This window comes from Phytoamicus setariae, assembly GCF_016722925.1.
In the GTDB taxonomy this organism is placed as follows: domain Bacteria; phylum Pseudomonadota; class Alphaproteobacteria; order Rhizobiales; family Rhizobiaceae; genus Rhizobium_E; species Rhizobium_E setariae.
Map to the genome: position 1 here is coordinate 113,359 of NZ_JAEQNC010000008.1, position 56,274 is coordinate 169,632.

At 60.5% G+C, this 56,274-nt stretch carries 55 protein-coding genes and 4 pseudogenes (2 of these 59 cut by a window edge); 34 read left to right on the forward strand and 25 right to left on the reverse strand.

The window, feature by feature from the left end:
• Window positions 1–115, forward strand: partial view of an NAD-dependent epimerase/dehydratase family protein gene (locus JJB09_RS15600; RefSeq protein ID WP_201659957.1) — the final stretch only. The gene continues 866 nt to the left of window position 1, outside the view; only the last 115 of its 981 coding nucleotides appear in the window; its start codon lies beyond the left edge, outside the window; it ends in the stop codon at window positions 113–115.
• Between the two features lie 47 nt (window positions 116–162).
• Window positions 163–1,149 carry a sugar-binding protein gene (locus JJB09_RS15605; protein ID WP_201659958.1) on the forward strand — a complete coding sequence of 329 codons (987 nt, stop codon included), beginning with the start codon at window positions 163–165 and terminating at the stop codon, window positions 1,147–1,149.
• 54 nt (window positions 1,150–1,203) lie between these two features.
• Here the strand turns inward: JJB09_RS15605 and JJB09_RS15610 are convergent, their stop codons facing one another.
• The gene (locus JJB09_RS15610; RefSeq protein WP_201659960.1) at window positions 1,204–2,145 is read right to left on the reverse strand and encodes an NAD(P)-dependent oxidoreductase; all 942 of its coding nucleotides are present in this window, start codon (window positions 2,143–2,145) and stop codon (window positions 1,204–1,206) included.
• 318 nt (window positions 2,146–2,463) lie between these two features.
• On the opposite strand from JJB09_RS15610, the pseudogene JJB09_RS15615 reads away from it, so the two are divergent.
• The 11 genes and pseudogenes from JJB09_RS15615 to hisN all read left to right on the forward strand — a co-directional run bounded on the left by JJB09_RS15615 (window position 2,464) and on the right by hisN (window position 14,825).
• Window positions 2,464–3,279 (forward strand): annotated as a pseudogene (locus tag JJB09_RS15615) (IS6 family transposase).
• 5 nt (window positions 3,280–3,284) lie between these two features.
• Window positions 3,285–4,754, forward strand: a complete 1,470-nt coding sequence (locus JJB09_RS15620) for an amidase family protein (protein ID WP_201659962.1) — start codon at window positions 3,285–3,287, stop codon at window positions 4,752–4,754.
• Window positions 4,727–6,292 (forward strand): ABC transporter substrate-binding protein, encoded by a 1,566-nt coding sequence (locus tag JJB09_RS15625; RefSeq protein ID WP_201659964.1) that lies wholly within the window; start codon window positions 4,727–4,729, stop codon window positions 6,290–6,292. The genes JJB09_RS15620 and JJB09_RS15625 overlap by 28 nt, the downstream gene beginning before the upstream one ends.
• Before the next feature lie 63 nt (window positions 6,293–6,355).
• The gene (locus tag JJB09_RS15630) at window positions 6,356–7,336 is read left to right on the forward strand and encodes an ABC transporter permease (RefSeq protein ID WP_201659966.1); all 981 of its coding nucleotides are present in this window, start codon (window positions 6,356–6,358) and stop codon (window positions 7,334–7,336) included.
• A gap of 10 nt (window positions 7,337–7,346) precedes the next feature.
• A complete protein-coding gene (locus tag JJB09_RS15635; protein WP_201660327.1) occupies window positions 7,347–8,255 on the forward strand; it encodes an ABC transporter permease subunit in 909 nt (302 codons plus the stop codon).
• Window positions 8,255–10,078, forward strand: coding sequence for a dipeptide ABC transporter ATP-binding protein (locus tag JJB09_RS15640; RefSeq protein WP_201659968.1), 1,824 nt, complete (start codon window positions 8,255–8,257; stop codon window positions 10,076–10,078). Before JJB09_RS15635 ends, JJB09_RS15640 begins: the two co-directional genes overlap by 1 nt.
• Window positions 10,068–10,826, forward strand: coding sequence for a DeoR/GlpR family DNA-binding transcription regulator (locus JJB09_RS15645; protein WP_201659970.1), 759 nt, complete (start codon window positions 10,068–10,070; stop codon window positions 10,824–10,826). Before JJB09_RS15640 ends, JJB09_RS15645 begins: the two co-directional genes overlap by 11 nt.
• Window positions 10,819–12,096, forward strand: coding sequence for a Zn-dependent hydrolase (locus JJB09_RS15650; RefSeq protein ID WP_201659973.1), 1,278 nt, complete (start codon window positions 10,819–10,821; stop codon window positions 12,094–12,096). Before JJB09_RS15645 ends, JJB09_RS15650 begins: the two co-directional genes overlap by 8 nt.
• Before the next feature lie 10 nt (window positions 12,097–12,106).
• The gene (locus JJB09_RS15655) at window positions 12,107–13,036 is read left to right on the forward strand and encodes a phosphotransferase (protein WP_201659976.1); all 930 of its coding nucleotides are present in this window, start codon (window positions 12,107–12,109) and stop codon (window positions 13,034–13,036) included.
• A 13-nt stretch (window positions 13,037–13,049) separates the two neighbouring features.
• On the forward strand, window positions 13,050–13,988 hold the full coding sequence (locus tag JJB09_RS15660; RefSeq protein ID WP_201659978.1) for a choline/ethanolamine kinase family protein: 939 nt from the start codon (window positions 13,050–13,052) through the stop codon (window positions 13,986–13,988).
• A 60-nt stretch (window positions 13,989–14,048) separates the two neighbouring features.
• The gene (gene hisN, locus JJB09_RS15665; protein WP_201659981.1) at window positions 14,049–14,825 is read left to right on the forward strand and encodes a histidinol-phosphatase; all 777 of its coding nucleotides are present in this window, start codon (window positions 14,049–14,051) and stop codon (window positions 14,823–14,825) included.
• Window positions 14,826–14,926: 101 nt separating this feature from the next.
• Here the strand turns inward: hisN and JJB09_RS15670 are convergent.
• The 9 genes and pseudogenes from JJB09_RS15670 to JJB09_RS15710 all read right to left on the reverse strand — a co-directional run.
• Window positions 14,927–15,028, reverse strand: a pseudogene (locus JJB09_RS15670) (IS6 family transposase); the annotation flags it as partial.
• 115 nt (window positions 15,029–15,143) lie between these two features.
• Window positions 15,144–16,187, reverse strand: coding sequence for a Gfo/Idh/MocA family protein (locus JJB09_RS15675; protein ID WP_201659984.1), 1,044 nt, complete (start codon window positions 16,185–16,187; stop codon window positions 15,144–15,146).
• Between the two features lie 10 nt (window positions 16,188–16,197).
• Complete coding sequence (locus JJB09_RS15680) at window positions 16,198–17,199, reverse strand: Gfo/Idh/MocA family protein (RefSeq protein WP_201659987.1); 1,002 nt, start codon at window positions 17,197–17,199, stop codon at window positions 16,198–16,200.
• Window positions 17,200–17,208: 9 nt separating this feature from the next.
• A complete protein-coding gene (locus tag JJB09_RS15685) occupies window positions 17,209–17,988 on the reverse strand; it encodes an SDR family oxidoreductase (protein WP_201659990.1) in 780 nt (259 codons plus the stop codon).
• Between the two features lie 10 nt (window positions 17,989–17,998).
• Window positions 17,999–19,192 (reverse strand): hypothetical protein, encoded by a 1,194-nt coding sequence (locus JJB09_RS15690; RefSeq protein ID WP_201659993.1) that lies wholly within the window; start codon window positions 19,190–19,192, stop codon window positions 17,999–18,001.
• A gap of 14 nt (window positions 19,193–19,206) precedes the next feature.
• Entirely contained in the window at window positions 19,207–19,545 is a 339-nt protein-coding gene (locus JJB09_RS15695) for a hypothetical protein (RefSeq protein WP_201659996.1), read from the reverse strand.
• 56 nt (window positions 19,546–19,601) lie between these two features.
• Window positions 19,602–20,723, reverse strand: a complete 1,122-nt coding sequence (locus JJB09_RS15700; RefSeq protein ID WP_201659999.1) for an ABC transporter substrate-binding protein — start codon at window positions 20,721–20,723, stop codon at window positions 19,602–19,604.
• 37 nt (window positions 20,724–20,760) lie between these two features.
• Window positions 20,761–21,606: an ABC transporter permease gene (locus JJB09_RS15705; RefSeq protein ID WP_201660002.1), complete on the reverse strand. Its 846-nt coding sequence runs from the start codon at window positions 21,604–21,606 to the stop codon at window positions 20,761–20,763.
• Between the two features lie 29 nt (window positions 21,607–21,635).
• Complete coding sequence (locus tag JJB09_RS15710; protein WP_246748748.1) at window positions 21,636–22,433, reverse strand: ABC transporter ATP-binding protein; 798 nt, start codon at window positions 22,431–22,433, stop codon at window positions 21,636–21,638.
• A 377-nt stretch (window positions 22,434–22,810) separates the two neighbouring features.
• Here JJB09_RS15710 and JJB09_RS15715 point away from each other — a divergent pair, with 377 nt between their 5' ends.
• The 5 genes from JJB09_RS15715 to JJB09_RS15735 are packed head-to-tail and all read left to right on the forward strand — an operon-like array spanning window position 22,811 to window position 27,711.
• Window positions 22,811–23,746 (forward strand): MurR/RpiR family transcriptional regulator, encoded by a 936-nt coding sequence (locus JJB09_RS15715; protein WP_201660005.1) that lies wholly within the window; start codon window positions 22,811–22,813, stop codon window positions 23,744–23,746.
• 4 nt (window positions 23,747–23,750) lie between these two features.
• Window positions 23,751–25,250, forward strand: coding sequence for an N-acyl-D-amino-acid deacylase family protein (locus JJB09_RS15720; protein ID WP_201660009.1), 1,500 nt, complete (start codon window positions 23,751–23,753; stop codon window positions 25,248–25,250).
• Window positions 25,250–26,548 (forward strand): amino acid deaminase, encoded by a 1,299-nt coding sequence (locus JJB09_RS15725; RefSeq protein WP_201660012.1) that lies wholly within the window; start codon window positions 25,250–25,252, stop codon window positions 26,546–26,548. The genes JJB09_RS15720 and JJB09_RS15725 overlap by 1 nt, the downstream gene beginning before the upstream one ends.
• 15 nt (window positions 26,549–26,563) lie before the next feature.
• Window positions 26,564–26,941 (forward strand): RidA family protein, encoded by a 378-nt coding sequence (locus JJB09_RS15730; RefSeq protein ID WP_343229039.1) that lies wholly within the window; start codon window positions 26,564–26,566, stop codon window positions 26,939–26,941.
• A 23-nt stretch (window positions 26,942–26,964) separates the two neighbouring features.
• Window positions 26,965–27,711, forward strand: coding sequence for an SDR family oxidoreductase (locus tag JJB09_RS15735; RefSeq protein ID WP_201660334.1), 747 nt, complete (start codon window positions 26,965–26,967; stop codon window positions 27,709–27,711).
• Between the two features lie 68 nt (window positions 27,712–27,779).
• Here JJB09_RS15735 and JJB09_RS15740 read toward each other — a convergent pair whose 3' ends face one another.
• The 7 genes from JJB09_RS15740 to JJB09_RS15770 form a co-directional block, all read right to left on the reverse strand.
• The gene (locus JJB09_RS15740) at window positions 27,780–28,451 is read right to left on the reverse strand and encodes a glutathione S-transferase family protein (RefSeq protein ID WP_201660014.1); all 672 of its coding nucleotides are present in this window, start codon (window positions 28,449–28,451) and stop codon (window positions 27,780–27,782) included.
• 45 nt (window positions 28,452–28,496) lie between these two features.
• Window positions 28,497–29,087 (reverse strand): VOC family protein, encoded by a 591-nt coding sequence (locus JJB09_RS15745; protein ID WP_201660016.1) that lies wholly within the window; start codon window positions 29,085–29,087, stop codon window positions 28,497–28,499.
• Between the two features lie 10 nt (window positions 29,088–29,097).
• Complete coding sequence (locus JJB09_RS15750; protein ID WP_246748749.1) at window positions 29,098–30,417, reverse strand: phenylacetate--CoA ligase family protein; 1,320 nt, start codon at window positions 30,415–30,417, stop codon at window positions 29,098–29,100.
• Entirely contained in the window at window positions 30,414–31,205 is a 792-nt protein-coding gene (locus tag JJB09_RS15755; protein WP_201660019.1) for a citryl-CoA lyase, read from the reverse strand. Before JJB09_RS15755 ends, JJB09_RS15750 begins: the two co-directional genes overlap by 4 nt.
• 531 nt (window positions 31,206–31,736) lie before the next feature.
• Entirely contained in the window at window positions 31,737–32,399 is a 663-nt protein-coding gene (locus JJB09_RS15760) for an adenylate/guanylate cyclase domain-containing protein (RefSeq protein WP_201660022.1), read from the reverse strand.
• A gap of 204 nt (window positions 32,400–32,603) precedes the next feature.
• The gene (locus JJB09_RS15765; RefSeq protein WP_201660025.1) at window positions 32,604–33,365 is read right to left on the reverse strand and encodes a hypothetical protein; all 762 of its coding nucleotides are present in this window, start codon (window positions 33,363–33,365) and stop codon (window positions 32,604–32,606) included.
• Between the two features lie 143 nt (window positions 33,366–33,508).
• Window positions 33,509–34,288, reverse strand: coding sequence for a helix-turn-helix domain-containing protein (locus JJB09_RS15770; RefSeq protein WP_201660027.1), 780 nt, complete (start codon window positions 34,286–34,288; stop codon window positions 33,509–33,511).
• 121 nt (window positions 34,289–34,409) lie between these two features.
• Between JJB09_RS15770 and JJB09_RS15775 the strand changes: the two genes are divergently transcribed.
• The 3 genes from JJB09_RS15775 (at window position 34,410) to JJB09_RS15785 (ending at window position 36,382) form a co-directional block, all read left to right on the forward strand.
• Window positions 34,410–34,853, forward strand: a complete 444-nt coding sequence (locus tag JJB09_RS15775) for a FixH family protein (RefSeq protein WP_201660030.1) — start codon at window positions 34,410–34,412, stop codon at window positions 34,851–34,853.
• A gap of 10 nt (window positions 34,854–34,863) precedes the next feature.
• Window positions 34,864–36,075, forward strand: a complete 1,212-nt coding sequence (locus tag JJB09_RS15780) for a cytochrome-c peroxidase (RefSeq protein WP_246748750.1) — start codon at window positions 34,864–34,866, stop codon at window positions 36,073–36,075.
• A 127-nt stretch (window positions 36,076–36,202) separates the two neighbouring features.
• Entirely contained in the window at window positions 36,203–36,382 is a 180-nt protein-coding gene (locus tag JJB09_RS15785; RefSeq protein WP_201660036.1) for a hypothetical protein, read from the forward strand.
• A 183-nt stretch (window positions 36,383–36,565) separates the two neighbouring features.
• Here JJB09_RS15785 and JJB09_RS15790 read toward each other — a convergent pair whose 3' ends face one another.
• Entirely contained in the window at window positions 36,566–37,252 is a 687-nt protein-coding gene (locus tag JJB09_RS15790) for a GntR family transcriptional regulator (RefSeq protein WP_201660039.1), read from the reverse strand.
• 99 nt (window positions 37,253–37,351) lie between these two features.
• Here JJB09_RS15790 and JJB09_RS15795 point away from each other — a divergent pair, with 99 nt between their 5' ends.
• Genes JJB09_RS15795 through JJB09_RS15820 form a run of 6 tightly spaced genes read left to right on the forward strand, consistent with a single transcriptional unit; the run spans window position 37,352 to window position 42,492 of the window.
• Window positions 37,352–37,954, forward strand: coding sequence for an amino acid synthesis family protein (locus JJB09_RS15795; RefSeq protein ID WP_201660042.1), 603 nt, complete (start codon window positions 37,352–37,354; stop codon window positions 37,952–37,954).
• Complete coding sequence (locus JJB09_RS15800; RefSeq protein ID WP_201660045.1) at window positions 37,929–38,729, forward strand: alpha/beta fold hydrolase; 801 nt, start codon at window positions 37,929–37,931, stop codon at window positions 38,727–38,729. The genes JJB09_RS15795 and JJB09_RS15800 overlap by 26 nt, the downstream gene beginning before the upstream one ends.
• Window positions 38,723–39,658, forward strand: coding sequence for a flavin reductase (locus tag JJB09_RS15805; protein WP_201660338.1), 936 nt, complete (start codon window positions 38,723–38,725; stop codon window positions 39,656–39,658). The genes JJB09_RS15800 and JJB09_RS15805 overlap by 7 nt, the downstream gene beginning before the upstream one ends.
• Before the next feature lie 2 nt (window positions 39,659–39,660).
• Window positions 39,661–40,701, forward strand: a complete 1,041-nt coding sequence (locus JJB09_RS15810; protein WP_201660340.1) for an LLM class flavin-dependent oxidoreductase — start codon at window positions 39,661–39,663, stop codon at window positions 40,699–40,701.
• A gap of 4 nt (window positions 40,702–40,705) precedes the next feature.
• Window positions 40,706–42,169: an aldehyde dehydrogenase gene (locus JJB09_RS15815; protein ID WP_201660048.1), complete on the forward strand. Its 1,464-nt coding sequence runs from the start codon at window positions 40,706–40,708 to the stop codon at window positions 42,167–42,169.
• 5 nt (window positions 42,170–42,174) lie between these two features.
• Window positions 42,175–42,492, forward strand: a complete 318-nt coding sequence (locus JJB09_RS15820) for an NIPSNAP family protein (RefSeq protein WP_201660051.1) — start codon at window positions 42,175–42,177, stop codon at window positions 42,490–42,492.
• A gap of 50 nt (window positions 42,493–42,542) precedes the next feature.
• Here JJB09_RS15820 and JJB09_RS15825 read toward each other — a convergent pair whose 3' ends face one another.
• The 6 genes from JJB09_RS15825 to JJB09_RS15850 all read right to left on the reverse strand — a co-directional run bounded on the left by JJB09_RS15825 (window position 42,543) and on the right by JJB09_RS15850 (window position 49,970).
• Window positions 42,543–44,042 (reverse strand): amidase, encoded by a 1,500-nt coding sequence (locus tag JJB09_RS15825; RefSeq protein ID WP_201660053.1) that lies wholly within the window; start codon window positions 44,040–44,042, stop codon window positions 42,543–42,545.
• A gap of 164 nt (window positions 44,043–44,206) precedes the next feature.
• Window positions 44,207–45,364 carry an ABC transporter ATP-binding protein gene (locus tag JJB09_RS15830; RefSeq protein WP_201660056.1) on the reverse strand — a complete coding sequence of 386 codons (1,158 nt, stop codon included), beginning with the start codon at window positions 45,362–45,364 and terminating at the stop codon, window positions 44,207–44,209.
• 27 nt (window positions 45,365–45,391) lie between these two features.
• Window positions 45,392–46,183, reverse strand: coding sequence for an ABC transporter permease (locus JJB09_RS15835; protein ID WP_201660059.1), 792 nt, complete (start codon window positions 46,181–46,183; stop codon window positions 45,392–45,394).
• Complete coding sequence (locus JJB09_RS15840; RefSeq protein ID WP_201660062.1) at window positions 46,180–47,103, reverse strand: ABC transporter permease; 924 nt, start codon at window positions 47,101–47,103, stop codon at window positions 46,180–46,182. Before JJB09_RS15840 ends, JJB09_RS15835 begins: the two co-directional genes overlap by 4 nt.
• On the reverse strand, window positions 47,100–48,755 hold the full coding sequence (locus JJB09_RS15845) for a choline dehydrogenase (RefSeq protein WP_201660065.1): 1,656 nt from the start codon (window positions 48,753–48,755) through the stop codon (window positions 47,100–47,102). The genes JJB09_RS15840 and JJB09_RS15845 overlap by 4 nt, the downstream gene beginning before the upstream one ends.
• 102 nt (window positions 48,756–48,857) lie before the next feature.
• Window positions 48,858–49,970 (reverse strand): ABC transporter substrate-binding protein, encoded by a 1,113-nt coding sequence (locus tag JJB09_RS15850; RefSeq protein WP_201660067.1) that lies wholly within the window; start codon window positions 49,968–49,970, stop codon window positions 48,858–48,860.
• A gap of 177 nt (window positions 49,971–50,147) precedes the next feature.
• Here JJB09_RS15850 and JJB09_RS15855 point away from each other — a divergent pair, with 177 nt between their 5' ends.
• Window positions 50,148–50,855 carry a GntR family transcriptional regulator gene (locus JJB09_RS15855; RefSeq protein ID WP_201660070.1) on the forward strand — a complete coding sequence of 236 codons (708 nt, stop codon included), beginning with the start codon at window positions 50,148–50,150 and terminating at the stop codon, window positions 50,853–50,855.
• 101 nt (window positions 50,856–50,956) lie between these two features.
• On the opposite strand, the pseudogene JJB09_RS15860 reads toward JJB09_RS15855, so the two are convergent.
• Window positions 50,957–51,046: pseudogene (locus JJB09_RS15860) on the reverse strand (IS6 family transposase); the annotation flags it as partial.
• A 6-nt stretch (window positions 51,047–51,052) separates the two neighbouring features.
• Between JJB09_RS15860 and JJB09_RS15865 the strand changes: the two are divergent.
• From JJB09_RS15865 to JJB09_RS15890, 6 genes and pseudogenes are all read left to right on the forward strand, one after another.
• A pseudogene (locus tag JJB09_RS15865) lies at window positions 51,053–51,523 on the forward strand (IS30 family transposase); the annotation flags it as partial.
• A 274-nt stretch (window positions 51,524–51,797) separates the two neighbouring features.
• Entirely contained in the window at window positions 51,798–52,079 is a 282-nt protein-coding gene (locus JJB09_RS15870) for a WGR domain-containing protein (protein ID WP_201660073.1), read from the forward strand.
• Window positions 52,080–52,140: 61 nt separating this feature from the next.
• Window positions 52,141–52,416, forward strand: coding sequence for an HU family DNA-binding protein (locus JJB09_RS15875; RefSeq protein WP_201660076.1), 276 nt, complete (start codon window positions 52,141–52,143; stop codon window positions 52,414–52,416).
• A gap of 34 nt (window positions 52,417–52,450) precedes the next feature.
• Window positions 52,451–54,172 carry an ABC transporter substrate-binding protein gene (locus JJB09_RS15880; RefSeq protein ID WP_201660079.1) on the forward strand — a complete coding sequence of 574 codons (1,722 nt, stop codon included), beginning with the start codon at window positions 52,451–52,453 and terminating at the stop codon, window positions 54,170–54,172.
• The gene (locus JJB09_RS15885; protein WP_201660082.1) at window positions 54,169–55,839 is read left to right on the forward strand and encodes a dipeptide ABC transporter ATP-binding protein; all 1,671 of its coding nucleotides are present in this window, start codon (window positions 54,169–54,171) and stop codon (window positions 55,837–55,839) included. The genes JJB09_RS15880 and JJB09_RS15885 overlap by 4 nt, the downstream gene beginning before the upstream one ends.
• On the forward strand, window positions 55,836–56,274 hold the 5' end (the start) of the coding sequence (locus JJB09_RS15890; protein WP_201660084.1) for an ABC transporter permease. 494 nt of this gene lie beyond the right edge of the window; only the first 439 of its 933 coding nucleotides appear in the window; it begins with the start codon at window positions 55,836–55,838; the stop codon falls past the right edge of the window. Before JJB09_RS15885 ends, JJB09_RS15890 begins: the two co-directional genes overlap by 4 nt.

Here is a 56,274-nt window from a genome sequence, read left to right on the forward strand (position 1 = left end):
GGCCAAATACCTGCTGGGCTGGCGGCCCCGATACGATCTGGAATTGCTAATCGACTCGGCATGGCAGTACGAGCGTTCGCAGGATGACCCTCGCATCGTCTGGTATCCGGGTTGATCATGTGGCGGGCACGCCGTGTCCGCCTGTTTCAACGGGAGGAATCGATGAGAAAGTTATTGTTGCTCGCAGTCTCAGTTCTGGCTCTCTCGGCAGGGCAGGCGCTTGCCAAGAAACAGCTTGTCATCGTCGTGAAAGGCCTCGACAATCCATTCTTCGAGGCGATGAACCAGGGTTGCCAGAAATGGAACAAGGAAAACCCTGATTCCGAATATGAATGCTTCTACACCGGTCCGGCATCTTCATCCGATGAAGCCGGCGAGGCGCAGATCATCCAGGATATGCTGGGCAAGGCGGAGACCGCCGCTATCGCCATCTCGCCGTCCAATGCCAAGCTGATCGCCCAGACCCTGAAGACCGCCAATCCGCAGGTGCCGGTGATGACCCTCGACGCCGACCTTGCTGCCGAGGACTCGGCGCTGCGCAAGACCTATCTCGGAACCGACAACTACCTGATGGGCGCCCGGATCGGCGAATACATCAAGAAAGCCAAGCCGAACGGCGGCAAGATCTGCACGATCGAGGGCAATCCCGGGGCCGACAACATCCTGCGCCGGGCGCAGGGGATGCGCGATACGCTGACCGGCCAGAAGGGCCTCGCCGAACTGAAGGGCGAGGGCGGCTGGACGGAAGTCGCTGGTTGCCCCGTCTTCACCAATGACGATGGCGCCAAGGGTGTTCAGGCGATGACCGACATTCTTGCCGCGAATCCCGACCTTGACGCATTCGGCATCATGGGCGGCTGGCCGCTGTTCGGGGCGCCGCAGCCCTATCGCGATCTATTCAAGCCAATGGCCGACAAGATCGCCAAGAACGAGTTCGTCATCGGGGCCGCCGACACCATCGGCGACGAAGTGGCGATCGCCAAGGATGGTCTGGTGACGGCGCTCGTCGGACAGCGACCGTTCGAAATGGGCTACAAGGCGCCCACGGTGATGCTCGACCTGATCGCTGGCAAGCAGGTGGAGGATCCGGTTTTCACCGGGCTTGACGAATGCACCAAGGATACGGTCGATACCTGCATCCAAAAGTGAGCGTGTGCCGGTGGGGCGCTCGATCTTTGGCGCTCCACCTCGCGACTGGCGATTTCAGGCCCCGTCGCTCTCGTGCTTTTCCGGCGGGGTCAGATCGACGCCGTTGATTCGGCCGATATGGGTCGCCAGCATCGGGATGTACTGGTCGGCGCCGCCTGTGGCCGCAAGTCCGGCGAACGAATTTTTTGCCGCGTTGCCCAACGGATTGGCGACGCCCACCGCGTCGGCCATCGATTCCAGATAGGTCAGATCCTTCAGCGCATTGGCGATGGTGAACTTGTGGGCATCGCGGTCACCCTCCAGCGTCCATTTCATGAAGGTCTGGTAGAAGCCGCAGTCCATCCGGCTGTCGCGGATGATGCTGTCGAAGCGATCGGGCGAGATGCCCACCTTCTGCGCTAGCGCCAAAGCTTCGGAGTAAAGCGCGGCGTAGCCGAGCGACAGGAAATTGTTCAACAGCTTCATGCGGTGGCCGTCGCCGGTGGCGCCGATATGAACGACGCGACCGGCCCAGGTGTCGAACACTGGTGTCAGTCGGGCGAAGATGGCGTCGGAAGCGCCGACCATGGTGTCGAGTGTGCCAGCCCATGCTTCCTTGGGTGTGCGGCCGAGCGGCGCGTCGACAAGATCGACACCGATCGTCGACAGTTCGGCCGCAAGCGCGATTGTCGAGTCGGGATCGGACGTCGAGCAGTCGACGACAACGGAACCCGGTTTCAAACCGGTCTTCAGCCCATCCGGCCCGCGGACGATCGCTTCGACTTCCCGCGAACTGGTGACGCAGAGGAAGACGATGGTCGAATGTGCCGCGACGTCGCCGGGCGTGGAAACTTCCGTGGCGCCCCTTGCGATCATGTCTTCGGCGGGCGCCCGGTTCTTGCGGCCGAGAAAGGTCAGCGGATAGCCCTTCTCGACGATGTTCTTGGCAATGCCGTGCCCCATCAGGCCGAGGCCGATGAAGCCGATTTGTTCTCTTGCGTTAGCGGTCGTAATCATCTTCTCTACTCACCCCGGCGCTTGGTGGGTTGGCGATTTCCTTCAGGCAGGATTTCGCGTTTCTGGCAAGGAAGCAATTGCCGCGCGCGTGCCGGCAGACTGCGCTCACCCACATGTCATCTCGATGCGGAAATTATTTCCGCATGGTCGTCGGTGCACGGGGTGTCACAAACTTGAATCGATCGGGCCAAATTGATTCCAATAGGTCGTTGGACGAAACGGCACTGCAAGCCGATAGTTCCTGCATGTATGTCGAGATCACTTCTATCGGCACTGTAACGTTAACCGGGCATCGATCAAAATGTGGGATCTGGCGGCATTACCAGACTTGCCCGTGATCCTTTTTATCGACGGCACCGATATTCAGTGGGAGTGATTGCCCATGCCGTTTGGCCCTATTTCCGTTTTCCACTCAGTCTGCGCATGGTCGAGGATATGCTTGCAGCGCGTTGCGTTACCGTCTCTCACCAGACCGTGAGGCTCTGGGCGGAGAAGTTCGGCCGGCATTTCGCCAAGGATACTCGCAAGCGATCAGCCGGCAGGCTCGGTGACAAATAGCACCTCGATGAGGTTGTCATCACTATCGCCTGCAAGAAACACTGGCTCTGGCATGCCGTCGATCAGGATGGTTTCGTCGTTGGTGTCCTGGTCCAGAGCCGCCGCAATACCGCGACTGCAAAGCGTTTGATGCGAAAGCTCCTGAAAAGACAGGGCCGTTTGCCGCGCGTGATGATCACCGACAAGCTTCGATCCTATGATGCGGCGAAGCAGGAAATCATGCCCGGTGTTGAGCATCGCTCCTACAAGGGCCTGACCAATCGGGGCGAGAATTCTCATCAGCCTATCCGACGGCGTGAGAGGATCATGAAACGCTTCAAGTCTGCCAGGCAGCTTCAGCGCTTTGCTTCCATCCACGATCCGTTCGTCAACCTCTTTCATATCCCCCGCCACGACAAACCATCCGCTCACCATCGCGAACTGGGAGCAACAGCCATGCAGATGTGCAACGAGATCGCTCATCTCGCAGCCTGCGCAGGCATCTTCTCCTCCTTTTTCGCAAAAGAACTTTTAAGTTTACAGTGCCACATTGACAACTTCCACAAATTCAACATAAATCCACATAGACGGAGATGATGGTCGTGGATTTTTCGATTCTTGCACTCAGATCGGCAATAGCATCGGGCAGCCTCACTTCGGAGGCGCTCGTCCAGGAGTGCCTGGCGCGCATCAAGCGGCTGAACCCCGTCGTCAACGCTTTCAGTCAGGTCTACGAGGTGGAGGCGCTGGAAGAGGCGCGGGCCTGTGACCGGGAGGCGGCTCAGGGCCGGTTGCGCGGTCCGCTCCACGGCATTCCGATGGGCGTCAAGGACCTCTTCTTCGTGGCGGACCGCCTGTGCCAGCGCGGCTCGGCCGCCTATCGTAATTTCGCTCCCAAGGCGACGGCGCCGATCGTCCAGCGGATGATGGACGCCGGATCGATCATGATCGGCAAGACCACAACCACCGAGATGGGCTGGTCCGGTTCGAGCAATTCCGAATTTTACGGTCCGACCCGCAATCCATGGAACCCCGACCTAACAAGCGGCGGCTCCAGTTCCGGGTCCGGCGCGGCGCTCGCCGCGCGCATGGTGCCGATTGCGCTCGGATCCGATGGCGGCGGTTCCGTGCGCATCCCGGCGGCCTTCTGCGGAATCTTCGCCATGAAGGGGTCGCTCGGGCGCGTGCCCGCCTGGCCGTGGAGCGCGACGGAAATGCTGTCGCATGCCGGCCCCATGAGCCTGTCGGCCAAGGACAGCGCGCTGCTGTTCAACATCGCCAAGGGCCCGGACCCGCGTGATCACCTAGCCCTGCCGGATGATGGCGAGGACTATACGGAGATGCGATCGGTCAAGACGCTGCGCGTCGGCTTCGCCCCGACCCTGTTCGGCTTCGATGTGGCACCGGAGATCGCGCGCGTGGTCAACGAGGCTGTGGGCTCCATTGCCCGCGGGCTCGACATCGACGTTCGCCCGGTCGCGCCGGACTGGTCGGATCCGATCGACATCTTCGAGACGCTCTGGGTGGCGGGCAGGGGGGTCGCGTATGGCGCCCAGGCCGATATTTCCAGCTTCGGCAGCGGTTTCCGTGGACTGGTGGAGGCCTCGGCGGCATACGATCTCGGTGACTATCTCTCGGCGATGAAGGTGCGCGCGGAATTTTCCGGCAGCGTGCATGTGCTGTTCGAGGATATCGATCTTCTGCTCCTGCCGACGGTGCCCGTCGAACCGTTTTCCGCCGACCGGGAGGCGCCGGAAGGCTTTGCGTCCCCGTCGCAGACGCTCGCCTGGACCGGCTGGACGCCCTTTACCTACCCCTTCAACCTTTCCGGCAATCCGGCGGCCTCGCTGCCCTGCGGCTTGACGGCGGGTGGTCTGCCGGTCGGCCTGCAGGTCGTCGGCCGCCGCTATGCCGACGCGCTTGTCATGGCGTTCTGCCAGCAGGCCGAAGATTACGTTTTCAAAAATAAAATACCTCCGCTTGTCGTTGCTGGCGGCAAAGCGGGGTGGGGAACACCCAGCAACCCAACTGTGGAGATGTCGTCATGGAATTCAACAGGAGAGCATTCCTAAAAAGTTCGGCGCTCGCTGGCCTTGCCGTCGGCCTGCCGGTTCTCAATACCGCGTTTTTCGTCGATCCGGCACATGCCGCTGAAGGCAAAGTCATCAACTTCATGTCGGCAGAGAACCTGACCGGCAATTGGGACCCGTCGTCCCACACGACGCTGGCCCAGATCAACCTCGAAAGCTTCGTGTTCGGTTATCTGACCCGCGCACCGATGCGGCCGGACAATCCGGACGAACTGGTGATGGAGCTCGCGACGGACATGAAGCTCGTCGACGAGCATACGCTCGAGTTCACGTTGCGCGAAGGCGTGACCTTCCATGACGGCAAGCCGTTCACGGCTGAAGACGTGAAAGCGACCTTCGAATATGCCAGCCAGCCCGACCGGCCGGCGGCCTGGTATCCGGGTCCCTGCGAGGTCGAGGTGGTCAGCGATCATGTCGCGCGCATCAAGACGGACAAGGGCGGTTATCCGGCGAGCCTCTTCTGGTTCCTGTCGGCCTTCCTGCCGATCATGTCGGCAAAGGATGTTGCCGATCCGAAGACGCTTTCGTCCCGTCCGAACGGCACGGGCGCCTTCAAGTTCGCCCGTCAGGAGGGCAACACCACCGTGCTCGAAGCCTTCGACGGCTTTTATCTCGGCAAGCCGACCCTTCCGGGCATCAATTTCAGCTTCGTCGGCGACGCCACGACCCGCACGCTGGCGCTCCTGAACGGCGAGGCCGATCTCATCGAACGGCTTGAGGCCGAGCAGGTCCAGACCATCGAGGAGGCGGGCGGCTACAAGCTGAACAAGGCAGTCTCCGTCGAGAACAAGTATCTCTGGTTCCGCTGCTCCAAGCCGCCCTTCAACGATCCGCGCGTGCGCAAGGCGGCGGCCCATGCCATCGACCGCACCGTGCTTCTCGACATTCTCGGGGTGTCCGGCCATGCCTCCAAGGCCTGGATTTCGCCTGTGAAGTTCGGCTACATCGATACGCCGAACTATCCCGAGTACAATCCGGAGGAAAGCCAGCGCCTTTTGGCGGAGGCCGGCTTCCCAAAGGGCGAGGGCCTGCCCGAACTCGAATACATCACCTCGGTCGGTTTCTACCCCAAGACCAAGGAATATGGCGAGGTCATCACGGCGATGCTCCAGGAGCAGGGGTTCCCCGTGAAGCTCAACGTCATGGAGGTTGCGGCCTGGAACGAGCGCCTCTACGACCGGCCAGGCGGTGGACCGGGTCACATGATCGACTGCGGCTGGTCGACAGGCTCGCCGGAACCGGACCTCGTGCTGCGCACCCACTTCCACTCAAGCTCGAAACGCATCTGCGGCATCGAGGACAAGGATCTGGATGCGGTGCTCGACAAGGAGCGCAACACGCTTGATCCTGCGGCCCGCAAGGCGGTGATCCAGAACGAGGTCATGCCGATGCTTGCCGACAAGGTGCCGGCGCTGTCGTTGTTCACCTCGGTCTTCATCCACGCCATGCGAGACGGACTGGATGGCATGTACTTCTATCCGAATGGCATGATGGACGCGAACAAGGCGACCCTGGTCTGATTGCAAAGGCGGCCGCCTGTCGATGGCGGCCGCACCAATTCCGATCGGTTCAAGGGGAATCGGATGTTCGTTCTGGCGTTTCTGTTGAGACGGTTCCTGCAAGGGATCCTGATCATCCTGCTCGTGACCTTCATCATTTTCACGCTGCTGCGTGTAGTGCCGGGCGATCCGGCGCGTCTCATCGTCGGCGGCATGGCGCCCGACGAGGTGGTGGCGATGAAGGCGAAGGAGCTCGGCCTCGACCGGCCCATTCCGGTTCAGTTTCTGTCCTATGTCGGTGATCTCGTGACCGGCGATCTCGGCACGTCCTTCGTCCGGCCGAAGAGCGGCGCAAGCCTCGGAGGTGCTGCTTTCGACGACGAGACGCGCGAGGAACGCGCCAAGGTGCTGGAACTCATCCTCGGCTCGCTGCCGATGACGCTGCAACTCGCCGCATTGGCGCTGGCCTTCGCGCTACTCGTCGCCGTGCCGCTCGGCACTGCCGGCGGCCTCTATCCCGGCCGCTGGCCCGACAAGCTGGCGCTGGCGATCGGATCGATCTGTGTATCCACACCGAATTTCTGGCTGGGTATCGTTCTGACGCTGTTTCTGTCGGTGAAGCTGAAACTGTTTCCGGCCATCGGCTACCGCGGCTTCAGCTACACCATCCTGCCGGCCATCGTGCTGGCGGTGGAGATTGTGCCCTTCATCCTGCGCACGCTCACCGTCTCCGTGGCGCAGGTGATGCGGGAGGAATTCATCCAGCTTGCGCCGATCCGGGGCTTGAGCCGCAGCCGCACCATCTTCTCGCATGCCCTCGGTAATTCTGCGATCCCGCTGATCAACCTACTAGGGGTGCAGCTCGGCATGCTGCTCGGCGGCGTCCTCGTCATCGAGTTCATCTTCGACTATCCGGGCCTCGGCCTCCTGACGATCAACGCCGTGCTGCAGCGCGACTTTCCGCTGATCCAGGGGATAGCGATCTTCATTTCCGTGATGTTCGTGGCGATCAACGTCCTCGTCGACCTGATCGCGATGACCATCGATCCGAGGCTGGAGTACTGACGTGACCGATATCGTTCAGCCGACCGTCGCGCCGCGCGCCGCCGCAAGGCGTGGCGTCACCCCCACCCGGCGCATCCTCCAGATCGCCGCCGCGCGCACCGACTTCCGCATCGGCCTCATTGGTTTCAGCCTGCTCGTCGGGCTGGCGATCTTCCTGCCGCTGATCAGTTCGATCGACCCGATCAAGATCGCCTACACCTCCAAGCTGCTTCCGCCGTTCCCGGCCGAAGGGTGGAAATGGCCGCATGTGCTCGGCACAGACCAGCTGGGCCGCGACGTCCTGATGCGCTGCCTGGTGGGGCTTCGCTATTCGCTGATGATCGGCATCACCACGGTGGTCCTGATGTTCATCGTCGGGTGCAGCCTCGGCCTCTATGCGGGCTTCCGCGGCGGCTGGGTCGATGCCGTCATCATGCGGCTCACGGATGCGCAGCTGTCGATCCCGATGATCATCCTCGCCATCACCATTCTCGGCGTCTCGCGACCGACGGTGCCGGCGATCATCCTCGTGCTCGGCCTGTCGGGCTGGCCGCTCTATGCCCGCGTCGCCCGCTCGGTGGCGCTCGGCGAGCGCAATCGCGGCTATGTGTTGGGTGAGCGCGTGCTTGGCGCGTCCGACATCCGGATCATGCTGCTCTTCGTCGCGCCGGTCGTGCTGCCGCCGATCGCCTTCGTGGCGGTTCTCGACATCGCCCGCATGATGATCTTCGAGTCCATCCTCGGCTTCCTCGGTCTCGGCGTTCAGCCGCCGACGCCGACCTTCGGCAACGTCATCGCCGATGCCCGGAAATATCTGCTCAATGCCTGGTGGATCGCCACCATGCCCGGCGTGTTCATGCTGGTCTCGCTCACATGCCTCAACATCATGGGATCGGCACTGGAGCGCGCCCGTAACGCGGTTCTGAGAGGAGAGGCGTGATGAACGATCCCATTCTCGCCGTCTCCGGCCTCGGCGTCGATCTGCAACGGGAAGGCGGCAGCCGGCGGATCGTCGACAATGTCAGTTTCGCGCTGGCCCCCGGCGAAGTGCTCGGCCTCGTGGGCGAGGCCGGTTCCGGCAAGTCGGTGCTGGCGCGAGCGCTGGTGCGCGCGATTTCCTCGCCGCTGGAGATCACGTCCGGCAAGGTCGTCTTCGAGGGGCGCGACGTGCTCACCCTCGATGCACGCGGTTTGCGATCGGTGCGCGGCAACCGCATCGGCTTCATCGGCGCGAATCCGATGGGATCGCTCGATCCGCGCCTGCCCATCGGCAACCAGATCATCGAGAAGCTGCGCTGCGTGCAGCCGAAGATCGGACGTGCGGAAGCGCGGGAAAAGGTGCTCGACCTGCTCGGCCGTGTTCGCATCCCGTCGCCGAATGCCCGGTTCCACGAAGCGCCGTTCCAGTTTTCCGGCGGAATGATGCAGCGGGTTATGATTGTCGATGCGCTGATCTCCGATCCCTCTCTGGTGATCGCCGACAACATCACCCAGCCACTCGACGTAACCGTGGCGGCGCAGATCATCCGCCTGATCGACAGCCTGCGACAAAGCCTCGATACGGCCTTCTTGTTCATCTCCTCGTCGTTGCCGGTGGTCGCGCAGATCGCGGAAAGGACGCTGGTCATGCAGCGCGGCCGGATCGTCGAAGAGGGGCCGACGGCAAGCCTGGCGGTGAGCCCGCAGCAAGCCTATACCCGGACGCTGCTCGCCCGTATCCCGCCGATCTGGAAGGATGTGGCAGCGCCCGCCGCCACCGAAGGCAAGCCGGTGCTGACAGTCGACAATGCCATGCGGTCCTACCTCGTGCGCAAGCGTGGATCCTTCAACAGCTACAATGAAGTCAAGGCCGTGCGCGACGTCTCCTTCATCGTGAAGGCCGGCGAGAACTTCGGCATCGTTGGCGAAAGCGGTTGCGGGAAGTCGACGCTGACCCGCCTTCTCGCCTGGCTGGAACGGCCGGACAGCGGCCGCATCGCCTTTCTCGGCGAGGACCTCTCGCATCTCTCGGCCCGATCGCTGACCGAGATGCGCAAGTCGTTCCAGCTCCTCTTGCAGGACCCCTATGGCTCGCTGCCGGCCGGCATGCCCGTCCAGCGCATGATCGAGGAACCGTTGCTCATCCACGGGGTCGATCGTACGCAGACGGCGCGGCTCGCACAGGAGGCGATGGTCGAAGTGGGGCTCGATCTGGAGCTTGCGGATCGGCTGCCGGTAGGCCTCAGTGCCGGGCAGCGCCAGCGTATCAACATCGCCCGCGCGCTGGTGCTGAACCCTCGCCTGCTCATTCTCGACGAGACGCTGTCGGCGCTCGATCAGGTGGAGCAGGCGGAGTTGCTGGACCTCTTCACGCGGCTTCAGGCGACGCACGGTTTTTCCTATGTTTTCATCTCGCACGATCTCGCGCTGGTGCGCAGGATGTGCCACCGTATCGCGGTCATGTATCTCGGACGAATCGTCGAACTCGCCGACAACGCCACGCTGTTCGAACAGCCGCACCACCCCTATACGCGGGCGCTGCTGAGTGCGATGCCGACGCTGGAGGACAACCGTTTTCCGCGTCCCGAATACCTGCTGGACGGCGAACCGCCGAGCCCGATCGATCTGCCGCAGGGCTGTTCGTTCCGCTCGCGTTGTCCGCGCGCCCAGGCCGATTGCATGACAAACGATCCGCCGCTGTTGGCGCTCGGCGGCGGCAATTCCGTTGCCTGCCTGCACAGGCACGCGGCGCTGCAAGTGAAGGAGACCGTCGATGTCGAGTGAGATCCGCAAGGAAGCCATTCTGGAGCGGCTGGATCGCGATCAGCGCGTCAGCGTGCTCGAATTATCGACGGAATTCGGCGTTTCGGGTGAGACGATCCGGCGTGACCTCAAGGACCTCGAGGCCGAGGGGGCCGTGCGGCGCGTGCATGGCGGCGCCATCCCGGCCGGGCGCACCGCCGACACGCCGATCACGGAGCGCATCAAGCTGAATGCGCTGGAAAAGGACGATGTCGCCGGGCTGGCCCATCGGCTGATCAACGACGATTGCGTCATCTTCCTCGACACGGGCACGACGACGCTGGCGCTGGCGAGACGGCTGGTCGGCTTCAAGAAGCTCCGCCTTTACACCAATTCGCTGCGCATCGCGCAGGCTGCCTGCGAACATTTCGGGGTACAGGTGCAGATGACACCCGGCCATCTCCGTTCGGTGGAGCAGGACCTCGTGGGCTACGACACGATCTCCTATATCCAGCAGTTCCATTTCGACATGGTGTTCATGGGGGCCGCCGCCATTAATGCGGACTATGGCTTCATGGATTTCGAGGAAGACGAGGCGCGTATCCGCCAGGTTCTGCTGAAGCAGACGTCGAGAAGCGTCATGCTCGCCGATCATTCCAAGTTCGGCAAGGTCGGCAATGTCATCACCGCACCGTTCGGCCGCGTCCATACGCTCGTGACGAACCGGATACCGCCCGAAGACATCGTCGTGGCGGGCCGTGCGGAGCAACTGGAGATCGTCCATGGATAACAGCGGGACGGTCGCGGATCACGACGGGCTGTCGGCGATCTTTGACAGGATATCGGCCATCGGCGCGCACTCCGGCCAAGGCGTGACGCGGCTTGCGGCGAGCGCCGAAGACGGCGCGGCGCGTGCCATCTTCGCCGAATGGATGACGCGTGGCGGCGCGCGCATGGCTGAGGATGCGGTGGGCAACCAGTTCGCCTGTTTCGACTGGGCGGGAGAAAATGCGCCCTGGGTCTTCGCGGGCTCGCATCTCGACACCCAGCCGCGTGGCGGACGCTTCGACGGCACGCTCGGCGTGCTCTCCGCAGGCTGCGCCGCACTCGGCCTTCAAGCGGAAAAGCAGGCCGGGGGCTTCAAGTCAGCCCGCAATCTCGCCGTCGTCAACTGGACGAACGAGGAGGGCGCGCGCTACCAGCCGAGTCTCACGGGCAGCGCTGTCTTCTCCGGTGCGTTACCGCTCGGCGAAGCCCTCGCGCTGCGTGACGGCGCGGGAATTTCGCTCGGTGACGCGCTTGCCGGGATCGGCATCGTCGGCGAAACGGGCTCGGTTCCGCCGCGGCCGGAGGCCTATGTCGAACTGCATGTCGAGCAGGGCCGGACGCTTACGGAGGCGGGCTGCCGCGTCGGCACCGTCGAAGGCACGTGGGCGGCGCGAAAGATGACCGTCCGCTGGATCGGCCGTGCCGCGCATACCGGCCCGACGCCCATGGCTGACCGCTGCGACGCCCTTCTTGCGGCGGCGCTGGGCATTGCCGCGTTCGAGGCGGTGATGGCGGAACACTATCCGCGCCTTCACCGCTCCGCCGCGCGGCTTGTGGTCGAGCCGAATTCGCCGAATGTGGTGGTGGAGCGCGCCACCGTCTGGTTCGAATTGCGTGGCCTCGACATCTCAGAACTCGACAGGGCGGGGAAGGCGGTTCTCACCGCCTTCGAGACGGCGGCCGTCGATACCGGCACCCGGCTGGAGGTTTCCGCCGATGCGCTGCGGGCGCCGGCCGGCATGGATGGCGGACTTGTGGCAATCGTTGACCACACCGCGCGGTTATGTGGCTTTGAGCCACTCGCCATGCGGTCCGTTGCGGGCCACGATGCGGTCGCCCTCCAGAACAGCGGCATTCCCTCCGCCCTGATCTTCATTCCGAGCGTGGACGGCATCGCGCACCACCCGGACGAACTGACGCTTGCGGAAGACATGCAGGCCGGGCTGACGGTGCTGACGGCGGTGCTTCGGCATCTGGCGGAAGGCGGCTATGGCAACGGACAGGCACGGTAGGAGGAGCGCCATGCAGACGGACAATGCACTTCATGCCGCGCTCGAGCGGGGCGGCTTTCGCGGCGCGGTGCTCTCCCCGCCGATTGGCGGCGTCGTGTCTCCGATCCATCGGGCGGTCGAGAACCATTGCTGCTTTGCGACGGCAGCCGGCGCGAAGCCGGTCTTCGTCAAGCGCCGCCACGATGACATGGCGGCCTTCATCGAGCCTACGCGGGTGATGGAGGCAAGCCGCAAGGCCGGCGAACTCGGCATAGCGCCCCGGCTGCTGCATGCGGATCCGGACGATGGGGTTCTGGTGTTCGAGGCGCTCGGCGAGGATTGGCGATGGGGGCATGCGGACGTGCTGCGCCACCCGGCGGTTCTGGAAAGCCTGCTCGCTGCCAAGCGGAAATTCCATACGGCGGCGGCGCTTTCAGAAATGCGTAGCGTGTTCGATCTCGTCTTGGCCTATCGCCATTTGGCAGCATCGCCCGAGGTGACGTTGCCCGCTCCGGTCCAGACGGTTTCGGCGGCGGTCGATCGCATCGCGGCGGCGATTGCGGCTGCCGGTTTCGATACGGTTGCCTGCCATGCGGACGGGGCGTCGTCCAACGTCATGGTGGGGCCTGGTGATGCGGTTCAGCTTGTCGATTTCGAATGGGCGCGTCAGGCGGACCCCGCCCACGATCTCGGAACCGTGCTTGCCGAGCTGTTGCCCTTCGACGGCGAGGCGCTGCTCGCGGTGGAGATCGCGACGGGCAGGCCGGACGCACAGATCCTTGCCCGCGCCCGGCTCTATGGCGCGGCCGACGATCTGATGTGGGCGATCTGGGGCTTCATCAATGCGGCGCACTCGCCGCGCAAGCATGTTGAGTTTTTCAAATATGCCGAGTGGCGTCTGCTCAGGGCCCGCACGGTGATCGAGGGGCCGCGTTTCGAAACGTGGTTGAAGCAGGTCTAGCGGGAGAGATGCGATGAGACGCAGGTTGGGTGAAGGGGCGGCCCCGGCGGAGCGGGCCATCGAGCAGGCGATTTGTGCCGTGGCGGACTGGCGGGAACGGGACATTTCCTACGAGCCGGTTCCCGGCGGCATCAGCAATCCGAACTGGCGTGTCCATGTCGGCGGCGCGGCGCACAGCTTCTTCGTCAAAATCCCCGGTGAGGGGACCGCGATGTTCATCGACCGCCGGACCGCGAACGAGGCGGGCCGAAAAGCCCACGCAGCAGGGGTAGGTGCCCGCATCATCGATTTCTTCCCGGAGACGGGCGTCGAGGTCAGCGAATTTGTCGACGGTCTCAAGACGTCCACAAACGGCGATTTCCTCGATCCGGTCGTCCGCTTCAACGGGCTTCGGGCGCTGAAGGCCTTCAACGACAGCCCGCCGCTTTCCCAGGTCAAGACCACCTTTGACATGATCGACGAGCATTTCCAGCAGGTCCTCGTGCTCGGCGGCGAATTTCCGCCCGATTTCGGCTGGCTCAATGCGCGCTACCGCGAGGCGCGGCAGGCGCTGGAAGCATCGGGCCTCGATCTGGCCCCTTGCATGAACGATACGCTCGCCGGCAATTTTCTGTTGCATTCCGACCGGCGGGTGATGCTGGTCGATTTCGAATATGCGTCGACCAACGACCGGGCGGCCGAACTGGCGCTTTGGTTCAGCGAAATGTGCTTCTCGCCGGAGATCGAGGCGGAAATGATCGAGGAATATTACGGCCGCGCCGACCCGGCCGTGCTGGCTCGGGTGTCGCTCTTCAAGGCACTCGTCGACCTGAAGTGGTCCACCTGGGCGATGGTCCAGAACCAGGTCTCCCGCCTCGATTTCGATTTCTTCAAATACGGCTTCTGGAAGCACATGCGGGCACGGTTCGTGATGAGCGATCCGCGCTGGTCCGAATGGCTCAGGGCCGTCTAAAGAAATTCCAGAAAAATTGCGTAAAACATATAGATAGAGCGAACAGGGAATGGTGGCGCCGTGGTAGTTTCTCCCGAATTCCTGCGCCGGATTGCGGCCGTTGCCGCGCGCGAGGCGCTGCCGCGTTTCCGCATGCCCGGCCTTGTCGCCAACAAGGTCGCGGGCGGGTTCGATCCCGTCACCGAGGCGGATCGGGAGACCGAGAAGGCGATCCGGGCCCTGATCCGGGCGGAGTTTCCTGAGCACGGCATTCTGGGCGAAGAGTTTGGCGCGGAGGGAGCCGATGCACGGCATGTCTGGGTGATCGATCCGATCGACGGAACGCGCTCCTTCATTTCCGGCATTCCGCTCTGGGGCACGCTGGTCGGCCTGACGGATGGCGGTGACGCGGTTGCCGGCATGATGGCGCAGCCCTTCATCGGCGAGCTGTTCTATGCGACCGGCGACGGCACCCACTACGAAGGGCCGCACGGCAAGGCGCGCCTCGCGACCCGCACAACGGAAACCCTTTCCGAGGCAATGCTCTGCACGACGACGCCTGCGATCTTCGAGCCGGACCGGCGCAGCGCCTTCGACCGGCTGGAGCGGCACGTCCGCCTGTCGCGCTACGGCACCGACTGCTATGCCTATTGCATGCTCGCCGCCGGCCAGATCGATCTCGTGGTGGAGACCGGCCTGCAACCTTACGATATCGTCGCACTCGTCCCGATCATAGAGCAGGCGGGCGGCGTGGTCACGGATTGGGACGGTGGTCCTGCGGAGCGCGGCGGCGGAATCGTTGCCGCGGCAAATACGACGTTGCATGCCAAGGCGCTGGCCGTACTGCATTCGGGTTGAACGCCTGAGAGAAAGGGGGCTTGTCGCAAACTTTCAGCCAGATCGCAATGAGCCCGAAACATCTCTTCCAGATCACGATAGCTGAGCGGATAGCGAAGCTACCAAGTCACCGCCTGCATGACCAGCCATGCCTCGAAATGCCGGCCCTTGAAATCTTCTTTCGACCGGCGCTTCAGCTTTTCGGCAATGGCATTCAAAATCATCGGCCGCTCCGCAATTTTTGGAGCGGCAATTTCTCTTCTGATGGTCAACATACCGTTAAGCGTGAAATTTGCGACATCACCGGTGAAACATGACAATTCCCGGCGAAGGCCATCTTTACAGTCGCACGACCTCGCCGCTGTGGATCGACTCGTCCGCCGCCAGAACGATGCGCAGGCTGTTGACGCCGTCTTCCATATGCTGCGACAGATCAAGTTCTTCCCGGATCGCCTTCAGGAGATAGCGCTGTTCGCGCTCGCAGAGGTCGTCATGGCCCGGCTCGTCGGTCATGTCGATGCGCTCGTCCGGCCTGGACATATCGGCATGGTGCCGCAGGATCTGGTTGGTCTTGGTGTGGGCGTTGATGTCGTCGGATTTCACCTCACCGGCCGTTTCCGCCATGACGATCGAGACCGAGCCCTTGGGCCCGAAAACATCCTTCACGAAGAAGGCCGTCTCCGAAACCATAGGGCCCCAGCCGGCTTCATACCAGCCGACTGATCCATCGTCGAACTGCACCTGCAGCATGCCGTAGTTGTTCTTGGCGACCTCGTCCGTCAGCTTGGCGCCGATGGCGTGCACCTTGACCGGCTTGGCGTCCGTCATCTGGCACATGATATCGACATAGTGGACGCCGCAATCGACGATCGGCGGGAAAGAGTCCATCAGCCGCTTGTGCCAGGCCCAGGTTTCGCCATTCGACTGCTGGTTCAGGTTCATGCGGAACACCAGCGGCGTGCCGAGTTCGCGCGCGATCTCGATGAACTTCACCCAGCTCGGATGCTGCCGCAGGATGTAGCCGATCACCAGTTTGCGCCGGGTGCGCCTGGCCACCCTGACGACTTCCTCAGCATCGGCGACGGTCAGCGCCATCGGCTTTTCGACGAATATATGCGCTCCCGCTTCCATTGCCGCGATCGCGTACGACGCATGGGTGTCGGGCAGCGTGTTGATCGATACGACATCCGGCTTGAGTTCGGCGAGTGCCGTGTGAAAATCGCTGAAGCGCCGGGTGCCCTTGAGGGCATCCGGCAGGTCGACCTTGTCGACATGGCGGGTGCACACGCCCACCACTTCGAAGCCTTCGATACGGGTATAGGCAAGGGCATGGCTCATACCCATATTGCCGAGCCCGACGACCAGAACGCGCAGCTTGTTCATTGCTTGTCTCCTAACCGATCTTGATCACATTGCCGGAGCGTGCCGATTCCTCGGCCGCAAGCGTCGCTTCGAGTGCGGCTGTCGCATCCTCGGGGGTCCCGATCTTCGGTGTTTCACCCTTCAGCGCACAGTTGGCGAAATAGGAAAACTCGTCGCGGAGGGCGCCGCCGCGCACGCCGTCAAACATCGGCCAGTAGGTCGTGTCGGGGCTGTGGAGGCGGGTTCCGTCGACAATGCCGAGATTGGGGAATGTGTCCTGTACGTGGATGATCCCTTCGGTGCCGATGATCGACATGCGCTCATCGATGTCGAACGGCGTCTTCTCCGGCATGCACCAGACGGTTTCCAGTGTCGCAGTTGCCCCTCCGGCGAAACGATACATGGTCTGGCCGATGTCGGGATGCTTCAGCCCGCGCACATCAGTGGTCTGGGCATAGGCCGAGACGATTCTGTCGCCCGTCAGCCAGAGCATGATATCGGTGTCGTGGATGGCGTCGCCGACGATCGGGCCGATCTTGTTCAGGATGGTCGGCGTCCAGGCTGCAGGGATGTTCCGACGCGAGGAAAGTGCAACAATCTTGCCGATCCGTCCTTCGTCGATCGCCTGCTTGGCCATGCGGTAGCGCGGATTGAACCGCACGATATGGCCGATGAAGAGATTGCCTTTCGACTCTCTGGACGCCGCAAGGATCTTGCGGGCGTCCGCGACCGTCGAGGCAATCGGCTTTTCGAGGAAAACATGCTTGCCGGCCTTGAGGGCCGCGATCGCCGGTTCCGTGTGCTGGTCCCACATCGTACAGATGGATACAGCATCGATATCGGGATCGGCCAGCATCTCGTTATAGTCGGTGAAGGTCTTCTTGACGTTGAACTTCTTGCCAAGCTCGGCAAGCCGGTCGGGCTTCCGCGTGCAAAGCGCGGAAAGTTCTAGATTGGGCACGCCGACGATCGTTTCGGCGTGAATTTCGCCGAACCATCCAAGCCCGATAATGCCAATGCGAAGCCGTTGCATGTTCCCTCCTTAAAAATCTTCCAGTGTGAGTTCGCGCGCCATGACGATGTTGCCGGCGGTCAGCCCGCAATCGACCGGAAGTGCAGCGCCGGTGATGGCGCGCGCGGCGTCGGATGCGAGAAACACGATTGCCTCGGCGACATCTTCGGGTTCGGCGACGCGCCCAAGCGGGTACCAGCGCTCGAGCCGCTTCAGCACGTCAGGATCCTTGCGGATGCGTTCGGTCCAGATCGGGGTGCGCACGGTACCGGGCAGCACGATGTTCGCCCGGATTCCGTAGCGGCCATATTCGAGGGCGAGTGCCCGGGTCAGCGAGATCAGGCCGGCCTTGGCGGCGCTGTAGGCAGGATCTCCGAGCGCGCCGAGGCCGTTGACGGAACCGACCGTCACGATCGAGCCGGCCTTGCGCGCGACCATTTGCGGTAGAACCGCATGCACGCAGTTGTAGGCCCCGTTCAGATTGCCATCGACATGGCGCCGCCATCCCTCCGGGTCCGTCACGGCGAGCGTGCCCTGGTCCGAAAAGCCGGCATTGTTGACGAGCACGTGTACGTCACCAAAGGAAGCAAATGCAGCAGCGACGGCATGCTGATCGGTAATGTCGGCGATGGCACCCCTGGCTTCGATGCCTTCGCTGTTCAGCTGATCGGCGAAAGCCAACACCGCATCGCTTCGGTCGAGTGCTGCAATCCTTGCGCCGCGCGCGCCAAGCTGACGGCAGAGCGCCTGTCCGATCCCTCCCGATGCTCCGGTGATCGCGACGGTCTTGTCTAAAAAGGTATTGGTCATAACAGGCACCTCATGGAAGCATTCTCATCGCCTCGCCGATCCACTCCAGGTTGGAGCGGCGAAGGTGACCCCAATTGTAGAAAGCGAACTCCGTGACCCCGCCGTCACGAAGACCGGCGACCGCGTCGAGGAATTCCGCCTTCGTGTTGAGGTCCGGATGGGCCGGCCGCATGATCGCCCGGATGGCGCTGGTCCCGCGCAGGCGACGCTTGATGTCGAAAAGATCGGACCGGATGCGCGCAGCACTCGGCTCGTAGAAACAGGCTTCGATGATGCCGGTCGTTTCGGCGAGCGACTTGAGGTCGCTGCCTTCGTACCATGCGCCGCCGGTCGGCCGGGCGACCGATGGAATGACCGCGACTTCGGCGTCGGGGCGGACGGCGGCGCGGATTTCCTGAACGAGCGAGGTGACTTCGTTGCTGCGGAAATCCAGGTAACGGCGAAGGTCGCCGTCCGCTTGCACGTCGGCCAGCCAGAAGGCTTCGGCCATGTCGTCGGGGAAGTCGATGTCGCTGGCGAGATAGGATTGCAGATCCTCGGCGACCTGTGCCCGCAGCCTTTCGGCATCGATGCCGACTTGCTTGGCACGAGAGATCGCGTGCGGCGAGAAATCCAATCCTAACAGGCAATCCATCCAGCGATTGTGACGGAACAGCGAGAACTCGTGGTGATAGCCATGCGCATAGGGCGCAAAGCCCGGGCTTTCCATCGAAATGCCGCGAACATTGTAGTTTTCGGTCACGTCGCGCGCGAGCCCGACAGCATAGGCACGTGCATCGGGATGCGATGGGCTGAGGCTGTAAATGTAGCGGTCGCCGAAGGCGTTCTGGCTGCACATGTCGGGGTTGGCTAGACCGAGCCGTGAATTGTGCAGCAGCACCAGCCAGGCATTGGTGGCGACATCCTTGCGCTCGCACAGCTCGCGCAGCACGTCGCGCTGACCGACGATCGGGTTTACCACCGGCTTCAGGCCGCCATAGCGAGACGGATCGGGCCGAAAATAGACCGTCCCGTCATCGGGGAAATAGACCTTGCCGTTCAGGCCATGCGGTCGCAGGAATTTCCCGGCGTGATAGGAGGCCGCCATGGTGACGGTCTCCAGTCCAAGGCGCTGGAACTCGTTGACTGCAGCATCGACCCCGGCTTCCGCGAGATCCCAGGCATAGGTGTAGAGCGCGCGATAGCGTCCTTTTGCAGAACTCATGGAATTGTCCGTCCTCAATTGTCGAACCAGCCGTCTTTCAGGTAGCGCATGTATTCGAAGACGGTGCCGTGCTTGAGCACGAACACGACTTCGAGGAAGTCACCGACAATGAATGGCGGGATGAGAATTTCGTCGACGGAGGCGAGCAATGGCTCGATCGCATCGACGCGAAAGGCGACATGCGGATTGTCGCGCACCATCGCAGGCACGGTGCTATCGTCGCGATAGCGTAGGAACTCGATATGTTCGGGATGATTTCGCGGATTGGTGACCCAGATCTTGCTCTGCTCGACCCAGTCTTCCTGTGGTTGCTTATCTGTTGTGGTAATGCCGACGTGATCGAAGACAAACATGCGCGCCTCGCAATTGGAACAGGCGTGGGGCGGCATGGGCCGCCCCACGGGATGCGTCAGAGAATTGTGCGAATGGCTTCGACGTCGACGGTCTCGTAGTCGCCCGCCAGCTTGTAGCCGTCGGCATCCGCCTTCACCTTGGCATGGTCGAAATCGTTGGCCGGCGCGACGAACTGGTTCGTCACAACGTCCTCGGCTTTGAACACCTTGCTGACCTGGCCGATTTTGGCGATGGCATCGAAGTAGGTCTGCCAGCTGTCCATCAGGTGGAAGCCCCAGGCATTGCGCCTGTCCCAATGCGCGTGCATCAGGCCAAGCTGCTGCATCAACGATTCCGTTGCCACCGCCGGGTTCATCTGCGACGCCAGTCCCGGGAACTGCTCCATGGCGATCTGGGTGGCTGCGCGCGGGTTCTGCCAAGCGAATTCGAGACCCATCGCCCACCCGCGCAGATATTTCTCGTAAGCGGCCACCTTGGCAGCGTCATCGAGATCGGCTTTGCGGATGATGAAGGAATTGGCCGGGAATACCGACGTGTTCTTGCCGAGCAGATAGTCGAAATCGAGGCCCTGTCCGCGCCACTGGGCACGCAGGCCTTCCCATGAGAGCGCGGCATCGGCCTGGCCCTGAGCCAGAGCCTGGCCCCAAGCGCTGACCTCGACATACTTGATCTTGGACAGATCCACGCCGGCTGCGGCGAGCATCGGATCGGTGATCGACTGCCAGCCGGCCGAGCCGAGCACGATCGTCTTGCCTTCGAGCCCCTTGAGGTCCGCCGGCGCCTTGCCCTTCTGGAAAGCGAAGTCGAACACGTCGCCTGCCATGATGTGGAAAGCCGAAACCAGGTTCATGCCCTGCTCGAGACCGAGCGAGAGAATGCCCGGCGACGGATAGCCGAAGTCGGATTGGTTCTGGTCGACCAGCTTGACGGTCGCGGTGCCGTCCTGCGGGCCTGGCTCGATGACCGTTTCGAGATCGCCGAAATAGCCCATTTTCTTGGCGACCCAGTAGCCGAAGTCGTCGACGACCTCGAGCGTGCCGCGTGGAGAGACCCAGCGCACCGGCGCCGACTGCGCGAAGGCTGGCACCCCGCCGATGGCGGTTATTGCGACCCCGGCGCCGGTCAATTGCAAGAACCTGCGGCGGTGCATGGTGGACATGGTATGCAAGTTAGTCATGTTCAGCTCCTCCCTAAAAATGAATGGGCTCCCTTAATCAGGCGTCCCAGCTAGCCCATCTTTTTCCGACCCAGAAAAAGAAGACGTAAATCGAGATACCGATGGTCGCGAGCAGCGTGATCACTGCGAAGAATTGCGGCATGCGGATCATCGATGAATAGTAGTTGAGGCGATTGCCTAGCCCCTCGGCGCCACCGACCATTTCGGCTCCCACGGTTGTCAGGAGCCCGAAGATGGACCCGACCATCAGGCCAACGATGATCATCGGCATGGCCATTGGGATGCGGATCTTGGTGAAAATCTGGAAGGTCGAGGCGCCGAAGGAACGCGCAAGCGCGATCTTGGCCAGATCGACACGGCGGAATCCCGTCGCGGAGTTGATCATCACCATCGGCCCGGATGCCAGCGCCACGGCGATAATGCGGGGCTCGGAACCAAACCCCAGGCGCAGGATCAGAAGCGGCACCAGAGCCAGCATCGGCGTGGTCACCAAAAGCAGGATGTAAGGTGTGACGATCTTTTCGATGAAGGGAAATTGCGTGATGATCGCCGCCAACAGGAAGCCGATCGATGCTCCGATCGCAAAACCGACGATCAGCTCATAGAGTGTGACCAACAGATGCGGCCAGATGAATTTCCACTCGCTGACCAGGGCGACGGCGATCTGGCTCGGCCTCGGCAGGATGTATTGCGGTACTTCGAACAGGGTGATCAGCAACTCCGCGCCGCCGATGATGACGGCCGCAACGAGGATGATGATGAACGTTTCGAATGCGGTGCGACTGCCTCCCGAAGTCAGGGACGAAAGGCCGCCCGACAGACTGATATCGGCACCCTGCTTGGCGCCAAAAGTCGGGATCTGATCTTGTAGCTGGCTATCCAATGTCTTCTTCTCTCTTCAACTCGCAGCCATCAGGCCTTGCGGTGGTCGATCATGGCCTTGATGTCGTTGACGCGGGCGATGAATTCCGGCGTCGACTGAATCGAGACGGGGCGCGGGCGCGGGAAATCGACGTCGACGATTTCCTGGATCCGGCCCGGCCGCGCGGACATCACGACGATCCGGTCGGCCAGAAACAGCGCTTCGGCGATCGAATGCGTGATGAAGATGATGGTCTTGCCCGTCTCCATCCAGATTTCCTGGATCAGCAGGTTCATTTCATCGCGGGTGAACGCGTCGAGGGCGCCGAAAGGCTCGTCCATCAACAATACGGACGGATTGACTGCGAGGCTGCGCACGATCGACGCGCGCTGCTGCATGCCGCCCGACAGTTCGCGGGGAAACTTGTGCTCGAATCCGGCGAGCCCGACCCGCTGGAGGAGTTTCGCAATGCGCGCCTTGTCCGGCCGGGTCCGCTTCAGTTCGAATGGCAGGGCGATGTTGTTCTCGAGATTGCGCCAGGGCAGGAGATTTGCCTCCTGGAAGATCATGGCGATCTCGGGATGCGGCTTCTCGATCTTGTCCGAGCCGAGCCGGATTTCGCCGTTGGAAAGGCTGTGCAGGCCGGCCATGGACCAGAGCAAAGTCGATTTTCCGCAACCCGAAGGACCAAGAATGCAGAGGAATTCGCCCTCGCGCACCTGTAGCGAAACACGATCGAGCGCATGAACCGTGCCGCTGCGCGTGGCGTAGTGTTTTGACGCACTGGATACAGTCATCTTCGTCCCCGCAGCAGAGCTGCGCGGCTCGTATGTAGTCGAAGCGTTCATGCGCCTCCTCCCAAAGTTCACATGCTGACCGGCTGTCCGGTTCCCTCTATTTCTGAAATTATGTTACATATCTCAGGAATTGCAAGCGCTATTTTTTGTGGGGTCTTCAAAAGTTTTTGAAAGTAAATTTCACATTATAAATGTGTAAAAACATATAGATAACCTCATAGAGATGGAGGATTTGCCTTCAATTGCACTGTCCGACGCGAGAAATTTCTCATGAAATCCCCTCTTGAAGATGCGCATAAAACATGTAATTTTGTTTCTAGATAAAGGAAGCAAAGCTCGTATCTCATGCGAGCGCAGCTGGGGAGAAACGTCAGGATGGTCAACGAATTTGCGGGCGCACCCGTCCCTCGCAAGCGTCGTGCGCAGTCATGAGCAAGTCCGACAAATCGACGCCGTCGGTGGCTATCGATGTCGTTTCGCGTATTCAGCGGGCGGAACCCAATCTCAGTGCCGCCGAGCGCCGGGTTGCCGAAGCCGTGCAGGCCGACATGGAAGCTGCGACGCTGATGACGATCGCCGAACTGGCGGAGCGAGCCGGCGTAAGCCAGCCTTCGGTGACGCGATTTTGCCGCTCGATCGGCTGCTCGTCGTTCAATGAGTTCAAGATCAGCCTTGCCACGACGCTCACCGTGGCCGCGGTCTATCTGCGCAGCGACCGGGTGTTTCGCGACGATACCGGCCAGCTGGCGCAGATGGTGATGATGCGAGCGGCCAATACCGTGCGCGACAGCCTGGATCGCCTTGACACCAAGGCGGTCGAGCAGGCGATGGAAATTCTCTCATCCGCCCGCAGGATCGACATCTATGGACAGGGCGGCGGCTCCGCGAGCCTGGCCGACGACGCGCGGCTGCGTCTTTTCAGGCTCGGCATTCCCACGATTTCCTACGCCGACGGACATCAGCAACGCATGTCGGCTGCAACGCTGCAGCCCGAAGATGCCGTGATCGCCATTTCCAACAGCGGCCGTTCGAAGTCGGTCGTCCAGGCGGTCGAGATCGCCGGCAATTTCGGTGCAAGGACCATAGCGCTGACACGGCCGAACACACCGCTTGCAAAGGTGGCGCAGGTCGTTATCCCGATCGAGGTCTCCGAGGACGACAACGTGCTTTTGCCGACGCCGTCCCGCTACGCCTTCATGGCGGTCATCGACACGATCGCGGCCGGTGTTGCGGCGCGGCTTGGCCAGCGTAGCCTCGAGGCCTTGCGGCGTGTTCGCTACACCGTCGCCAGCATCGGCATCGCAATACCGACGCCGACCACGGATCCTACGCCGCTGATGAAAAACTCCAAACCACAAGAGTGACCTGATGACGGGTGAGCCAAACACAAAGGTCCCGGGATATGACCGGGTTTTTAGAAACGCGCTGATCTTCGACGGCAGCGGCCGTGCTTCCTTCCTTGGGGAGGTGGCAATCAAGGGCGAGCGGATCGCGATGGTCGGGTCAGCGGGCTCGATTCCAGCGGGTTCGGGTGCTGTGGAAGAAGACCTCGGGGGACTGGCGCTCGCGCCCGGCTTCATCGATTCCCACACCCATGACGACCGCCTGGTGCTCGACCAGCCCGATATGCTGCCGAAGATCAGCCAGGGCGTCACCACGGTCGTCGTTGGCAATTGCGGCATCTCGCTTGCGCCGGTCATCTTCGGCGACAAGGATCCTCCGCCGCCGATGACTTTGTTGGGCGGCTCGCAGGCCTATGAGTTTGCGAATTTCGCGGCCTATGCAAGTCGGGTCAACAGCACGCGGCCGGCGGTCAATGTCGCCGCCCTGGTTGGCCATTCCGCGCTGCGTCTTGCGACGATGAAGGATATAGAGAAGCGGGCAAGCGACAGCGAGATCGCCGCAATGTGCTCCTTGGCCGACGAGGCGATGGACAATGGGGCAACCGGAATGTCCACCGGGCTGTTCTACCCGACCAATTCCGCTGCCGACATCAATGAGGTGGTGCCGATCGCCGCGCGTTTCGCCCGCAGGGGCGGCGTCTATGCGACGCATATGCGGGATGAATTCGACGATATTCTCAACAGCATCGACGAGACGCTGGAGACGGCCGGCAAGGCCGACATACCTCTGGTGATTTCGCACCACAAATGCGCGGGCGTGAACAATTGGGGCCGCACCAAACAAACCCTGCCGAAGATCGAAGGCGCCTCGGAGCATCAATGCGTCAACCTCGACGCCTATCCCTATTCGGCCGGCTCGACCTATTTGCGGGCGGAACTGGTCACCGACACCTATCCGATCCATATTGCCTGGTCGCAGCCCTATCCGGAGATGCAGGGGCGTGCGTTGACCGACATCGCCACGGAATGGGGTGTCGACATTCACGAGACGGCACGCCGGCTGCAGCCGGCCGGGGCGATCTATTTCCAGATGGACGAGGCCGATGTCCGGCGTGTGCTGTCCTCACGCCTGACCATGATCGGATCCGACGGGCTGCCGCATGATGCCCATCCCCATCCGCGCTTGTGGGGCACGTTCCCGCGCGTGATCGGCCACTATGCGCGCGACGAAGGATTGTTTTCCATCGAAACCGCGATCCACAAGATGACGGGCCTGACGGCGAGCGTCTTCCGGCTGCGAGACCGTGGCGAAATCCGTGCCGGCGCGTTCGCAGACCTGGTCGTCTTCGATCCGGCCCGGATTATCGACAAGGCCACCTATGACGAGCCCCTGCAATATTCCGACGGCATTGTTTCCGTCTTCGTGAACGGAGTAAGGTCCTATGTCTCCGGTGCCGGCGTTCTGGAAAGGGCCGGGCGGCTGGTGGGGGGCAATTCCGACAAACTTCACCACGGTTTTGAATGATGGACACGCAGCGTATTTCCGAAATTACCACCAGTCCCTTCGAGAAGGGGCTTCCCGCGGGCTGGGAATCCATGGCCGTTGCCGATATCGGCAAACAGGGGCTGTCGCTGTTCGACGAGACCCTGCCGATGCCATGTGCGGTCCTCAGGCAATCCGCGCTCGAACACAACAGCCAGTGGATGCGCTCATTTCTGGCGGCGAGCGGCGCTTCGATCGCGCCGCACGGCAAAACGACGCTGAGCCCGCAGCTCTTTCGTCGCCAGCTCGACGATGGCGCCTGGGGCATCACCTTGTCCAATATCCACCAGGTGAAGATGGCGCGCCATTTCGGCGTCGACCGGATCGTGTTTGCCAACCAGCTCGTCGGCAAGGCGGGCATGGACTACGTGCTCGACGAGATCGCGGCCAATCCGGCGGTCGATTTCTATTGCCTGGTCGACAGCGTCGAAAATGTCGAGGCGCTTGCCGCCGCAGCGCGTCGGCGCAAGGCCGGCCGGCCACTGCAGGTGCTGATCGAGGGCGGAGTGGTCAACCGTCGCACGGGCTGCAGGACGCTTGAAGACGCCATGCGGGTGGCGCGTGCGGTGGCGGCTCACAAACCCTATCTCAGCCTGCGCGGCGTCGAAGGCTTTGAGGGAGTTATCTCAAGTCCGGACCCGGAGGAGGCCGCGGCGTCGATTCGTCGGTTTCTGGCATTTCTCGTCGATATCGCGCTGGCTTGCGAGCAGGAAGGCCTGCTGGCGGATGAGGAAATCATCCTGAGCGCCGGAGGGTCGGCCTATTTCGACCTGGTTGCGGGTACGTTCGGATCGGCGGGCCTTCAGCGTTCATTCCGCGTCGTTATCCGTTCCGGTTGTTACCTGACCCACGATTCGAACATGTACCGCAAGCTCGCAGACCAACTCATGCAAAGGTCCGAGGTCGCAAAGTCGCTCCGCGAACCGCTGCGGCCGGCGCTCGAAGTCTGGAGCTACGTGCAATCGCGACCGGAGCCGAGCCTTGCAATCGTCACGCTCGGCAAACGCGACGCCACCCACGACGCAGGCCTACCGGTTCCTTTCGCCTGGCTGCGGCCGGGCGCAAAACTGCCGGCTACTCCGATTGGCGAAGGCTATGAAGCGATCGAGATGAACGACCAGCATCTCTTCCTTCGGGTGCCTGTCGATACACCTCTCGCCATAGGCGATTTCATCGGCTTCGGGATTTCCCATCCCTGCCTGACGTTTGACAAATGGCGCGTCATTTCTGTCGTCGACGATGACTACAAGGTCGTTTCGGCGATTTCGACCTGCTTCTAACTGGGGGATTGTTTCGTGAAAAAGAGTTTTGGCGGCCTGGGCGCAGGCGCGCTTCCGTTCTCGCAGGCCTATCGCGCCGGCGATTTCGTCTTCGTCTCCGGCCAGGTCGCATTCGGTCCGGACGGCAAAATCGTGCCAGGCGGCATCGAGGCGGAAACGCGCCAGACCATGGCCAATATCCAGGACAGGCTGGCGGCCGCCGGCTGCTCTCTCGCCGATGTGGTGAAAACCACGGTATGGCTGGCCAATCGCGATGATTTTCCGGCCTTCAACAAGGTCTATGGCAGCTATTTCCCAGACAATCCGCCGAGCCGCTCGACGGTTGAATCGAGGCTGATGATAGATGCCGCGATCGAGATCGAGGCCATCGCCTACCGACCGCTTGCCAACTGACTTTCTTGCGACCGCACATTGGGATTAATTTCATGAATTTCGAAAACAGAACCGCCATTATCACCGGCGGCGCACAGGGTATAGGAGGCGCCGTTGCCGAGCGCATCGCCGCATTTGGCGCGCGCGTCGCAATCTGGGATGTCGACCAGAAACTGGCGTCCGGCATGGCCGAGCGTCTCGGCAATGGTTCAATAGCGCTTGGCGTAGATATTGCCGACTGGAACTCCGTCGAGCGGGCCATGCAGCAGACACTCGCGGCTTTCGAAAAGGTGGATATCCTCGTCAATTCGGCTGGTATCGCCGGGGCCAACGCGACAGTCGAGAACTATCCGGTCGAGGAGTTCCGCCGGATCGTCGATATCAATTTGCTCGGCACTTTCCACGTCAACAAGGCGGTGGTGGCGAGCATGCGGGCCAACAATTACGGGCGCATCGTCAACATCGCCTCGATCGCGGGCAAGGAGGGCAACCCGAACGCTTCCGCCTATTCCGCCTCGAAAGCCGCCGTCATCGGCTTCACCAAGTCACTCGGCAAGGAACTGGCGGGACTTGACATCGCCGTCAACTGCGTGACGCCGGCAGCGGCTCGGACACGTATCTTCGACCAGATGTCCCAGGAGCACATCGATTACATGCTCTCGAAGATCCCGCGCAACCGGTTTCTGGAGATGAAGGAAGCTGCCTCGATGATTTCCTGGCTGGTTTCGGAGGAAAACAGCTTCTCGACGGGCGCGGTGTTCGATCTTTCCGGCGGGCGCGCGACCTACTGAAGGGCTGGGTGGCACCACATTCGACGTGACCTTGGTGCGCGACGGCCAGCCCAAACAAAAAACAAAGGTCAGGTAACGAAGACCTGATCTTTCATCGATGTGCCAAATCCGGTGATGACGCTGCTGACCTCGTCCCAATGTGGAAGCGCTTTCATCCGGCCCAGCCATGCCTGGACATTGGGGAAGCGCGAGAGGTCGTAACGGACAAGTTCACCACATGCGACGAAGCCTGCGCCCATGTAATCGGCGATGGTGATCTTGTCGCCGGCCAGGTATTTGTTGCCCTTGCCGAGATAATGATCGTTGAGCACCTGCAGCCAGAAGCCTGCCTTGTCGCGTCCCCATTCGACGGCCACCTTCTGGCCATCCTCGGTCGGCCGCTTGTGATGCGCAAAGACCTGCGGATAGACCATGTTGTAAGCCCAGTCGCGATAGAAGCCGGTATTGAACCAGTCCATGATCTCATTGACGCGCGCGCGCGCTTTCAGATCTTTCGGATATTCCGGCATGTCGTATTTGTCGGCGAGGTATTTCAGGATGGCGGAACACTCGGTCATCCGGAGGTCGCCATCCTCGAAAACGGGCACCTGGCGGCTCGGATTGATCGTTATGAAGGGTTCCTGATGGTGGGCGCCTACCATGAGATCGACCACCTCCTCGTCGACATCGAGGCCTTTCTCGGCGATGAGCAAACGGATCGGTCGGCTGGTTTGCGACACGGGATGCATATAAAGTTTCATCGTTTCCTCCATTGGCTGCTTTGAGCGAGAGCTAGCTTCGTCTTGTCATGCGATGGGGTACGGGTTCTTCGGGCTGCGGTCCGCCGACAGGCTGCCGCGGTGGCGCGCGGTCAGGCTCTCGATCGCATCGGCAAGGTGGATTTCGGCAATGTTGTAGTCGCCGCGCGCCACCCGGATCTTGTGGGCCTCAAGCATGACATCACCGTGACTGTAGCCCAACGGCGGCTCGAACCGGTAGGATGCCAGTTCGATCAGTAGCCCGAGCGGGTCCTCGAAGTAGATCGAATCCATGAAGCCGCGATCCTTGGGCCCCGAATGCTTTATTCCCCGCTCGTCCAGGCGCTCTACCGCCTGCCGGAACGTCGCCTGAGAGACGGCGAAGGCAAGGTGATGGACGCATCCGATTTCGGTCGGCGTGCGTTTCGGATCGGGCTTGCGGCTTTCGTCCGTGAAGATCGTGATCAGCCGTCCATCCCCGGGATCGAAATAGAGATGGCTTTCCGAGGCTTTGTCGAGATTGGGCTGCTCAAAGACGAACGGCATGCCCAGAATGCCTTCCCAGAAATCGATCGACGTCTGACGGTCGGCGCCGACAATCGTTATGTGATGCACGCCTTGTGTCTGCAGTTTCCTCATCGTCTCCTCCTCAGGTCGCTGCACGAGTCCAGTCGACCAGCTTGGATTTGTAATCGCTGCGTGGCAGTGTATTCCAGGGTACCAATTCGATTTCGGTCGTCACCAGCAGAACGTCGCGGATGAGCTGCTTTATCTGGCCCGCCAGATCGCTTGTTGCACTGGCGCCTTCGGCAAGTTCGACGGTGACCGGCAGGGGCGGCGCCTGTTTCACGCCTTTTGCATTTGGTCGGATGGAGATGACGCCGCTGACATCGGGCTGAAACCGATTGACAACCTCGCGCAATGCGGTCGGGAAAATGTTGACGCCGCGTACGATCAGCATGTCGTCCGTGCGGCCGATGCACCGCACCCGTGGGGCCGTGCGACCACAGGCGCATCTGCCGATATGCAGGCGAACGTGATCGCGGCTGCGGAAGCGCAACAATGGCGCGGCCTGATGCTGAAGATGCGTATAGACAAGCTCGCCTTCAGCGCCATCTTCGAGCGGCACGGGCGCACCGGTTTCCGGATCGATCAATTCAAAATGCACGAAACCGCGACCGGAGAAGTGCATGCCCGACTGCTCTTCGCATTCGCCCCAAAGGGAAACCGAAATGTCGCCGATGCCCATGGCTTCGGTGACACTTGCTCCCCAGGCCGCCTGAAGCCGGCCGCGCAGCGCGGGTTCGCCGCCCCCTGGCTCACCGGCGACTAGGATGCTCTTGATGCTCGAATTCGCAATATCGATGCCGTGTGTCTCAGCCCATTCGGCGAGGTGCAGCGCATACGAGGGCGTGAGCGCCAGGATTTCGGGTTTCAGCAATTGAACTGCAGCCATCAGCCGCTCGGTATTGCCGGCGCCGACAGGGATTTGGCAAAGGTCGAGCGCATTGAAGGCGTCGAGAGTGACGCCGGCGACGAACGGTCCGGCGTTGTAGGTCGAGACGATCTTCTGGCCCTTTGTGACCCCGGAGGCGGCGTAGCTGCGGCAGGAGGTCTCGATCCAGTTTCCAAGATCGGAACGGCTCAGCGGGATATAGCTCGGGGAACCGGTGGTGCCGCTGGTGGAATAGATGCGGACGACCTCGCTCATGGGCGACGCCAGATGCGTCCCGATCGGATTGTCAGCGGTGCGACTCGCGCGCAGTTCGTCCTTTTCGGTCATGGGAAGATTTGCGATGTCGGCGAGACCTCCGACTCTGGCGGCATCCCTGAAGCCTGAATCCGTCAGTTTGTCGCGATAGAACGCAGACCTCGCAACGAGGTAGGCGATCTGGGCGCGGTAGAGCCCGTCATCGGCCGCGAACTGCCGATCCCAAGGCAATGTTTCAACGGCGGGGCTGTGCATCATGGACCGGTTCCCGGATGATAGCTGATCGCTTCCTCCGCATGCGCGGCCAAGAGAAAGCCGATCGGGTGCTCCTGCTCTTCCGCGAGATGGGCAAGCAGCCCACCGGTGCGAGCCAGTATGGGAATGGCTTTGATCATCGCCAGGGGAAAGTCGAGGTCGAGCAGCACGGCGGCAATCGCCATCGATACATTCATCGGCAGCGGCTTGCCCCAAACCGCTTCGACGGACTTGGTCGCTTCGCGGGCAAGGCCGACATAGATGCCGGACACACCCCTAGCGTCTGCCAACTCGAAAATACGCTCAGCGCGAGGATCGGTCGGCTTGTGGAGCGGATGACCGAATCCGGGCACTTTGCCGCCCGCGGCACGGATTTGCGTGACAATCAGCTTCACGGCTTCCGCTTGGTCGAGCCCCTGCTCTGACATCCTGTTTCTGACATCGGCCAGAAAGCTGCCGCAGAGTTCCGAGGTGCCCAGTACGATCGTGCCACAGCCGAGAATGCCGGCAGCGACCGCGCCCTGCAGCGACGACGGATCGGCGGCGTAGGTCATCCTTGCTGCCTGATTGGTCGGCACAAGGCCATGTTCGGCGATCGCCACCAGCAAGAGGTCGAGGAAATAGCATTGGGTTTCGGTGGGCTCGCGACCGGTCAGCAGCAAGTAAAAATAGGCGGTGAAGGAAAGCCGACCCATCAGATCCAAGCACAAGTCCTTACCGCGCACGGTCACGCTTGCCGCATCAGCGGTGCTGATCGACGTCGTCGCCGGTCCCGCCTTGCCGATCAGCATGGTGTCTCCTCCCCACACTTTTCGCTTCTTTGGGGCAATACTGTTTACAAATAGAAGGTGCTGTCAATCGGGGCCTGTCGCAAACTTTCAGCCAGATCAGAATGAGCCCATTTCGTCCATGGCCTATGAGCTCGATGGCCAGACCACGACAATCGAGTATGCCAACAATGTCGAAACCAACTTCACCTACGATGCCAACCGTAGATGCACATGTGAAGTTGATGACGCCGATACTCAGCACTTGCGCCGATCAGTGGGACCGGCCGGTTCCGGATGAGAGAGACGGCGTCACCTGCGGTCGGCTTACGCGGCCTCCCACACCCTATTTAGGATCTTCGCTGCCAGCGCGGCCTTATCTTGAGGCAGAAAACGCCCATAATGTTGCACGACCAAATCGGGGGTGTCCTGGATGGCATAACTTGCCTGCTCATACGAGCCGGTTTGCTTCAAGATGTAAGGCTATAGAAGGGGACGATGTTTACATTGGCGTGTTTCCGGACAGGCAGTGGATTGACTGCCCCCTGCACATGTTCATGGAGTGAGCGAGTAAGTCTGTGGCGACCTTCTGTAAGCCTCTTCGCACAGTGGTGAACAGAACCAGGGGCCCTCACACGCTGCTCGCTTATAGGGCGAATAAGGTGCATGCATCTTGCAGACGGGATCGATCCACGTCGGATCTACCGAGGGCGCGAGCTCGATCTCGAACAGGTCGACTTCGCCTGCCACAGATCGAAGTGCTGCCGGGCCAATCGTCTTGACCAAGATACCTCCAGCCTGAGCGGCCTCAGCAATTGGGCGAGTGGCGAGCAACTGACCGGGGGAAGCGCGTGCGGCAACGCGGGCCGCAATGTTTACAGTCGATCCGAAAATATCGTGATCCCTACGGATGATTGGCCCATGATTTACTCCAGCGCGCGTCAATGGCAATCCCGATTCATTGCGGCACGCCTGCAACAGTGCGCCAAGTGCCTGAATAGCCATATCGGGTGCCGGAAAGGCGAGCATCGCCTCGTCACCAATCCATTTGATTGGCGGCTGGTACCCTTCGAGGGAGGTCCCAACCATGTTCTCGAAAAGCTCGAGGGTGTAAATCGCAGACGCGTCTCCATAGACGTCGGCGATTGCACTGAACCCAGCTATGTCGACAAAGGCAACTGTGGCGTTTGCGTTGGAGTAGTTCCCCTTCGGCCTCATAATATTCCCCGCTTTATGTTCTGTAAGACCCTATCGCAAATTGTGAGGATGTGATGGGACGAAGAGCCCCCGCCTTTCACTGTTACCGAAAACAGCGGCGAGTTCCGTTGTTGGTGGCTTGTTCGATTTCGCCTGCTGGTTCAAGAGGATCCGTACACACTGTCCGTTCCTGCTCGTCTTTGTAACTGTGCCCTGCAATGTGGGTTACCCAAACCGTAACCGCCCACGTTGTTCAGTTCGCCAGACGGAGAAGAAAAGCCAGACCATCCACACGAGGTTGAGCGCGAGAGAAAGCACGATCAGGATCGTGTGTTTCTCAGTGAACCCCTCCGTGCCAACCACCCAGCCTTGCATCAGAAAACTCATGCCGGAGGACCCCATGACGGATATTTGCGATCGCGCAACGAGTTTGCTTTGAGCCAGGGCGACTGCACAGAGCAGCAGGGCGATCCCCAACGCGTAATCCTGGTAGCTCCTTACGCCCCATTCGAGCCAGCGGATCGCTTCGACGTTGGCAAAGCGCTCCAGCTTTTCGGAGCTAGAAGCGGTGGCCCAGGCATGCGCCGCTTGCTTGAGCGCAATGCCATCCACGGCCTGCAACACTCCGTAAAGCGCGAACGCAGCTACGGTCGATGCAGCACCAAACCGAACAATGCATCTGCTGACACCCTTTTGAAAATCAAGTGCGGTCGAGAGCGTGAGCAGTCCGGCGAGCATAAGCGCCATCCCGACATACTGCCCCAGGTGGACCCCAGTCCAGACAATATCATCCGCATACTCCGCGAACACCGCAAAATGGTCGTTGGCTGCTTCTCGATGAGCGTGGAATTGACTGACAAAGATGAAAAGGACTTGTCCTGAGACGAGTAGCGCCGCTGACAAGCGCAGTAACGTGCGATCGATCGCCTGGTTGTGGCCTTCTTTGATGTTCGCCGGCGTTACTTGGCCGCATCGTTTGTGGGGCATGACTGGCTCCTTTAACGGCTCGCGTGATGCAGGGTAGGCGCCGTGATGCAGCCAGTTCACTGTTCAGGGCACAACTCCATGCGAGATCCTTACAAGGGCGACGTCTTAAACTGCGCTCGCGATCTTCCGCTTGTACGAAACGGCTATTTCTTTACGGATTTGAGGTTGAGCGATGCTGCAGAAACGCCGAACATACGTCGAAATGTCCGGCTGAAATGTGCGGAATCAGCAAATCCAGAGCTGTGGGCCGCCTCTGTAAGCTGCTTTCCGCTCGCAATATGCTCAACAGCACGCATGAGGCGTCGCCAGAGGACAAAGGTTCGAAAAGGCAAACCGACTTGCTCGACAAAGAGGTGACTGAAGCGGCTTTCTGACAGGCAGGCCATACTTGCAGCCTCAGACGCAGATAGAGCAGTCTCCACATGCTCGTCCAAGCAATCCAACACTCTGATGATCCTTTGGTCAAGAACCTCGACCTGAGCGAGTAAACCGATGGTCCGCTCGAGTATCCACCTGCCCATTGCGATAAAAGCGTCGTCGGTTGGTGGCGGGTGCGCCCAGATTTCTGCCAGATGCGCCTCACGGCCGGTTGGGTCAGGAAGGCCTTTATATGGAGCGCCTTCGAGCAACTGCTTGAGGCTCGCACCGGCGCGACTCTCAGGTTCCACGAACAGGAGGGCAATCCGGCCCATTGGCTCGATGGCGTGCGGGATGTTTGGCGCAGTAAGTATGATTGGTCCCGGGATAAGTCCCTGAGCCGTCCGGATACCGACGACCCCGCCAGCAGCGAGCGTAAGTTGGTAGGCATGGTGTGAGTGCATGCGGCCCGCCAAGGGCTGGCTCTGTGGCGGCACGTCGAATGCCCAAAGGCTGGCCCCCTCCCAAAGCGCTATTCGCCCTTCTTTTGCTACTTTAACGACCATCTTTGCGAAAGCTCTCCAGTCCGACCACCGCTTCACTCGCGATCACCTTAGCCGTTTCGTTCAAGCGAGACATCCGCCGGGACTATATCGAATGCGCTCAATGTTCTCTCGGAGGTCGTTTATGTTTCCCCATCTGTCACGCCGCGCCATCTTGTTTGGAATGCCGGCCGTCTTCGTTGCTACGACCACAGCTGCGGGGCTGTTTTCCCGCAGCGTACCAAAAAAACTCGACCTCGCGCTCAAGAAGCAGACGCTTGCAGGCCTTTATAGTGCGTCAATAAAACCCGAACATGAACCTGTGGTGGTCGGACGCATGCACGCGTGGGTCCTCACTCTGGCCGACAGTAGCGGCAAGCCCATCAAAAAGGCTGCCATCGGCATCAAGGGCGGCATGCCCCAACATGGTCATGGCTTGCCGACCGCGCCGACCGTCACAAGGTCGTTCGGCGATGGTCGTTTCCTCATCGAGGGCATTAAATTCAATATGCAAGGCTGGTGGACGATTAACCTTTCGATTGATGGGTCGCCCGGTGTCGATACGGTTACATTCAATATTGTACTTTAGGGGCGCCGCGATGCGTAAGATCGTCTTGGCTCTGTCATTGCTCGCGGTCAGCATCCACGCTCACTCGGCTGATTTTTTGATGGCATCAGGCGTTTCCTGGAGTGAGGAGGAAATTGCGCTGGCACGTTCCCTCTCGCTGGATGCCTTGCCACCTATCCCTGAGGACCCGTCGAACAGGGTAGCCGATGATCCGCGCGCAATTGAACTCGGCCGTGCATTGTTCCACGATACTCGACTGAGTTCGAACGGCAAGGTCGCCTGTGCGACCTGCCACTTGCCGAACCGACAGTTTCAGGACGACCGTCCATTGGCGCATGGAGTTGGCGAGACGAGTCGTAGAACAATGCCGATCGCCGGGATGGCGTACAGTCCTTTCCTGTTCTGGGACGGTCGCAAGGACAGCCTTTGGGCGCAAGCCCTAGGGCCGCTCGAAAGCGCAGTGGAACATGGCGGAAACCGTACCATGTTTGCCCACCTTATCTCAGCATACTACCGGGACAGTTACGAAGCGCTCTTCGGCGCCCTTCCAGATATGGTGTCGTTGCCCGCTGACGCAGGGCCTATAGCAGAGGCAAAATCCGCATCGGCTTGGCAAGAACTCGATGAAGCGGACCAAGAGAGTGTGAACGCTGTATTCGCTAACATTGGAAAAGCCATAGCCGCCTACGAGCGAACGATCACACCTCCCAGGACCCGGTTTGACGACTGGATCGCCTCGCCGGCATTTCCCGCGCCTGGGTCACTAAACAAGGAGGAAATTGAAGGGTTGAGGGTTTTCGTGGGGAAAGGCCGATGCGTCACTTGTCACAACGGGCCGCTGTTTACGGACAACTACTTCCACAATACGGGCGTCTCTGAACCTAAAGGGCAGGCTCAGGATCGAGGGCGTGCGACTGGTGCGCGTCTCCTCGGAGAGGACATGTTCAATTGCCTTGGTCGATATAGTGATGCCGAACCTGATCAGTGCACTGAATTGCGCTTTCTCGTAACAGAAGATCGATCGATGATAGGCGCGTTCAAAACACCGTCATTGCGCGGGGTCGCGGGGCGGCCGCCTTACATGCATGCCGGGCAAATCGAAAATCTATCTGATGTGGTCGATCACTATGTTGCGGCCAAAGAGGCGCCAGTGGGCCATAGTGAACTTCGCGCTTTGAGCCTGGACGCACAGGATAGAGCAGATCTTATAGCTTTCTTGAGGTCACTGGAGGAGGTCCGATGAAGGCCGATCCTTCATGGCGTTTAAATAGATGGAGTGGTTGCCGCCCTACCCACCCGACAACTCCTATAGGAGAATAGTCGGTCTAAATCCAACGGGATGGAAGGACGGCGAAGATGACAACAGGACAATGATCGGGATCGACCTGGCAAAGAACGTGTTCCAGGTGCATGGAGCCTTGATGACCGGGGAGCTGAAGTTCCGCAAGAAGCTGTCTCGGGTGCAATTCCGCAGAGTTATTGCGGGGCATGCTGTGCCGAAGCGATTGTTGTCGCCGCGCAACGACCAGAGATGCGCTTTATCACGCTGAAGACAGAGAAGCGGCAAGCGCACGTGCTTCTCTTCCGCGGAAGAGAGCACGCACACACTGCGGCGGGATCGCTCGACAATCTGCCGCAGCTGAGACGGAATTTCTGGACGGCCGGGCGTTCTTCCCAACTGAGTACGCATACACACACGCATCAACATTAACCGGCTGCTGGCAGCCTAGGTTTCAATCTTCTTTCTGCAGCAGCGACTCGGCAAGCCGTGCGGCGGCGGCAATGTGCTCGCGGCAGGCCTTGGCCGCCGCATCCGGATCGTTGCGTTCGATCGCCGCGAAAATCTCGCGCAGTTGCGCCGGACCGGAAACGCTCCGGTTCGTGGTTGAAAGCGTCATGACACGCAGCCGCGAAATGCGGCTGTTGAGTCGGGAGACGATTTCCCAGGCAATGTCGTGGCCGGCGGCAGCGAAAATGATCTCGTAGAAGCGGGTCGTCACGTCAAGGACCGTCGGCGGCTCGTTCCTGCGTGAGTTCTGGTCGAGTTCATCGAGGACCAGTCTCAGCTTGTCCTTGGTCTCGATGTCTGCAGCGCGGGCGCAATCGGCGACCGCCGACGATTCCAGCGCCGCCCTGATGTCGTAGATCTGCCGTGCGCCGTGCCAGTCCATGCTGGCGACCACCGGGCCCTGTTTGGCGATGTCCACCAGCCCCTCCGCCTGAAGGTGGCGGATCACTTCGCGGATCACAGAGCGGCTGACACCGAGCTGATCGCAAAGCGTGCGCTCCACCAAACGCTGGCCGGGTGCAAACAGGCCGGAGATGATCGCATCGCGCATGCGCTCAAGCGCTATTTCGCGCAGCGTCACGGGTGGGCTGACGATCTTGAGGGACGCGATATCAGAGACTGTTTTGTTCATGGCTTTTCATAAACGCAGAAAAAGGAACTGACAAGGGCTTGACACTCGATCATATGGTATACCATGATACCATCGCTTAATTAGACAAGGAAATACCTCATGACGATTGCCATCCGCAAAACACTGCTGACAGTGGAAAAGACTTTCATCGAGGGCGGCAAGGAAGCCGCCGCCCCGTTGACGCTTTATGCAGCGATCGCCGTTGTGAAAAACCCCTGGGCGGGGCAAAGCTTCGTCGAAGACCTGAGGCCCGAAGTCCACGCCGCAGCACCAATCCTCGGCAAACTGCTCACAGGCATGATCCTCGACGCCGTCGGTTCCGGTGAAGCCGTCGAGGCCTATGGCAAGGCAGCGGTGGTCGGCACGTCAGGCGAAATCGAACATGCCTCGGCGCTGATCCACACGCTTCGCTTCGGCAACCATTATCGCGAGGCAGTCGGCGCGAAATCCTACCTCGCCTTCTGCAACACGCGCGGCCCGGCCAACGCCCCCATCATGATTCCGCTGATGGACAAGAACGACGAAGGCCGCCGGTCGCACTACCTCACCATCCAGACCGCAATCTCCGATGCCCCGGCGCCGGATGAGATCGTCGTGGCGCTCGGTGCTTCCGTCGGCGGCCGTCCGCATCACCGGATCGGCGACCGCTACCAGGACCTCAAGGAACTTGGCCACAATGTTGACAATCCCGCAGCGGTCTAAGACGCGCAGCGGCGTCGCTTATGTCGAGACGGGTTCGGGCGAAGCACTCGTACTCGTCCACGGCGTCGGCATGCGGCTGGAAGCGTGGGCGCCGCAGATTGCCGCGCTCCGTCACACCCATCGGGTCATCGCGGTTGATATGCCGGGCCATGGCGCAAGCGAGCGGATCCCATCCTCCTCGACGCTCAGCGATTTCGTCGCCTGGTTCGGCACCTTCCTGGATGAACTTGATATCAAACAGGCCAACGTCGCGGGCCATTCCATGGGTGCGCTGATCGCCGGCGGCGCTGCCGCCAGGTTCGGCGACACCATTCGCCGTGTGGCGCTGCTCAACGCAGTCTACAAGCGCGATGCGACGGCCCGGACGGCAGTCAGGCTGCGTGCCGCCCAGATCGAGAATGGCCAGATCGATCCGGAAGCGCCGCTCAAGCGCTGGTTTTCAGAGGAAGAAGTGACCAGCGAAGCCTACAGGTTGACGGGTTCCTGGCTCAAGCAGATAGATCGCCAAGGCTATGCGACTGCATATTCCGCCTTTGCCGATGGCGACGCGACCTATGCCGATGCCTGGCCCCGGATTTCGTGTCCCGCCCTGTTCCTGACCGGCGAGGACGATCCGAACTCGACGGCTGAAATGGCCGAGGTGATGGCAAAGGCAGCCCAGAACGGGGTTGCCAAAATCATTGCCGGCCACCGCCACATGGTCAACCTGACCGCACCCGACGTGGTCAATGAAATTCTGAAGGAATGGCTTAGTAGGGAGGCGAAACCATCATGACCACGATCATTGATCCGAGGACATTGCGCGACGCCTTCGGCGCCTTCATGACCGGCGTGACTGTCGTCACAACCCACGGTGCCGACGGCGAACCGGTGGGGTTCACCGCCAATTCCTTCGCCAGCGTCTCGCTCGATCCGCCGCTGCTGCTGGTCTGCCTTGCCAAGACCTCGAGGAACTTCGACAACTTCACCAAGGCGACCCGCTTTGCGATCAATATCCTCGCCGAGCAGCAGAAGGACATCTCCAATACCTTCGCGCGGCCGTCGGACGATCGCTTCGCCGGCTTGAAATGGCAAAGCGGACCGCACGGCTCACCGGTTTTCGAGGATGTCGCCGCATGGTTCGACTGCGCGACACACAATGTCATCGATGCGGGCGATCACGTGATCCTGATCGGTCATGTCGAGGCATTCGAGAACGGCAACGCAAACGGCCTCGGCTATGCCCGTGGCGGCTACTTCACCGCAGCGCTCGCCCAGAAGGCGGTTTCGGCTGCGGCATCCGACACGCCGGTTCTCGTCAGCGCAGTCGCCGAACGCGATGGTCAGGTCCTGCTTGTGAGCGACGGCAACGGCAAGTTCCTCCTCCCCTCGTGCCCGCTGGTCGCCGGTGAGGGCCCTGATGTCTTACAGGCACATCTCGCCGCCATATCTGGGCTTTCAGCCTCGGTCGGCTATATCTACTCTGTCTACGAGGATAGGGCCGCCGGCATCCAGCACATCATTTATCGCTGCGCGCTCGGTGATGGCGAGTCCCGGACCGGGCATTTCTTTCCCCTCGGTGCATTGCCCGCCGACAGCATCGCAAAACCATCAACGATCGACGTATTGAAGCGCTATGCGACCGAGAGCGTGCTCGGTAATTTCGGCGTCTACGTTGGAAACGAACATACCGGCAAGGTTCATCCCCTTGCCAGAAAGGCCTGATGATGAAGTTCTCCCTGTTTGTCCATATGGAGCGGCTGAACGCGGATCAGACCCACGAGAGCCTGTATCGCGAGTTCCTGGAACTCTGCGAGATCGCCGATCGTGGCGGCATGCATGCCATCTGGACCGGCGAGCATCACGGCATGGATTTCACCATTGCCCCCAATCCGTTTATCAATCTTGCCGATCTTGCCAGCCGCATCAAACATGCGCGGCTCGGCACCGGTACGATCGTTGCGCCGTTCTGGAACCCGATCAAGCTTGCCGGTGAAGCAGCGATGACCGACATCATCACCAATGGGCGGCTCGACATCGGCATCGCCCGCGGCGCCTACAATTTCGAGTATCAGCGCCTGTCGCCCGGCCTCGATGCCTGGCATGCCGGCCAGCGGATGCGCGAAATGATCCCGGCGATCAAGGGTCTGTGGGCCGGCGACTACGTCCATGAGGGTGAATACTGGCAGTTTCCCTCGACCACGTCGGCGCCGAAACCGATCCAGCAACCGCATCCGCCGATCTGGGTGGCCGCGCGCGACCCCAACAGCCACGAATTCGCAGTCGCCAACGGCTGCAACGTGCAGGTCACGCCGCTCTGGCTCGACGACGAAGAAGTCATCAGCCTGATGGGCCGCTTCAACGACGCCTGCGCCAAGCACCCGGATATTTCTCGACCGAAAATCATGGTGCTGCGCCACACCTATGTCGGCACGACCGAGGCCGATATCGAGCAGGCGGCCCGCGAGATCAGCATCTACTACAATTACTTCGGCGCTTGGTTCAAGAACGAGAAACCGATCACGCAAGGTCTGATCCAGCGGCTGACCGAAGAGGAACTGGCTGCCAACGCCATGTATGCGCCGGATGCCATGCGCAAGAACAATGTCGTCGGTACGCCAGACGAGGTGATCGGTCGCCTCAAGTCCTACGAGGCACTCGGCTATGACGAATATTCCTTCTGGATCGACACTGGCATGAGCTTCGAGCGTAAGAAAGCCTCACTCGAACACTTCATCGCCGACGTCATGCCGGCCTTTGCGAGCTGATACCATGAAGCAATTCCAACACTATATCGATGGCGCATTCGAGGATGGGGAAGCCCGCTTCGCAAGTATTGATCCCGCAACCGGCACGCCGTGGGCAGGGATGCCGGAAGCCCGCGAGGCCGATGTGAATCGCGCCGTCGAGGCGGCGTACCGTGCGCTGAATTCTGGCTCATGGCCCGCAATGACTGCGACTGCGCGAGGAAAACTTCTCTATCGGCTGGCCGATCTCGTGGCAGAGAATGCGCAAAAGCTCGCCGAAATCGAAACGCAGGATACCGGCAAGATCATCCGAGAAACCTCGGCGCAGATCGCCTATGTCGCTGAGTATTATCGTTATTATGCAGGGCTCGCCGACAAGATCGAGGGCGCGCATCTTTCGATCGACAAGCCCGACATGGATGTCTGGCTGCGGCGGGAACCGGTCGGCGTCGTCGCCGCCATCGTTCCCTGGAACAGCCAGCTCTTTCTCGCCGCGGTCAAGATCGGCCCGGCCCTGGCTGCCGGCTGTACGCTGGTGGTCAAGGCCTCCGAGGATGGCCCGGGTCCGCTGCTCGAATTTGCGCGCCTTGTGCATGAGGCCGGTTTTCCGGCCGGTGTGGTCAACATCATCACAGGGTTTGGCGCGACCTGTGGCGCGGCGTTGACGAAACATCCGAAAGTGGCGCATGTCGCCTTCACCGGCGGGCCGTCGACAGCCCGCCAGGTGGTACGCAATTCGGCCGAAAACCTCGCCACCACCTCGCTGGAACTGGGCGGCAAATCGCCCTTCATCGTCTTTGCCGACGCCGATCTCGAAAGTGCGGCCAATGCGCAGGTCGCCGGTATCTTTGCCGCCACCGGACAAAGCTGCGTCGCCGGCTCGCGGCTGATCATCGAGGCGTCGGTCAAGGATCGCTTTCTCGCGATCCTGAAGGCCAAGGCGGAGGCCGTTGCCATCGGTTCGCCGCTGGAACGGTCAACCGAGGTCGGCCCGCTCTGTACAGACCGTCAGCGCAAGCTTATCGAAACTGTTGTCGCCAGTTCCATTTCCGCGGGTGCAAAGCTGGTCACGGGCGGCAAATCGCTTGATCGTCCCGGCTTCTATTATCCTCCGACCATCCTCGACTGCACCGGTGTGAATTCTCCCTCGGTCGAGACCGAACTCTTTGGGCCCGTGCTTTCCGCGCTGACATTCGAGACTGAGGAAGACGCGCTGGCGCTGGCCAACGACACGCCATTCGGGCTGGCATCCGGCCTGTTCACCCAGAACCTGACCCGCGCGCACCGGATGATCAAGCGTATCCATGCCGGCGTCGTCTGGGTCAACACGTACCGCGCCGTCTCGCCGATAGCGCCCTTCGGTGGTTACGGCCAGTCCGGACAGGGACGTGAGGGCGGTCTGGCGGCCGCGCTCGACTACACCAAGACCAAGACCGTCTGGCTCAGGACATCAGACGATCCGATTCCAGACCCGTTCGTGATGCGGTGACGGCGATGTTCTACGAAATCCGTACCTACAGGCTGAAGAACGGTGCGATCCCCGAATATCTCAGGGTGGTGGAGGAAACCGGCATCTCCATCCAGAAGAAACATCTGGGTACGTTGGTCGGCTACTACGCCTCGGAGATCGGGCCGATCAACGAGATCGTCCACATATGGGCATTCAAGAGCCTGGACGACCGCGCCGAACGACGCGCCCGCCTGATGGCAGATGCTGACTGGCAGGCGTTCTTGCCCAAGATCCGCGACCTCATCGAAGTCGCCGAAAACAAAATCATGAAACCGGCCGCATTTTCGCCAGTGCACGGGTAGTCCGCGCCAACCGAGAAACGCGGGTTCCTCGCGATCGACAGGACCAAGCCCTATCCGCGCGAGCTCGACCGTGCCGTCAAGAAGCTCGGCACGGTCAGGCAGACATCATCTGGTGGGCCTGTCTGTCCGAGACAAGGCCGCATGCACGGAATTCCAGTTCCGCTGATAGATTCGGCCCAGTTGACTGACGCTTCAATTTGCCGGGACAATTGCAGGATCAGCAGATCGCGGTGTGGGGCCGCCATGATCTGTACGCCGACGGGAACTTCGTGCGCAGCCATCGGCAGCGGCAACGAGGCGGCCGGCTGGCCCGAAACATTGGCAAGGATGGAGAAGGGGGCAAAACTGTAGCCCGCTTCGGCCCACTTGTTCATCGAACCAAGATCGCTGAATCCGAGCGTGCCGAGGGGGCCGGGATCGCTGGCCAGGCTGGGGGTCAACAGAACATCGAATTGCTCAAACAAGGCCAGATGCGCCTTGGCCGTCTCCGCCCGCAGGCGCAATGCATCCGCGACCGCCCCTTCTCCTGCATCCCGCAGAATGTGCAGGGCCGCCCAAGTCATGGGTTCCAGCTCATCCGTTCGCGGGTCGAAGCCACACTCTTTGGCCTGTTCTGCCAATAGCGGGGCAATATCGTCGATCCAGAGCAGATCAAACCAATCGCCAACGGCCGTAAGGGGCGACTTGTCGCGCAGCACGACGTCATGCCCCAGATCGCGCAGGATCGCCACGGCGTGTTCGACAGCTGCCACCTGATTTGCACCGGCCATTGTGCCGTCTGCAGCGTGAACGGTCGCCACGATCCGCAGCTTTCCGGGGTCGTTGTAAAGCTTGCCAAGATAGTTTCCGGCGTCACGGCCGGATTCTGCGGTTACATCAAGGGAAGCGGCGCTATCGCGCACCGACCGTGTCAGCACATGGTCGGAGTTCAGCCCGTGGGCAATCTCCTTGAAATAGGGACCGCTTGAGTTCAACCCCGCCGTGGGCTTGAAACCGTACAGGCCACAACAGGCCGCCGGAATGCGGATCGACCCGCCGAGATCCGTGGCATGCGCCAGTGGAACCATGCCAGAGGCCACGGCGGCTGCCGCGCCGCCACTGCTGCCGCCGACAGTCAGGCCAGCATTCCATGGGTTGATCGTCTTGCCATAGGCCAGTGGTTCGGTGACGAATTCGGCTGCGAATTCAGGTGCGTTCGTCTTGCCCAGAATGGTCAGGCCGGCACGCCGCCATTGCTGCACCATCGTGCTGTCGGGGCGTGGCTTTGAGCCTTTGAGATAGCGGCTGCCCCACGTGGTCGGCATTCCCTCGGTATAGAGATAGACGTCCTTCAACAGGAACGGCACGCCCGCAAGCGGTCCGTCCGCTGGGCGTGATGCAGCTTCCAGCGCGCGCTCGTAATCCTTGCAAATCACCGCGTTGATCGTGGGATTCAGCGTTTCGATGATTTCGATCGCGGTCTTCGCCAGCTCGGTGGCGGTCACCTCTTTCGATGCAACGGCTTTCGCCAGCCCGACGGCGTCATGTTTCAGATAATCGGCTGTGTTCATCGGTAGACCTCGAATTCAAGTCGCAACAATCCGGAAATTTCCTTCAGTTCCATGACGCCAGTCACGCCGATGCACGAGCAGGACCGCATGACTAGCCTGAGGCAGTCAAGAAGACCGAAGATTCCCACACGGCAAGCGCGTCAGCACCGTGACGACCAGACGCGTCAAGCCGCCTGTCTGCTGCCTTCTTTGGCAGGCTGTTTGTGGGAGATGTCGGCCCAGGCTCCAGTCGGCGGCAGCAGAATGGCATCTTCAGGGCGGAAGCTTGCGACGACTGTCGATCCGACCCTGTCGGCGCCTCGAAAGCCACGTTGCGCATTCGTTGCACTGACCAGCACCGTTGTACCGTCTGCGGCCCGCATGTGGATATGGCTGCGGTCGCCATAATAGGCGGCGCTAGCGAGCATGCCCGCAATGCTGTTGATTTGCGCAGCATCGGCAGGCCCGACCGACAGTTTTTCCGGCCGCACCGCCACCGTGACGGCCACGCCTGGAGCGATCTTGCCGCCTGCGCCCGCGATATTGACCTTCAGAAGACCTTTGCCCGGACTCCGGACATGCGCAAGTTGGCCATCAATCGTCTCGACCACACCGTCGAAGAAATTCATCGAGCCGATGAAGGCCGCCACTTCCCGGCTCGACGGCGCCTCATAGATGCGGTCGGGTGCATCGATCTGCAGCACGCGTCCGGCCGACATCACGGCCATGCGATCGGAGAGCGCCAACGCCTCTTCCTGGTCGTGGGTGACGAAGATGAAGGTAATGCCCACCTGGCGCTGGATGCGCCGGAGCTCCATCTGCATCTCCTCACGCAACTGCTTGTCGAGCGCTGACAAGGGCTCGTCGAGCAGCAACACTTTCGGCCGCCGGGCCAGGGCTCGCGCCAGCGCCACGCGCTGGCGCTGGCCACCCGAAAGCTCATGCGGCTTGCGTCCGCCCAGCTGCGACAGCCGGATCATCTCGAGAGATTCCTTGACCACCTTCTCCTGCTCGGCCTTCGGCATATTAAGCGAGCGCAAGCCGTAGCCGATGTTTTCCGCCACTGTGAGATGGGGAAAGAGAGCGTAACTCTGGAACACCGTATTGGTCGGCCGCTTCTCGGGCGGCAGGCCCTCCACGGGTTGACCGTCGATCAGCAGTCGACCCGATGTGGGCGGCTCGAAACCGCCGATCAGCCGCAACAGCGTGGTCTTGCCACAGCCGGATGGTCCGAGCAGCGAGAAGAACTCGCCCTCGTGAATGTCGAAGCTGATGTTCTCCAGCACCGTAAGGGCACCGAAGGCCTTGCGGATTCCGTCGATCTCAACGCTGTGTCGGGACATGGAATTCTCCTTGGATAGTACCCGGTCTCAAACCTGCTCAGCCGAGGCGCCGCTGCGCCTCAGCTTTTCGGCAACAAGAACGAGGATGAATGAAAAGGCCAGGATCAACGTGCTGAGCGCAAGCACGCCCGGCAGCTTGTTGGGAAAGCGCAGCTGCGACCAGATGAAGATCGGCAATGTGTTGTCCGTGCCGGCGAGGAAGAAAGCCAGCACGAACTCGTCCAGCGAGACCGAGAACGTCAAGAGCAGGCTCGAAAGGATGCCGGGTGCCGCGATGGGCAGCACGACCCTGCGGAACGTCATGAACGGGCCTTCGCCAAGGTCGCGCGATGCTTCCTCCAGGCTGGGGTCCATGCCCTCGAAGCGCGGCAGCATGATCATCATCGCAAAGGGCGTGCAGAACAGGATATGGGCAAACGCAATCGTCGAAAGCGAAAGCGTAACCCCGAGGCCGGAAGCGACGATCAGCAGGGAAATACCGACCACGATGCCGGGCACCAGCAGCGGCAGGCCGATCAGGGCGAGGAATATGGTCCGGCCTGGCAGGCTGGGGCGGCTGACTGCCTTGGCAGCAAGCGTGCCCAGCAGGGTGCTGACAAGGCTCGCCGTGACCGCAACCCTGACGCTGTTCCACAGCGCTTCGAGAAGGGCGGGTGCGGCAAAGACCTGCTCGAACCATTGCAGCGTAAAGCCTTTCAGCGGAAACGCGATCGACGTGCCGGAATTGAAGGCAAAGAGCGCGATGAACAGGATCGGTGCATAAAGTGCAGCGACATAAAGCGCGGAATAGGCGCCGAGGAATCTCAATCCGGTTTTCATGCGCGGCCTCCCTTGGTGCTGCCGTAGCGGCTGGTCACCTGCAGGAAGATGCAGGCGGCGGCCGTGACCGCGATCATCGTCGCGACCGAGATGGCCGCGCCCAGCGGCCAGTTGTTTGCCCGTCCGAACATCGACTGGACAAGGTTGCCCACCATCAGGCCGGATGTTCCGCCAACCAGCTGGGGCGTCACGTAATCGCCGACGGTCGGGATGAAAATCAGCAGGCTGGCCGCGACCACGCCAGGGGTCGACAAAGGCAGAATAACCCGCCGGAAGACATGGAACATGCTGTCGCCAAGATCGCGTGAGGCTTCGATGAGGCTTTTGTCGATCCGGCTCAGGCTGATGAAGATCGGCAGCAGCGCAAATGGCGCCCAAGCATGCGCGAGCGTCAGCACGACGGCAAAAGGATTGTAGAGCAGGATCTCCAGCGGCTTGTCGATGATGCCGAGCGCAATGAGGCTGGAATTGATGACGCCGTTATAGCCGAGGATGATCTTCCAGGCGAAGACCCGGAGCAGATAGCTCGTCCAGAAGGGGATGGTCACGGCAAGCAGCCACAGCGTCTTGTGCCGGTGGACGCCGAAAGCGATGTAGGCGGCGATCGGATAGGAAAACACCACCACGATAACGGTCGCGGCCAGGGACACGAGAAGCGACTTGCCGAGGATCAGCAACTGGCTGGCGGAGCCGAGGAAGGTTGCATAATTCGCAAAGGTGAAGTCGCGGATGATATCGAGGCCTTCCTGGCGCCAGAAGCTGTTGAAGACCAGCAGCCCCAACGGGTAGACCAGCGACAGGCCGACGAACAGCAATGTCGGAAGAATGAGAAGATAGCCTCTCAACCGCGCATCATAGCTGAGGCGGGACAGAAAAGACCGTGACGAACGGACCGGCACAAGCTCCTGGGTGATGGTCATCGCTGTGCAAGCCTCCAGTCCTCGGCAAGAAAATAGGGTGTGGGTAACGCGTCGTGAAAATCCCGCCCGCGAATATGGTCCGCCGCCTTCTCGGCGATCATCATCGTCGGCGCGTTGAGATTGCCGCTGACGACGGAGGGCATGATCGAGGCATCGACGACACGAAGGCCCTCGACACCATTGACCCTGCAGTCGGGATCGACGACGGCTTTCGCATCGCTTCCCATGCGGCAGGTGCAGGACGGATGATAGGCGCTTTCCGCCGTCGCTCTGACATAGGCATCGATTTCGCTGTCGCTCTGGACCGACTTGCCGGGCATGAACTCCTCGCCACGATAGGGGTCAAAGGCCGATGCGGCAAACAGTTCCCGCGTCAGCCGTACGGCATCGCGCATCACCTGGCGATCGCCCTCCGTCGCGAGATAATTCGGATCGATGATGGGTGCGACACGCGGATCGGCGCTGGCGATCGAGACATGTCCACGGCTTTCGGGCCGCAGTGCATCGGCATCGACCTGATAGCTCGGACCGATCTTCGCTGGTCCCAGTTCATGCTCGTAACCGACGGCGATCGGCAGGAAGTGATATTGCAGGTCGGGATGCTCGACTCCCGCGCGGCTTCTGATGAAGCCGCCAACCTCGAACTGATTGGACGCACCGGGACCGGATTGCATGAACAGCCATTCCGCTCCAATCCTGAGTTTGCCGAGGGGCGTGAGCCTTGAGGCCAGCGAGTCCTCGGTCAGGCAGCGATGCTTGATATAGATGCAGAGGTGGTCCTGAAGGTTGCGGCCTACATCCGGCGCGTCAACAATCACATCGATCCCGTGCGTCCTGAGCAGGTCGGCTGGCCCGATCCCGGAAAGCTGCAGCAGCTGCGGCGAATTGATCGCCCCACCGCAGAGGATCACCTCCCGTTCGGCGCGCACCGTCTGTTGCGCGCCGCCGCGATCAAAGCGAATACCAGTTGCCCGCCCCCGCTCAAACAGCACGCAGTGCACGAACGACCGGTCCAGCACTGTCAGGTTTTTTCGGGCGCGAACCGGCTTGAGATAGGCCCGGGCGGCACTCCAGCGTCGCCCGCGAGCGACATTCATGTCGAGCCGCGACAGGCCTTCCTGCCGGAAGCCGTTGACGTCGTCACTGATGGCATAGCCGGTTTGCGGCCCGGCTTCGAGCCAGGCCTCGCCCAGCCGGTCGGTCCGTCCGCGACGGGAAACCGGCACCGGCCCATCGCTGCCGCGATAACTGTCGGCGCCCGACTGGAAACTTTCGAGCTTGCGGAAATACGGCAATACGTCGGCGTAACCCCAGCCCGTTGCCCCCTCGCTGGCCCAGCGCTCGTAGTCCAACGCATGGCCGCGAATGAACACCATGCCGTTGATTGAACTGGACCCGCCGAGCACGCGCCCGCGCGGCCAATGCAGCGTCCGCCCGTTCATGTGTTTTTGCGGGGTCGTGTGGTAAGACCAGTTCAGCTTAGGATCCTGCATCGGGTAGGCCAGAGCCGCGGGCATGGTGATCCGCCAGTCGCGATCGCTCCCCCCTGCCTCGAGAAGGAGCACCCGGACATCCGGATCCTCGCTGAGCCGGGCTGCAAGCACGCAGCCCGCCGAGCCGGCCCCGACGATGATGTAGTCATATGCGGTCATTGCACTATCCAGCCCGCCGGTCCGGCGGGGTCGTAATGATCGATTGCCGGCAAAGTGCCGGCGTCAGTGGAAGCCGCGCCTGATATCGGCGCGGCCAAAGCGTCAAATGCCCTGTTTTACGGCTTCGAACATCTTCTGGATGTCGTCCTGGCTCTGCATCGGTCCCTGCAACACCGTTTTCTTGAGCAGGTCGGTGGGATCGCGCGGAATATCCAGATTGGCGAGCGTGGCGTCATCGACCTTGTCGAACCCGCCCTTGGTGGCGCTGCCATAGCCGAACTGTGTGAGGCCCAGTGCGCGCGATTCCGGCGAGAGATAGGCATCAATCAGTTCGTGTGCGAGCGCGCGATAGGGTGTTCCCTTGACGATCGACAGAACGCCGACCCAAGCCATCGTGCCTTCCTTGGGACGCATGTAGCGGATCGGAACCCCTTGCCCCTTCAGTGCGACATAGGTGTCGTTCCAGGTATTGGCTGCCACGATTTCACCCGAAGTCAGTGCCTGCTGAAGGGTCGTCGGATCGTTGGAGTAGAACCGAAGCAGCGGCCGCTGCTCTTCGAGCGCACCGCGAACAGTCTCCATGTCGGCGGCCGACATCTGGTAGGCATTGATACCCTTGTAGAGGGCTGCCGCGCCGACGGCGTCGGCCATGCTGTCGAGTGCAGCAAGCTTGCCGGCATACTTGCTGTTCCACAGCAGTGACCAGCTATCATCATTGGGCGTTGCGGCTTCCGGGACGAGATCGGTCCGAACCGCGATCGAGCTGAGGCCCCAGTCGGTCGGCACGCAGGTGACATTGCCGTCGATGGTGACGCCGGGCATCTCGCGCAGGTTCGGGAAAATGTCGTTCCAGTTGCTGATCAGGCTTGTGTCGATGGGCTCGAGAATGCCCGCATCGTACCAACGGCGGATCGTGTAGGACTGAGGATAGACGACATCGGCCTTGAATCCGTTGCGAACCTTGAGCAACGCTTCGTCCTGGTCGCCGAAAACGGCAAAGTTGGGCGCCGAACCGTTCTTGGCAACATAGGGCCCGAAGAACTCCGGAAGATCCATTGTCGCCCAGGTGAACATCAGAGGCTGTCCTTCCGCGGCCACGGTGCCCTTGACCCCTGTCGCCATGACGACACCCACAGCGGCAAACAGCTTGGCAAAGTCACGGCGCGATAATGCTCCTTTGCGAGCGAGCGATATGATTTCCTTGGTGTCGTTCATCATCCTACCCTTTCGTGATCTCTTTGATCATTCCGCTGCCGCCTGACGCGGCAGGCCGACTCCTGCCAGGAGCCTCCGCAACGGATCATGCTCCTTTATCCCAGTCCGTATGTTGGTATACCATCTTATTGCGTGTCAAGCCTTGTTTTGAATATTTCTTGCAGCTATGGATGAGATATGAAGCCGAAGCAATTTTCTGACCCCGTCGCCGATCATGCCACTGAGCGAAGCTCCCTTCGCATCGAGAACCCGCCGCTCACGCTTCGGGAAATGGCGCTCGATCGTCTGCGCAATGCTGTCATCGCTGGCTTGTTCTCACCCGGCCAACGGCTGGTGGAGCGCGTCCTGTGCGACCAGCTTGGCGTTTCGCGTTCGGTCATTCGCGAAGTGCTTCGACACCTCGAGGCCGAAGGCCTGGTCGGCATAGCGCCCAAGCAGGGGCCGATCGTCGCGACGATCGACTGGCACCAGGCACGCCAGATCTACGACGTACGGCTAGCCCTTGAGACGACAGCGGTTGCCGATTGTGCCCGTTCAGCCGACACGGCGACCAAGGAGAAGCTATGCCAGCTTCTGGATCAGCTCGATGAGAACTCCACGAGGAACGATGCGCTCGCAATCCTGACCGTCACGAATAGCTTTTATGAAACGATCTTCCATGCCGGCGGCCACGAAATTGCCTGGGATATCGTGGCGCGTCTCAATGGCCGTATATCGCGCTTGCGCGTTTTGACCCTTTCGACAACCAACCGCACCATCTCCGGACCCGCCCGCATGCGGCTGATCCTCGACGCGATCCTCGCCGTCGACCCGGACAAGGCCAGGGAAGCCTGCCGGGCGCACATCACCGAGGCCGCTCGGATCGCCAAAAGCTTGCTAGCGTGAACACGCCGCATAAAATTGGCATTAGGATCTGTCTTGCCGACTAGGCCGCCAACACGACTGCCTCAATTTATGGCGCTCTCCGGAAAGGAAGGCGCCTACTCCTTCTTGGAGCGACGCCCGACACCCGGCATGACTTCGCGCTTTGCTGCTCCATATGACCACAGATTATCGGTGAGGATACGTTTGGGGTGATGCTCTGGTCCCCGCAACAGATTGCCGGCTGATTGCAGCTTGAGCGACATCCGGTTTCTGTCAGCCATGAGACGATCTACAAGTTCGCTTATTCCTCGGATGGCCACGCCATCAAGCTGTGGCGGCATCTTCCCGAGCACCGCGCCAAGCGCCGGCTAAGAAACGCGAGACGACGTCATGGCAAGCGTTTTGGACCGAACGTCAACATTCTGAACCGGCTAGATGTCGTTACTGAGCGCAACCAGTTCGGGCACTGGGAATGCGATCTCATCCTGTCTCGCAAGAAGTTCGGAATGGCCAACGTGACGTCGCTGGTCGAACGGGTCAGCCGCTTTGCCACCTTCCTGCGCAACAACGACCAGCAATCGAGGCCAGTGCTGGACGGGCTGATCCAGGTGCTTCAGTCACTGCTCCACCTTGCCCGGCGTTCGGTCACCTTCGACCGCGGTACCGAGTTTACCGACTGGCCCTACCTGTAGGCGAGCATTGGCGCGCAGACATGTTCCCTGACGATCTGCGACTTCGATCGCTGACAGGCCGAAGTCCCCGCGGTGGTCGATCTTGATGGTGTCCATGTTCAGCCCTCGGATCAGTGAAGGCCGTAGTCTGCTGCCTCAGACCCGGATTGACCAGGGACGCCGTTGAACCGTCGCGTTCATCCATCACGCATCACACATTTGAATCGGATGCAGCGGATCGATTCAAAACTTTCGTTGGACGTCGGCGGGCTTTGCAGCGATTCTTCCGGGCATGTCGCTCTACCCGTACCAGCTTTACAGTCGGCGCATCGACGCGGACCAAAACATGGCTCGCTACTATTCGCTATCGATCCAGGCGACCTTGTTCGGAGAGATCGCGGTCACCCGCCGCTGGGGGCGGATCGGCGTGCGTGGCGGCGAAATGACCGAGACATTTGCCTGCGAGCGGCAAGCCGCCATCCACTTCCTTGATCTGGCGCGAAAGAAGCATCGAAAAGGTTATCGGCCCATTGGAAACTGTGGAGATGACGCAGACAAACAGCCGCGCGCGTAACGACGCGGTGATATCGCTCAAAATCGGTGAAATGGTTTTTCCCTTTCAACGAGGATACCTTATGACCACCATCAACGAAATTGCAGACAGGGTCGCCGCCGACAATAGCCTCGCCAAGGCTCAGGGCAAGGCAATAGTCGGCGCCGTATTCGCGGCGATCACCACAGCGGCAACGTCCGGTGCGGAAACTTCGATCGCCAGCTTCGGCAAGTTCAAGGTCAAGGACACCCCGGAACGTAAGGCACGCAATCCTTCAACCGGTGCGACACAGGTTGCTGCGGCAAGAAAACTTGCTTTCACGCCGGCCAAGGCGCTCAAGGATGCCTTGAACAAGTAAGCCTGCAAATATTTAAGCATGGCGAGCGTGGTTCATGCCAACGCTTCTCTGTGGTCTTCATGCACGTGGAGCGAAGGCTGGAGAGCGGCATGATGCCGCCGGACTTGCGGCTAAACGCCCGGCAGGTCGTGCTGAAGAATTCTACGCATCTATCGCTGTCATTTTTCTGTTGCCAAACAAGGCTACCTACTCGCCAGCCCTAATCAAACGAGCTGAGAGTAATATGTTTCGCATTAAAATCGCTTCCACGTTGGCTACCCTCCTTCTCGCTACAGTTGCACACGCAGCTGACCTGACTATAGCGGTACAGAAAGTTCCGGATTTTCTCGATCCGCCTTATGACAATTCCAATGTCAACGAGCGGATAATGTGGTCGCTCTTCAATACGCTGATTGTCACAGACTATCGCGATGATGGAAAGCTCAAGCCAGGTCTTGCCACTGATTGGAAAGTCCTTGATGCGCAGACAATAGAATTCAAGCTGCGCCCGGGCGTTAAGTTCCATAATGGCGATAATTTTGAAGCCAAGGATGTCGTATTCACGTTCTCTCCTGAGCGTACAGGGCAGGCTGAAAATAACGCCCAGGCCGTTCTCTCGAAGCCATTTCTTGGCGGCATCGAGAAAATCGACGTTATCGATCCGCTTACTGTCCGAATCCGTATGCGAAAGCCGGACGCGTTGATTGTTCAGCGTTTTGCCAATTACCCATCCCAGATCGTTTCCAAAAAGGGATTTGATGATGCGGGATCTGCGGAAGCCTATTCCAAGCGTCCTGTCGGTACCGGACCCTATAAGCTGGCCGATTTCAAGATCGGTGAGCGTGTTGTTCTCGAAGGATTTGACGACTATTGGGATCAGACCAAGGCTGCGGCCGATAAGGTTACCTTCACCGTCGTGCCTGAAACCTCGACACGTATCGCGGGCCTGCTTTCCGGGCAGTTCGATATCGTTACCGAGCTCAATCCCGATACATTTCAGCAAATAGAAAGCTCGTCCAACGCGGTCATTGTTGGCGGCGCGGTCGAGAACATTCGCGGTGTTGTTTATGACAGCACGGACTCTGTGCTTAGGGATCCTCGCGTCCGTCATGCGCTTGACCTGGCAATTGACCGCGATGCGATCGTAAAGTCGCTCTACAACGGTACAACCGAAGTGCCCAACGGTTGGCAGATGACGACTTTCGGCGATCTGTATCTGGCCGGCCGGCCCGCTCCCGAGTACAATCCAGACAAAGCACGTGAACTGCTGAAGGAAGCTGGGTATAAGGGCGAGCGTATTTCGTACCGCACGATGAACGCTTACTACACGAATGAAATTGAAACCGCACAGATTCTGCAGGCCATGTGGTCAGCTGTTGGGCTGAATGTTCAGCTCGATGTAAAAGAAACCTGGGACCAAATTGATGAAGACAGCCCGGATCGGGCGATCTTCAATGCGTCGTTCACGGCGTATTATCCTGATCCGATCGGTCAGTTCTGGCGTCGTTTTGGTGATGCATCCAGCTGGGCAGCAAGTAAGATCTTTGTTGTCGATCCTGCGCTCATTCCTCTGGGCCAAACCCTTGCAACAAGCATGAATACGGAAGAGCGCCAGAAAGCGTTTGGTGAAATGCTCGACCGGTTCAATCAGAACCCTCACGGCTCAGTCCTGCATCTTCTGACCCAGTTTTTTGGCGTCAACAAGCAGCGTTTGGCACTGGACGTCATGCCGACAAACTATCTCGACCTTACGACGGCCGGCGTTCAGTTCAAATGAGCCAAATGGTCAATTCGATGACAGGTAACCAGCAGGGGGCTCCCCTGCTGGAAGTGAGCAACCTGCGTATTTCATTTGGTGCCACGCCCGTTGTGCAAGGCATAAACTTTGCACTTGGCGCAGGTGAAATTCTTGGAATAGTAGGTGAATCCGGTTCTGGTAAAACAGTGTCATGTCGTGTGTTGACTGGGCTGTTGTCAGATCAAGCCTCAAGTTCAGGCCAGATGACGTTCAATGGCCGCGACTATGATCTCTCAGACCGCTCGGCCTGTGCCGGCTTGCGCGGAAAACAGATTTCCATGATCTTTCAGGATCCCATGAGTGCGCTTGATCCGCTCATGAAAATGCGTCGCCAGCTTGCCCTGCGCGGCGCCGATCAGGCGCAGGCGGAGGCCCTGTTCAAACAGGTTGGATTTCCCGACCCCTCAGCAATACTCGACCGATACCCACATCAGCTCTCCGGCGGGCAATGTCAGCGCGTGGCCATCGCCTGCGCCATGATATCACAGCCGCGGATACTCGTTGCCGATGAGCCAACAACTGCCCTCGATGTGACGATTCAAGCCGGTATTCTCAAGCTGCTCAAAGAAACAGTGCAGCATATGGGGACAAGCATGATCTTCATAACGCATGATCTGAGCGTTGTGTCCGAGCTATGCAACCGGGTTCTGGTGATGCGCCGTGGCAGGATCGAAGAGGTAAGGCGTACCGCCGAGATGCTTCGTCATCCACACTCGACATATACACGCAGTCTGCTTGCCGCCATTCCGCGTGCGGAAAACAAGGGGCAGCGATTGCCGACTTTGGAAGATATCCAGTCTGGAAATCCGCCGCGACCGCTTCCCGCTGCGCCACATATCGACAAAAGCGGCGTGCCGGTCCTTAGCTTTCGCAATGTCGGTGTTGATTACCTGCGTGCCGGAGGAGGCAATTTTCGGGCAATCGATGACATCAACCTTGATGTATATGCCAATGAAATACTTGGTGTAGTCGGCGAATCCGGTTCCGGCAAAAGCACCCTGTCCAAAGCAGCCGTCGGTCTTGTAAAAACTGCGTCCGGCGAGATCAGGATCCGTGGCCGTCAGGCAAACTGGCTACGCGCCAAGCGTAGCGAGCGGCGAGATGTCCAATACATATTCCAGGATCCTCGGGGCGCGCTCGATCCAGCACGAAGGGTACTTTCGCAAGTGCGGGAACCCTTGGATGTTCACGGAATTGGTGAAAGAAGCCAACGTGATCGCATGGCTGGAGAGGAACTTTGTCGCGCGGGTCTTGAGCCGGAATTTCACCAGCGCAAGCCGGGGAGCCTATCTGGTGGTCAGCGCCAGCGTGTAACCATTGCGCGCGCACTTGCACTCAAGCCTAAGCTCCTTATCTGCGACGAGAGTGTTTCCGCTTTGGATGTCTCCGTTCAGGCGCGCATCCTCAACATGTTGCTCGAAATACGGGCTGAGAGAAACATTGCTATCCTCTTTATCAGTCATGACCTGTCGGTAATTCAACATCTCTGCGACCGCGTCATCGTGATGCGCGCGGGCAAAATAATCGAAACGGGGTCAGTTGGCGAGGTTTGGAACTCGCCTGTTGCGCAATATACCCAAGAGCTTTTGACCGCTTTGCCTCAATTGCCTGCAGTCCATAAACATTATGAGGATATCCCGGCATGATCCGCTGGATTATCGGGCGGCTTGGGCGTGCAATTGTCACTTTGCTTTTGCTGATCGCTTTCACATTTTTTTCCCTGAAGATCAGTGCGGATCCCGCTCTGCAAATCCTTGGACCTGATGCAGGCAAGGCCGCGATCGAGGCTTTCCGTGCGAAGTGGCATCTCGACGATCCGCTTTGGCGTCAATTTCTGACCTATCTCGGGAATGTGCTGCAACTGGATTTCGGAACTTCGTACCGCACCAATGAATCCGCGCTCCAACTTGTGCTCTCGCGGGTTCCAGCGACGATGGCGCTCATGATACCAACAGCGCTCTTCGCGCTGGCCATGGGCGTTCCCATGGGAATCCTTGCCGCTTACAAACGTGGGACCACTTGGGATCGTGGAATAACGATCCTCTCCATCATGGGCTTCGCAATTCCGAATTTTCTGATTG

What these genes read in the sequence shown, in the direction of transcription:
- JJB09_RS15605 (WP_201659958.1), top strand. Translation starts at nt 163, where the DNA reads ATGAGAAAGTTATTGTTGCTCGCAGTCTCAGTTCTGGCTCTCTCGGCA.
- JJB09_RS15610 (WP_201659960.1), bottom strand. Translation starts at nt 2,145, where the DNA reads ATGATTACGACCGCTAACGCAAGAGAACAAATCGGCTTCATCGGCCTC.
- JJB09_RS15625 (WP_201659964.1), top strand. Translation starts at nt 4,727, where the DNA reads ATGGAATTCAACAGGAGAGCATTCCTAAAAAGTTCGGCGCTCGCTGGC.
- JJB09_RS15630 (WP_201659966.1), top strand. Translation starts at nt 6,356, where the DNA reads ATGTTCGTTCTGGCGTTTCTGTTGAGACGGTTCCTGCAAGGGATCCTG.
- JJB09_RS15640 (WP_201659968.1), top strand. Translation starts at nt 8,255, where the DNA reads ATGAACGATCCCATTCTCGCCGTCTCCGGCCTCGGCGTCGATCTGCAA.
- JJB09_RS15645 (WP_201659970.1), top strand. Translation starts at nt 10,068, where the DNA reads ATGTCGAGTGAGATCCGCAAGGAAGCCATTCTGGAGCGGCTGGATCGC.
- JJB09_RS15650 (WP_201659973.1), top strand. Translation starts at nt 10,819, where the DNA reads ATGGATAACAGCGGGACGGTCGCGGATCACGACGGGCTGTCGGCGATC.
- JJB09_RS15655 (WP_201659976.1), top strand. Translation starts at nt 12,107, where the DNA reads ATGCAGACGGACAATGCACTTCATGCCGCGCTCGAGCGGGGCGGCTTT.
- JJB09_RS15660 (WP_201659978.1), top strand. Translation starts at nt 13,050, where the DNA reads ATGAGACGCAGGTTGGGTGAAGGGGCGGCCCCGGCGGAGCGGGCCATC.
- JJB09_RS15675 (WP_201659984.1), bottom strand. Translation starts at nt 16,187, where the DNA reads ATGAACAAGCTGCGCGTTCTGGTCGTCGGGCTCGGCAATATGGGTATG.
- JJB09_RS15680 (WP_201659987.1), bottom strand. Translation starts at nt 17,199, where the DNA reads ATGCAACGGCTTCGCATTGGCATTATCGGGCTTGGATGGTTCGGCGAA.
- JJB09_RS15685 (WP_201659990.1), bottom strand. Translation starts at nt 17,988, where the DNA reads ATGACCAATACCTTTTTAGACAAGACCGTCGCGATCACCGGAGCATCG.
- JJB09_RS15690 (WP_201659993.1), bottom strand. Translation starts at nt 19,192, where the DNA reads ATGAGTTCTGCAAAAGGACGCTATCGCGCGCTCTACACCTATGCCTGG.
- JJB09_RS15695 (WP_201659996.1), bottom strand. Translation starts at nt 19,545, where the DNA reads ATGTTTGTCTTCGATCACGTCGGCATTACCACAACAGATAAGCAACCA.
- JJB09_RS15700 (WP_201659999.1), bottom strand. Translation starts at nt 20,723, where the DNA reads ATGACTAACTTGCATACCATGTCCACCATGCACCGCCGCAGGTTCTTG.
- JJB09_RS15710 (WP_246748748.1), bottom strand. Translation starts at nt 22,433, where the DNA reads ATGAACGCTTCGACTACATACGAGCCGCGCAGCTCTGCTGCGGGGACG.
- JJB09_RS15715 (WP_201660005.1), top strand. Translation starts at nt 22,811, where the DNA reads ATGAGCAAGTCCGACAAATCGACGCCGTCGGTGGCTATCGATGTCGTT.
- JJB09_RS15720 (WP_201660009.1), top strand. Translation starts at nt 23,751, where the DNA reads ATGACGGGTGAGCCAAACACAAAGGTCCCGGGATATGACCGGGTTTTT.
- JJB09_RS15725 (WP_201660012.1), top strand. Translation starts at nt 25,250, where the DNA reads ATGGACACGCAGCGTATTTCCGAAATTACCACCAGTCCCTTCGAGAAG.
- JJB09_RS15740 (WP_201660014.1), bottom strand. Translation starts at nt 28,451, where the DNA reads ATGAAACTTTATATGCATCCCGTGTCGCAAACCAGCCGACCGATCCGT.
- JJB09_RS15745 (WP_201660016.1), bottom strand. Translation starts at nt 29,087, where the DNA reads ATGAGGAAACTGCAGACACAAGGCGTGCATCACATAACGATTGTCGGC.
- JJB09_RS15750 (WP_246748749.1), bottom strand. Translation starts at nt 30,417, where the DNA reads ATGATGCACAGCCCCGCCGTTGAAACATTGCCTTGGGATCGGCAGTTC.
- JJB09_RS15755 (WP_201660019.1), bottom strand. Translation starts at nt 31,205, where the DNA reads ATGCTGATCGGCAAGGCGGGACCGGCGACGACGTCGATCAGCACCGCT.
- JJB09_RS15760 (WP_201660022.1), bottom strand. Translation starts at nt 32,399, where the DNA reads ATGAGGCCGAAGGGGAACTACTCCAACGCAAACGCCACAGTTGCCTTT.
- JJB09_RS15765 (WP_201660025.1), bottom strand. Translation starts at nt 33,365, where the DNA reads ATGCCCCACAAACGATGCGGCCAAGTAACGCCGGCGAACATCAAAGAA.
- JJB09_RS15770 (WP_201660027.1), bottom strand. Translation starts at nt 34,288, where the DNA reads ATGGTCGTTAAAGTAGCAAAAGAAGGGCGAATAGCGCTTTGGGAGGGG.
- JJB09_RS15775 (WP_201660030.1), top strand. Translation starts at nt 34,410, where the DNA reads ATGTTTCCCCATCTGTCACGCCGCGCCATCTTGTTTGGAATGCCGGCC.
- JJB09_RS15780 (WP_246748750.1), top strand. Translation starts at nt 34,864, where the DNA reads ATGCGTAAGATCGTCTTGGCTCTGTCATTGCTCGCGGTCAGCATCCAC.
- JJB09_RS15785 (WP_201660036.1), top strand. Translation starts at nt 36,203, where the DNA reads ATGATCGGGATCGACCTGGCAAAGAACGTGTTCCAGGTGCATGGAGCC.
- JJB09_RS15790 (WP_201660039.1), bottom strand. Translation starts at nt 37,252, where the DNA reads ATGAACAAAACAGTCTCTGATATCGCGTCCCTCAAGATCGTCAGCCCA.
- JJB09_RS15795 (WP_201660042.1), top strand. Translation starts at nt 37,352, where the DNA reads ATGACGATTGCCATCCGCAAAACACTGCTGACAGTGGAAAAGACTTTC.
- JJB09_RS15800 (WP_201660045.1), top strand. Translation starts at nt 37,929, where the DNA reads ATGTTGACAATCCCGCAGCGGTCTAAGACGCGCAGCGGCGTCGCTTAT.
- JJB09_RS15810 (WP_201660340.1), top strand. Translation starts at nt 39,661, where the DNA reads ATGAAGTTCTCCCTGTTTGTCCATATGGAGCGGCTGAACGCGGATCAG.
- JJB09_RS15815 (WP_201660048.1), top strand. Translation starts at nt 40,706, where the DNA reads ATGAAGCAATTCCAACACTATATCGATGGCGCATTCGAGGATGGGGAA.
- JJB09_RS15820 (WP_201660051.1), top strand. Translation starts at nt 42,175, where the DNA reads ATGTTCTACGAAATCCGTACCTACAGGCTGAAGAACGGTGCGATCCCC.
- JJB09_RS15825 (WP_201660053.1), bottom strand. Translation starts at nt 44,042, where the DNA reads ATGAACACAGCCGATTATCTGAAACATGACGCCGTCGGGCTGGCGAAA.
- JJB09_RS15830 (WP_201660056.1), bottom strand. Translation starts at nt 45,364, where the DNA reads ATGTCCCGACACAGCGTTGAGATCGACGGAATCCGCAAGGCCTTCGGT.
- JJB09_RS15835 (WP_201660059.1), bottom strand. Translation starts at nt 46,183, where the DNA reads ATGAAAACCGGATTGAGATTCCTCGGCGCCTATTCCGCGCTTTATGTC.
- JJB09_RS15840 (WP_201660062.1), bottom strand. Translation starts at nt 47,103, where the DNA reads ATGACCATCACCCAGGAGCTTGTGCCGGTCCGTTCGTCACGGTCTTTT.
- JJB09_RS15845 (WP_201660065.1), bottom strand. Translation starts at nt 48,755, where the DNA reads ATGACCGCATATGACTACATCATCGTCGGGGCCGGCTCGGCGGGCTGC.
- JJB09_RS15850 (WP_201660067.1), bottom strand. Translation starts at nt 49,970, where the DNA reads ATGAACGACACCAAGGAAATCATATCGCTCGCTCGCAAAGGAGCATTA.
- JJB09_RS15855 (WP_201660070.1), top strand. Translation starts at nt 50,148, where the DNA reads ATGAAGCCGAAGCAATTTTCTGACCCCGTCGCCGATCATGCCACTGAG.
- JJB09_RS15870 (WP_201660073.1), top strand. Translation starts at nt 51,798, where the DNA reads ATGTCGCTCTACCCGTACCAGCTTTACAGTCGGCGCATCGACGCGGAC.
- JJB09_RS15875 (WP_201660076.1), top strand. Translation starts at nt 52,141, where the DNA reads ATGACCACCATCAACGAAATTGCAGACAGGGTCGCCGCCGACAATAGC.
- JJB09_RS15880 (WP_201660079.1), top strand. Translation starts at nt 52,451, where the DNA reads ATGCCAACGCTTCTCTGTGGTCTTCATGCACGTGGAGCGAAGGCTGGA.
- JJB09_RS15885 (WP_201660082.1), top strand. Translation starts at nt 54,169, where the DNA reads ATGAGCCAAATGGTCAATTCGATGACAGGTAACCAGCAGGGGGCTCCC.